Origin of the sequence: Bacillus sp. FSL K6-1218, assembly GCF_038006445.1 — a bacterium.
Classification (GTDB): domain Bacteria; phylum Bacillota; class Bacilli; order Bacillales; family Bacillaceae_G; genus Bacillus_A; species Bacillus_A thuringiensis_S.
In genome coordinates this window covers 730001-787457 of sequence record NZ_JBBOVE010000001.1, presented here as the reverse complement: position 1 = coordinate 787457, position 57457 = coordinate 730001, and the positions used below count along the sequence as shown (strand labels likewise).

The window sequence follows — 57457 nt, the reverse complement described above, 5'->3', positions numbered from 1 at the left end:
TTCAAGACACCTTCCTTGACTGTTGCATTGGCCAATACATATACTCGAAAGAAAAGAGATACAGTGAAACTTTAATCAGTGAGGGGGGTGTTCATCCCCCACTGATTATTAGTTGAACCAATCGGGCATTTACGGGCAGTTGATCTCCCACCTAACTTCTTTGCTCCAGTCCGATTTTGAGGTGGGAGTTTTACTGCCCGTTAATAGCGGGAAAATTTTATATAGGGGATGAATATATGGGAGAAGCAATACTCGTAAAACGAGAACCGTTATGGACAAAAGAGTTTGTTGCTTTAATTTTTGCAAACTTATGTATGTTTTTAGGGTTTCAAATGTTAATTCCAACCTTACCTGTTTATGTGAAAGAAATTGGTGGCACAAGTTCCAATATCGGATTTGTTGTCGGCATGTTTACCGTTGCGGCACTTTTTGTTAGACCGCTAACTGGGAACGCCTTGCAAAAATTTAATAAAAAAATCATCTTAATGATCGGTACTGCTATTTGTTTACTCGCTATGGGCAGTTACCTTTTCGCCTCAACAATCTTTCTCTTGCTTGCTGTTCGTATTTTACACGGAGCTGGTTTCGGTATTACAACGACTACATATGGAACTGTCGTTTCTGATTTAATTCCCTCAGCTCGCCGCGGAGAAGGCATGGGATATTTTGGTCTTTCTGGAACAATCGCAATGGCCCTCGGTCCACTTATCGGACTATGGCTTATGCAAACATATAACTTCACAATTCTTTTTTTATGTGCATTATCGTGCACAATTGTTTCATTAATATTAACGAAACTACTTCAAATCCAAAAAACGAAACAGCCTCCACAACAATCATCTAGTTCTTTTCTCGATGGATTTATTGAGCGTAAAGCTTTACTTCCTTCATTATTAATATTATGTATTACATTAATGTACGGAGGAATCGGAAGTTTTATAACACTATTTGCTACAGAAGTCGGCATAGCTGATATTAGTCTCTTCTTTTTATGTAACGCACTAGCAATCGCTGTAACTCGTCCATTCTCTGGAAAGCTATATGATGCGAAAGGCCATACATTCGTCATCATTCCGGGAGTTATTATAACGTTTACAGGCATTATTTTATTGTCGTATACGACGACAATTCCGAGCTTAATTATTGCTGCAGCATGTTACGGAAGTGGTTTTGGAGCGATCCAACCTGCACTACAAGCATGGATGATTGACCGCGTAGCACCGCATCGACGCGGCGTAGCAACAGCTACATTCTTCTCCGCATTTGACCTTGGAATCGGCGCTGGAGCGATTATATTTGGATTTATGGCTCATTTTACAAACTATGCAACTGTATATCGTTACTCCTCTCTATTACTTATTGCTTTTCTCTTCATTTACATTACAAGCATAAGAAAACAAAAGTATGGCGATAAAAACACGGAAAAAGCTGCTGGATAATTCAGTGGCTTTTTTATCGTGTAAAAAAAATTGTTTTCCTCGTTTTACCGTTATAAAACTACATGCATTTTCCTACATATTTTTTTAACTTTCATCAAAAAATATACGATGAACTCGCAGACACTTTCCTTGATATTCAACTGAACAATACTATTCTAAAAAGTATGATTTCTTTACAAAATTAAGTTTTATACAAGATGAAAACCAATAAAATACAGCTGTTTCTTTAAGGTATTGTAAACTTTTCTACCCTTTGTAAATTTAGTGTAAATTTTACTAGCAAACCGTTTACAGTGAATCAAGGTTCAGTTAATAATTACATCGTACATGAAATTTAAGGAGTGGAATGCGTGGAATATAATGTTCAAGATATGATCTTCCAGTTCATTGGTGGATTAGGTATTTTCTTATTCGGGATTAAATACATGGGCGATGGACTGCAACAAGCAGCTGGAGATCGTCTTCGCGATATTCTAGATCGTTTTACAACAAACCCACTCATGGGTGTACTAGCAGGTATGTTAGTTACGGTATTAATCCAATCAAGCTCAGGAACAACCGCTTTAACAGTCGGACTTGTAAGTGCAGGATTTATGACATTAAGACAAGCAATTGGTGTTATTATGGGTGCAAACATCGGTACGACAGTTACTGCATTTATTATCGGAATTAAAATCGGAGAATACGCTCTCCCAATTATGGCAGTTGGAGCTATCTTATTATTCTTCTTTAAAAATAAAAAAGTACATTCTTTAGGTCAAGTTATATTCGGCTTTGGTATGTTATTCTTCGGTTTGGAATTAATGAGCGCAGGTATGAAACCTCTTCGCTCCTTAGAATCATTCCAAGAATTAACGGTTAGTATGAGTGATAACCCAATTTTAGGAGTTGTTGTCGGTACAGTCTTCACTTTAATTGTACAAAGCTCAAGCGCAACAATCGGTATTTTGCAAGAATTATTCGGTCAAGGTGCAATTGATTTACAAGCTGCCCTTCCTGTATTATTCGGTGATAACATCGGTACAACAATTACAGCTGTATTAGCAGCAATCGGTACTTCTATTGCCGCAAGACGTGCAGCATTAGTTCACGTTATCTTTAATATCGTCGGTACAATTATATTTACGATTTTATTAGTACCATTTACAAGCTTAATTCAATATTTCCAAACATCATTAAACTTAAATCCAGAAATGACAATTGCATTTGCACACGGAACATTTAACGTAACAAATACTATCATTCAATTCCCGTTCATTGCAGTGTTAGCATGGATCGTAACAAAAATTATTCGTGGTGAAGATGCAGCGATTGACTTCAAACCACAACATTTAAATCCAATCTTTATTGAACAATCTCCAGCCATCGCTTTAACTGAAGCTCAAAAAGAGATTATCCGTATGGCTGAGTTCTCATTACATGGATTAAAAGAAGCAAATCAATTTTTAAATACACAAGACAAAAAACACGCAAACATGGCTACTCAATTAGAAGGAGCTATTAACAATTTAGATAAAAAAATTACCGAGTATTTAGTTCTACTATCTGAAAAGCCGCTTTCACCTACGGATTCTGAAAAACATTCCGTTTTAGCAGGTGTTGTTGGAGATATTGAACGTGTTGGTGATCATGTAGAAAATCTTGTAGAACTTGTAGATTTCCAAATTTCAAATCGTGTTTCACTATCAGACGAAGCATTAGGTGAATTAAACGAAATGCTGGAATTAACGATTTCAACACTGCAAGACTCAGTTGAAGCTTTAACAAACTTCGATACTGAACTGGCTCAAACTGTTATTGCAAAAGAACGCAAAATCGACCAAATGGAACGTGTTCTTCGTAAACGTCACGTATTACGTCTAAACGAGCGTAGCTGTTCAGGTGATGCAAGTATCATCTTCGTCGATATGGTAAGTAACTTAGAACGCATTGGCGATCACGCTGTAAATATTGCTGACGGTGTTTTAGGTGAACAAGGAAAAATCAATTTAAAACAATCATTATAATGAAGAAAAGAGACGCTACATTAAGCGTCTCTTTTTTCACTTTATTTTAACAACTGTTCTTCCTTTTAACTTTCCTTGCAATATAAGTACAAACTTCTCATCTAATTCTTCTAATGTACATTCTTCTGTATAAGACGCTAACTTTGAATTTTCCCACTCATCCGCTAACAATGTCCACACATCTCTTCTCACATCTACTGGACATTGCACTGAATCTACCCCTAAAAGGCTTATGCCTCGTAAAATAAACGGATATACCGTTGTTTGTAGTTCCTGGCCTGCCACATTACCGCATGTCGTTACACAACCACCATACTTTACTGTTTTTAAAGCTGTTTCTAACATACGTCCACCTACAGTATCGATAACTCCGGCGTATATCCCTTTTAACATCGGTCTTCCTGATTCATCATTCAATTCCGCGCGATGAATCACTTTTTTCGCTCCTAGACGTAGTAGCATATCTTCCTCTTCCATTTTTCCTGTCGCTCCTACTACGTTAAACCCTAACTTACTTAATATACTAACAGCTACACTGCCTACGCCGCCTGTAGCACCCGTTACTAAAACATCTCCCATACTAGGCTTGATTCCTACTCCAATAAGCTTATATACCGACAAAGCAGCAGTAAAACCTGCTGTCCCATACATCATACTTTCCTTTAATGACATTCCCTCTGGTAAAGGGACAATCCAAGATGCCGGCACGCGAATATATTCTCCGAAACCACCAGAAGTATTCATCCCTAAATCATATCCCGTTACAATGACTTGATCTCCTACCTTAATAGTAGCATCTTCACTACTCACAACTTCCCCTGCTGCATCAATTCCTGGCGTATGAGGATATGTTCTCGTAACACCTTTATTACCAGTAGCTGAAAGCGCATCTTTATAATTTAATGAAGAATAATGAACCTGTATTAATACGTCCCCCTCAGGCAAACTATTTACTTCTCTCTCGACAACGTTTCTTACAAACTGCTTATTTTCTGTTTCGTTCACAACGATTGCTCGGAATGATGTATGATTCATTATGTCCTCTCCTTTATCCGTCAAATTCTTCTTTATTATATAGAAGAAACAAGTAAACCTACTCATTTCTTCTTGGCTATATTTCAACAAATCTTACTTCCCTATCACTTTCTCATAATATATGTTTTCATTTCTACTAAAAGCCCTTATACTTATTCTACATCTAAAAAAGAATATATAGAAAATCTGACTTTTTATAAATAAATTGAATTTTTACGAAATGTAAATGATTTGTAATGTTTTTTTTCGCTAAATTTCATTATAATAAGTGGATATGAGTGTCGTATTTCAATCCAAATGAAGGAGTACAGGAAATGGAGCAAAACCCATCTTTGCAAGAAAATACACGCAGTAACCCGAAAAAAAACAAGAAAAAAATAAAAATTATTATAAGCGCTATACTATTCGTTCTATTAATAGGCGGCGGTTATACTTGGTTTTTAGTAAATAAAGCATCTTCTGCTGTTCGAAATGCCGCACACGATTTAGCACGCGGTGATAAATCAGATTTACGAGATAAAGCTGTAAAACCTATTACAAATAACGTCTCTGTTTTAATAATGGGTGTTGATGAAAGCGATGTCCGAGGAAAAGAATATGGGGAAGCTATAAGAACAGATGCGCTTTTACTTGCAACATTTAATAAAGATAGCAAAACTGTTAAACTATTAAGTATCCCACGTGACACATATACTTATATTCCAATAGAAAAGAAAAAAGATAAAATTACACACGCTCATGCATTCGGTTCTGCTAAAAACGGGAAAAATGGTGGACCACAAGCAAGCATTGATGCAGTTGAAAAATTAATGAATGTTCCTGTCGATTATTTTGTGAAATTTAACTTTAAATCATTTATAAAAATCGTCGATGACTTGGGCGGTGTTGAAGTTGATGTACCAGTTGAATTTACTGAGCAAGATAGCAATGATAATGCTGAGGCAATTCACCTAGAAAAAGGTGTTCAAAAGTTAAATGGCGAAGAAGCTCTTGCTCTTGCTAGAACAAGACACATCGATAGTGATGCAATGCGTGGACAACGTCAACAACTCGTTATCGAAGCTATTTTAAAGAAACTAACAAATGCTGGTTCTGTAACAAAAGTTGGCAACATCATTGATGATATTAACGGACAATTCGTTACAAACTTAACGTTTGATGATATGCTTTCATTCTATAAGTACGGATCGGATTCGGAAATTGAGAAATTACAAATCCAAGGTGATGATTGCTATATGGCAAAAGGTGACGATACTTGTAGCAAATCTGCTGGTGGTGGTCGAACTTACTACTACAATCCAGATAAAAAAGAATTAGCTAATGTTACAAATGAACTTCGTACTCATCTCGGGCTACCTGCATATACAAAGTCTGACTCAGACTCTGATTCGAAAAAGACAAAAGAATCTAAGTCTGAAAATTCAAGTGAACGCGGATCAAGTAACAATGAAGTGAAAAATAAGAACAAAAATAGCAGTGAAGATACAGAAACATCGTCTAACGACAATGAATAGTAAAGAAGCCGTACTCTATGGAGGTAGAGTACGGCTTCTTTTTATTTCTTCAGAATCAAAAATCAGAACTTTCTAACTATCTTTTTTAATATTTTTAAATTATAATAAATAGTAGCAATCTATTCCAATTATCAGGGGGCTCATACATATGAAAGCTGCAGTAAAACATAACATCTCAGATTTTAAAGACTACTTAAAATCCAACGATATATACATGGAAGAAAATATAGATGAAAATGATGGCTCTGTTCATTTTTCAGTAGGATTAGAGACAGAAGCTGGCGCAAAAATTCAACTTATCGCCGCTTTCCAAAACGAACATCCTACGGTGGATATATACTGCTTCAATGTTGCTCACGTGCCTGATGCAACATCAACAAATGATATTTTACATGTCATCAATGAATTAAACACATCTTATCGCTTTGCAAAATTCACATTAAACAAGCAAAACGCAATTGATATTTCAGCATCTCTTGCATTCTCAGAACCAAACTTTAATCCAGCACTTGTCTTTGAACATACGAGAATGCTATATAAATTAGCAAATGACGAATATAAAAACTTAATGAAAGTTATTTGGGCATAAAGTAAAACTATAATCCGTGAGGTTTACGGGCAATAAATAAAAGGATGGGCTGTAAGCAGCACCATCCTTTTATTTTGATATCATATCGATCCACATCTTAACAGCAGTGCCGACAATTAAAATCGATAACATATATTGTAGTACTTTTTGATTTATCCTCTTCCCAACTCGCACTCCAAGCGGCGCAGCAAAGATACTTGCAACCGCAATAATAAGGGCTGGAATTACAACTACTTGCCCAGTTATCACTTTTCCAGTCGTAATCCCTACTGAGGAAATAAACGTAATAGCAATAGAAGTTGCTATCGTCATGCGCAGTGGTAATTTTAAAATAACTAGCATAATAGGAACTAGAAGAAATGCACCGCCAGCCCCAATAATACCGGAAACACCTCCTACAATAAACGCTAACACACTTGCTAACCATTTATTATAATTAACTGCTCCGCTATTATTTTTCTTCGGTACAAACATCATCATAGCTGCAATGGTCGCTAATACTGTATAAACAACATTTACAGCATGTTCATTTAGTAGATTTGCACTAAAACTTCCTATAAAACTTCCTATTAATATACTAGCTCCCATATACACAACTAATGTTTTATCCATATCATTACTTTTCCGATAGACCCATGCCCCTGCAAAAGTTGCAAAGAATACTTGCACCGCTGTAATACCACTCACTTCGTGTGATGTATATCCCGCAAATCCTAGCAATGCCGGAATGTATAAGATCATCGGATAATTAATAATCGCACCGCCAATTCCAACCATTCCTGATATAAACGATCCTATAAACCCAATTATAAAAAGTAATACGACTAAACTCACCTTATATCCCCCGCCTTCTAAAAAGAAGGTGATTTAAATGAATAAGTTCACATTCCCGTCCGAAGCATCTGCTAAATAAGCTCCTACTCCTGCAAACTCTACCCCTTCCATAATCTCTTCCTCTTTTAACCCTAATAAATCTACTGTCATTTGACAAGCTACAAGTTTAATCCCCTGTTCTTTCGCCAAATCTATTAAATCTGGTAAAGGCATCGCATTATGTTTTTTCATAATACCTTTAATCATCTTTGGTCCCATACCTGCAAAATTCATTTTTGATAATCCCATCTTATCAGCACCGCGCGGCATCATTTTTCCAAATACTTTTTCTATAAAAGTTTTCTTTACCTTCACATGTTCATCTTTCCTTAGAGCATTTAATCCCCAAAAAGTATGAAAAATAGTCACCTCTTGATCATACGCCGCTGCACCATTTGCAATAATATAAGCAGCCATCGCTTTATCATAATCTCCGCTAAATAAAACGATTGTTGTTTTATTCCGTTGTTCCATGTTGTTCTCCCTCCAATTACCTATAGGGGTATTTATTTGTTTATAAAAAGCTGAAATCATTTACCCCATTCTTATACGACTTTACCTTCCCACGCTAACATACCACCTACCATATTGATTGCTTGAAAACCGTAGCTCTCTAAAAACTGAACTGCTCTTGCACTTCTTCCGCCAGAGCGACAAACGATAATATACTCTTTGTTTTTATCCAACTCATGCATTCGAAACTCTAGTAATCCTAACCTAATAGGAATCACTCCTGGCATTTTTCCTTCCGCCACTTCTTCTACTTCACGAACATCAATTACATGTAACTCTTCATTTCGTAACAATCTTTCCTCTACTTCTTTCGCTGTTATTTCTTTCATTTTTCTATTCCTTCCTTACAAAGCGTTCATACCACCTGAAACATTCATAACGTGCTGAAACCCTAATTTCTTTAATACCTTTGCTGCTTGCTTACTTCTCATCCCGCTCTGACAAATAACGATTACTTCCTTATTTTTATCTAATTGATTTGCTTTACTAGCTAACTCATTTAACGGGATATTCTGAAATCCTTTCATATGATTTCCTCTATATTCACCTACTGTACGAACATCGATAAGTTGTTTCTCCTTTTTTTCCACTATATTCTTTAATTCTTTTCCACTGATATTTTGCACACCTTTCACTGGTAAAAATCGTGAAATAACAAACCATGCAGCAAGTACAATGAAAAGCGTACTTACTATTGTGTTCATATAACCACCCTCTCTGCATTTATAACAATATTTTTTCCTACGCCTTCTTAATCCAAAACTTCAGCACATCAGCTTCTTCTACATGCTTTACGATGTCATGACCAATTTTATTTGCCCACGCTGGAATATCCTTAATTGACCCTTTATCCGTTACATGTATTTCTAACACTTCTCCAGTGTGTAAAGCATCCATTGCTCTCTTTGTTCTTACAATTGGCATTGGACATGCTAAACCCTTCGCATCTAATACTTGTTTTATATTCATCATCAATTCCTCCAATTTGTTATTTTTATAATGACTCATGCACTGCACAGCGATTTGGACCAATCTCCATTTCACGCTCTTCTTCCACACTCGGATGAATTTTCCCCATATTCGTTTGACGAATTTCTTCATATGCATTTGGTTGTGGCGGTAAGTTTTCTGTCACAGTTTTACGAAACTCTACTTCATCAGCAATATTTAACCCTACATTCTCTTTAAATAGATCTTGTAAGCTCGCACTCACAATGCCTCTTTCATCCATTTCACTTATTTTTGAATAATGAGCTGGTAAAACAATTAAATCTTGAGACAGTTCCTTATAAAATGTATATAACGTATTTCTTAAATCACTCACCCAATCTTCAGCCTTACCAGCAAGATCAGGACGCCCGATTGAATCTACAAATAAAATATCGCCTGATAATAAATAAGAATCATCTACAATGAATGACGTACTTCCAATCGTATGCCCTGGTGAGTATAACGCGTCAATTTCAATTTTTGTACCCCCCACCGTAATAACAGATCCTTCTACAAGCGGTTCATATGAGAAAGCGACTTCCTCGGCATCTTTTGGCGGTAACCAATACGTACCACCTACCTTTTCAGCTAACTTACGTCCACCAGAAATATGGTCTGCATGTAAATGTGTATCCATTACATTCGTAATCGTAACGCCATGCTCTTTCGCAAACTCCTCATATGCTTCAACCGTTCTTACTGCATCAATAACTGCTGCTTCACCGTTTGAAACGACCATATAAGATAAACAGCCTTTTCCTAGGCGGTTAAACTGATACATACTTCCGCCATTTTTTAAATCTCCAACTTTTATAGGCTTTACATATTCACTCCAAGCCTTCATACCACCAGCTAAATAATAAATATTTTCTAATCCCGCCTCTGTTAATTGCTCTGCCACAAATATAGAAGACCCTTCTTTTGCACATACTACTAAAACATCTTTATCTTTAGGTAATTCACTTACAATATGATCTACACCATCTAACAAGTCAAAATAAGGTTCATTAATAGAAGAAACTTGTTTCCCTTCAATTTTCCAATCTTCATAATCCGCCTCATTACGAACATCTAAAATGAATAACTCTCCGAATAAAACTTTCTCTGCCACATCTTTTGCTTGTAACGGTTTAACATTCACTTCATTACCCCCATAGGTATATTTTTATTCAAAAAAATTTACTTCTCTATATTCCCTTGCCACTCTACCATACCTGGAATGACATTTTTCACATTTAAATAACCTTTCTCATTCAACATTTGGCAAGCTACATCACTACGGTTACCAGTTCGACAAATAACATAAATTTGCTTCGTCTCATCTAACACTGCGCTGTCTAATTCACCTAATGGTACCGAAATGGCGGATGGAATATGGCCAAAAGCAAATTCCGCTGCTTCGCGAACATCTAATACAATGCTCTCTTCTCCATGAGACAATATAAACTGTAATTCTGCATTCGTAATTGTATGAGGATATTTCACAATTTCATTCACTTCATGCTCGTTTGCTCTCCTAACATAATGCACCAATACATCACCCTCGTGTTTCGTCCCGATATATTGATGTCCTACTTTACTCGTCCAACTTTTTATATCTACCGTAGATCCTTTATCTGTTGCCTTAACTTCAATCACCTGCCCTGGTGCTAATCCTTCTATCGCCTTCTTCGTTTTCACAATAGGCATCGGACAAGCCAAACCTTTACAATCTAAACTCATATCCACTTTTATACTCATAATCGATTCCTCCACAATTTATATACATATACCTGTAGGGGTATATTAAAATGTTTTTGAAAATCTGTCAACACTTACGTTTGACAGATTATCGGCTTTTTACAAGTAATTGAACAGCTTCTTTAATTAACTCTTCATTTGAACCATTGCCACTTTCAAACTGTTCACGTAAACAATGCTCTAAATTCGTTCCAACAACGAGTCCAATTGTACGATCAAGGGCAGAACGAGATGCCGTTAACTGTGTAATAACTTCTCGGCAATCTTTTCCTTCTTCCATCATACGAAGCACACCACGAACTTGACCTTCAATGCGTTTCAATCTATTTTTCATATCTTGATTATATTCCACTGTAGACCACCTCCGTATTTATAACTATATTATACATTACTTTGTAACTTTGTATAATATCATATACCCTAAAGGGTATGTCGTAAAGTTTTTAATTTTTAGCCTAAATTTTATACTTACTTCACACTTTTTCTAAATCATATAAAAATAGGCCGAATCAACCATATAATTGGTTTCGGCCTATTTTTATTAATTTACGTTAATCATTATTAATTCAACTACATTTCTATCATTAATCACAATCTCTTTTTTCTCATTATTCGGCAGTAAAATTATATACTTTCCTTTTCTAGGAGTCTTCCAAATCAATTTTCCTTCTTGATTAGTTCTCCCTATTGAAATCACGATTTCTTTACTAGGCTGAGGTGATTCATCTTTTATAAGCATAATTTCAAAGTCTTTTATCTGTTGTTTCTCTTTATTTTGAACACAGAAAGTTATAGGATTAACAACTTTACTAACATTCTCCTCGTTATTTGCTATATAACTAGACATCATGATTATGACCAATATGCAATACAAAATCCAAATAGAATTACTATATTTATTCAGACCATTTTTTAATATTATTAAACACATTGTCTGTTATCCGATTTCCAGAATTCTTATTTTTATTTCCTCTTGTATGAATAGCTATTATTTTGATACCTGTATCAAAATAATGGTATACAGGTGATCCACTTTGCCCCTCATAAGAATCAATCTTATATGTTAAAATTCTAGGGTTAACGCCTTCAATTGGACCATAGTCTCTCCACATTGTGTAACGTTCATTTCCTACCTTATCAGCTGGATATCCAGGAATCACCGCAAGTAAACCTTTTGGTGAATCTACATAGGTAGTTCTATATCCCAACCAACCTGTATAATCTCCAGGAGACCCATTTAATTTAATCGTTCCATAATCATAATTTGAATTTTCATTATCAGTCCATCCACTTACCGAGTAAAGTTTTGTTCCTTTATATGGTAAATACGGTACTTGTCCTCCATTACGTCCTGGAGTTACAATAACATTTGTCGCCCATCCACCAATTTCTTTATTGTAAATACAATGTCCAGCTGCCAGCACTGTATCTTTACTAATTAGTGCCCCTGTACATCCATAAATTTCTCCGCTATTATACTGAGTTGCTATATGGACTATGGCGCTATACGGATATGAAGTTGTATCATTAACCCGTATTCGATCATCTATTCCTATAACAGAATAGGTAAGAATGTTAGGTGAATAATTTAACTTTGTATTTTCTAAAAAGGCTCCCCAATCTTCCCTATTATGTTTACGCCCTTCAAATGAAGGTGAAACAAGATCTTCTCCCCTTCGATCATTACTATACAAAGATTGTTCTTGAAAAAGTACACGTTCTCCCTCATTTGAAACTGATGTCCACGGTACATCTTCTGCATACACCTTCTGATTCACAAAAAATACTATACAAAAAAAGATAAAAAGAACACCAAAACTATAAAGAGCCAACCTACATCTTATAGAAATAAAGCTATCCAACATAACTTACCTCCTATACAAATGATAGCGAACAATTGAAGATCCCTTTATAAATTCTAGTTTTTCTTTTTTTAGAAGTCAACGTAAATAACAATGATTATCATTATTATTTACGTTGACTTAACAAAATCAAACAATGAGTCATATTCTTTACTCTGCGTTCAAAAATCTGTCTCATTAAATCTTAATTTTATTACATAAACCCATAACCTTCTTCACAATTAGCTCCGCAGTATTTTCCTCCGGTGGCATCAATAAATTCGTAACAGGCCCATATACAACAGGGTTTAGCTCTACTTCGTATCCACCATATGTAAACTCTTCCCTTGTCGGTAAATAACCAATATATCCATTCGTATATCCACCAAGAAAAACTATTTCATTTTGAAGACTCTCTTTCATTTCTAACGCAGTCTCTGAAAAAGGTTCCATCGGTATACCAGAGAACATACCATCATTAACTTGAAACAGTTGAACTTCTAAATCAATACGTAACTGCCGAATACCTTGCTTATATTTCTCTAGAATGATAGTAAGCCATTCATCTGTATTCACACCCCACTGCCTCTTCGCCAATTGAGCCATGCTTCGTATCTCATTCATTTCAGGAATATCTTTCAACTTCATTTGTATCGTACTCGAAATTGTTCTTAAATTTACAATTGGGCTATATACAACTGTTGGCAACATCGTTAATACATGTCCACTAAGTGTATAAGCCATTTTCTTTAATGCTTCTCTTGAACCACGATACTTCGCATTTACATTACCAGCAGCTCCTTGCACAATAATAACAGGACAGTTTACAATCTTTTCAAGAATCTCTCTCGTCATTCCCGGATAATCCGCTGACAATACATCGCTATCACCTTTTAAAACATTCGGATGCGCCGTACAAAATACTACAATCCCAGATAGCCCCTTCGTTTCAGCATTTCTTATTGCTAGCATACCAATTCGTTTATCTACAACACCCTCTATATTTGTTCCCATCTTTGCTCTTCCATCAGATGTTCTCTCTCTTCGGTTGACCCCAATATCACCTGTCGTAACACCCCAGCCAACTTCACATAGCTTCAAGTTGTTATTCGCAGTAACCGCACCTTGCACTACATTATTTACTAAAATCGTTTTATACGACTTTACTAAAGGTTGCTCACCGACTGTTTCTGGACCAGAATGTGTATGTGTATAAACAACTGTTATTCGCTCAAATGGCACATGAAGCGTACTCGCTACTCGCTCACGAATAATATTCGTATCTTCTACTAACATCCCAATATTATCAATACTTATAAACACAGTTTTCATTTCATCTTTTTCAAATACAAAAACTGTCCCATAAATATGCTCTTCAATATTATTTATTCCTGTCTCTCTGTAATATCCGACAAAATCAATACCTACAGGAGGCGTAATATCCATCTTGCATACCCCTATTTTGCTCATTTGAATCGCTCCATTTCTCTATGTAACTCCCTTTTTTCAAGAATAGCATATTTAACCTTGTTCCAAATAAAAAGAACGGACATAGAATTCTACGTCCGTTCTTTTCATCACACATACTTCCGATGCACCATCTTCCCATCATAAGAGAACACAACGCCCTTACTCTCCACAATTGACTCCATATGCACCGTTCTTCCCCATAACTGATGAATGTATGGCAGTACTTTTTCTAAGTATTTTAAATCGAGCTCAATTCCTTCATAACTATGTTTAATGTACAACTCTCCGTTCTTTAAGTAGTCACCATCTTCTACTACTAAGTACGGGAAGCCACCATTTGTACGCATATTTACAAGCTGATCACGTACATGTTCCCACTCTTTATCTATTACTTTATATTCTTTTCCTTGGCGCTGGAATAAGTACATATCTTCTCTCATTACGAGATCTTTGTTTAAGTAGTTCCTTAAGAATGATACATCCCATTCGATCTCGCGTACTTCAAAGATTTTGTCACGGCCAGATCCTGGTTTTACACCGCGTCGTTTCATTTCTTCTGTCGGGTTATTGTAGCGCTCCTCTATATCTTCAAACATTTTAATACCGAGGTAGTATGGGTTAATACTTGTTTTAGATGGTTGAACTACACCTGCATTAAGCTTTGCGAATTCAATCGCTTCAGAAGATGTTAAGTCCATTTCACGGAGTATGCGTTGATGCCAGTATGATGCCCAGCCTTCATTCATAATTTTTGTTTCAAGCTGCGGCCAGAAATATAGCATTTCCTCGCGCATCATCGTTAATATGTCTCGCTGCCAATCTTCTAGCTCACGGCTATATTCTTCAATGAAGAGGAGTAAATCTTTCTCTGGTTGCGGCGGAATTTTCTTCTTTTTATGCATATTAGGTCGTTCTCTCTTTTTGTTTCGATCATCTAAATTCCATAAGTCATCGTACTGTGATATCTTTTTCTTTTCTACATCCTCTTCTAAATCTTCAATACTCCACGCAAGTTTTGGACGCATAATCGATGGGTCAATATGCTCTTGAATGGCAAGTACGGCATCTAAAAATGTTTCTACCTCTTCCTTTCCATACTTATGCTCATATGCTTTAACACGGTCCGCTGTTGCCGCCATACTTTCTACCATATCTCGCTTCGTATTTGAAAAACGAATATTATTTTTGAAAAAGTCACAGTGTGCTAAAACGTGCGCTACAATTAATTTGTTTTGAATTAAAGAGTTCGTATCTAATAAAAAGGCGTAACATGGATCAGAGTTAATAACGAGTTCGTATATTTTACTAAGACCTAAATCGTATTGTAATTTCATTCTGAAAAACTGTTTTCCAAAACTCCAATGTGAAAACCGCGTCGGCATCCCATATGCACCAAATGTATAAATAATTTCCGCTGGACATATTTCATAACGCATCGGATAAAAATCAAGCCCAAATCCAGTCGCAATTTCCGTAATTTCCGCAATCGCATATTGCAGTGCTTTATCGTCACTTGCTCTCATTATTTTCCCTCCTTACACTTTCCCTTAAGAAAGTGTATGATGGAGAACAAGCTTTCATGAGGATTGATTGCATAATAAAAAGACACCCCCGCAAAAACGAGAATGTCTTATCTATTAACCTTCAATAATCTCCATCTTCTCCGTAATCGGAGTACGAGCTTTTCCTTCTGGTGCTTTATCGAAATAGCCAAGGTGAAGAATTCCAACGATACGTTGACCTCTTGTTAAACCAAGTCCTTCTATAAATAATGGATTATAGTTTAATCCGCCTGATTTCCAAACACAACCTAATCCACGTTCCCAAGCAAGAAGCTGAAAGTTTTGCATAAATGCACATGTTGCAGCGTAATCTTCGTCACGTTGAATTTGACGTGGGTCTTCATTCATGTAAACAACGATTTGTGCAGGCGTGCTTAAGAAACGATCTGATAAAATTTTACCGCGTTTCGCTCTTTCTTCTTCTGTGAAAGAGTTTAATACTGCGTCTACTAATTTCTTGCGGCCGTCCCCAATGTATAATTTACAATTCCATGGCTCACGGTGTTTATGATTTGGTGCCCATGTTGCATCGTTTAATAGTTCAATTAATAAATCTTTTTCTACTGCTTTATCTGTAAATGTACGTACAGAACGCCTTTCTTTAATCACATTAGCGATGGAAGTATATGTAGTCATATTTATCTCTCCCTTATTTTATCTATATGTATAAGTTTATCGTTAGTATTGATATTGATTTTCAATTTCGATTATACCTTAGTTTTTTACTATTAATCAATGTTTTATGTTGGAAAACTTCTAAAAACGTCATTTCATGCTGTGAATAAAAAAACTTAACTTGTTCACAAGTATTTCACATTTTATGGAAATGATATGTGTACAGTTTTCCACATTATCCATCTAGGAGGAGTTTACATGTACAAAAAAATCGTAGTAAGTATGACTATGGCAGCATTATTATGCGGGATATCCACCTTCCCTACTTCCGCTGCCACGCCAAAAGAAGTAACAATGCATCACCATAAACCAATTTCAGAAGAAGAAATGCAATCGCTAGAAAAACTTGGCTACAACAAACATGAAATTTGGAGAGCTGCTCACATTGCAAGAATTAGTAAAAAAGAAATAAAAGATGTTTTATCTTACTATAAGCAAAATAAATCTTGGGAGAAAACAGCCGAGCATTTCGGTGTAGATCCAAGTAAGCTGAAAAAGCATCATATGAGTAAAGAAACAAAGCAAGCACTGCTACAACAGTTAGCAACTATGCAAAAATCCACACCGGAGCAGCTAAAACAAAAAATGAAAGAATATAACATCAAATTGCGTCATCTTACTGTGTTAACAATCATCTCTCAAAAGAGTAATACCCCTCTTGATGATGTATTAAAAATGAAAAAAGACGGAATGGACATGAAACAAATCGCCGAAAAATTAAATGTAAAAAGAGAAGATATAAGAGCGGAAATGATGAAATTAGTGAAGTCTATTAAAGAAACGAAAACAAATTAACACGCCACAAAGGAAGAGGTATTCACTACTCTTCCTTTTCTTTATAAACTTTCAACTTTGAAGTATAAATTCCCGTCTTTCCCAAAAACTAACACAAGTAAATGACGTATGTTAGGGGTGAGAAAATGTTCGGTTTATCATCTAAGAAATCAAAAAAGACTAATACAAAAACACTTTGTTCTATTCCAGAATTTATACAAACCATGAAAGAATCAAGCGATTTTGTCTCTTATAACATACTTAAAGATGAAACGTTGTGCCTGTTTTATTATAAATCTGTCGTGGAAGCACTTATTATTAAACAATTCATTTTAACTCCTATAAAAAAGGAATCGGAACAAATCCAAAACATCTCTGATTTATGTAATATCATCTCTATTGAAGACATTATTACCTCCCCTTCTATTGATAATATTCGTGAAAAATTATTAGGTGGATATATTTTAATACGCTTAAAAAACAATTCGAATCCTGATCAATATGCTTTAATTCGTGCCGAAAGTACTGTTTTAGGAAAACGATTATATAACGATACAGAAAATGAGTATAGCGTAATCGGGCCTAAAATCGGTTTCGTTGAAAACCTTGATACAAATATCCACTTATTACGCCGAAATATCGTAACGGAGCAACTCATTTTTAAAGAAGTTACCGTCGGATCTATATCAAAAACGAAAGTAGCAGTTGCTTATATAGAAGGAATTACAAATGAACAATTTGTCAACACCGCACTTCAACGGCTAGAAGACATTGACTTTGATGTCCCATTTGATTCAACTATGATTGAGCAATTTATTAGTGATAATAGCAATTCACCTTTTCCTGTTCTATTACCTACAGAACGATTAGATCGAGCTGTATTTGCATTAATTAACGGGGAAGTTTTAATCTTAACAGATGGCTCTCCATATGCTTTATCAGGACCAACAACGTTACTGGATTTTTTCATTTCACCAGAAGATTATTATTTACCGTGGATGATTGGATCGTTCTTTCGTATTATTCGTTTTTTCGGAGCTATATTTTCTCTTTTTTCCTCCGCTATTTATACAGCGGCTTTAACATATCATTATCAAATGATTCCTGCCGATTTACTAGGTCCTATTATTTTCTCGAGAGCTAACGTACCTTTCCCTCCTATTCTAGAAGCACTCTTTTTAGAAATTACAATTGAATTGCTTCGTGAAGCAGGAGCGCGTTTACCGACAAAAGTCGGACAAACGATTGGGATTGTTGGGGGGATTGTAATTGGCCAAGCATCTGTTGAAGCGGCTTTGACAAGTACAATTTTATTAATTGCAGTTGCTTTATCCGCTCTTGCATCATTCACAACACCAACCGTAAAGATGTCTTCTACTATTCGATTATTACGCTTTCCGCTTATTCTTTTAGCCGGTGCGTTCGGAGGATTAGGCCTTATTGTCGGATTTGTATTTATTTTAGCTCATTTAATTAAATTAAAATCACTTGGATCACCTTATTTATTACCTTTATATCCATTTCGTGGTTTAGGTACAGCAGAAGGTTTTCTTCGATTACCATTTAGTCAAACGGCACAAAGACCTTCTTTTCTTAGACCAAAATCAAAATGGCGCTATAATCCAAACAAATCGAAGCAAAAACGTGATGGTGAGAATGAATGAAAAAAGTTTTATTGCACCTTATCATTATCTTCTTCGTTTTACAAACTGGCTGTACACAAACGTATATAGTGGATGCACAGCGTATTATTCATATTGCTGGATTTGACATCACAAAAAACAAAAGATTCCAAGGAACTATTCTATTCCCAGAGTACACACATGGTGTAAAGTCTAAGCCAGAGACTCAAACAACATCTGCCCGTTCACTTGAAACAATTGCTTCACGATTGAATGCGAAATCTCCTCACAATGTTGTTGTAGGTCAAATGCGTGTTGTCCTATTTGGAAAGGCTCTAGGAGAACGCGGAATGGGAGAAATTATTACTAACTTACAACGTGACCCAAATATCGGGCGTGATGTACAACTAGCAATTGTAGATGGATCGGCTGAAGAGCTTTTAAATTACGGAAAAAAAAATGGGTCTTTATATATTGCTGATTTACTCGAGCAAAATATAAGAAATGAGAACATTCCACAAACTGAATTAAACATTTTTTTATATAATTATTACTCTTCTGTATGTGATGCCTATGTTCCTTATATTAAAATGGACGATAATCATTCTGTCGCTGTCAAAGGACTTGCCTTTTTAAAAGGCGATAAAGTCGTCATGTATACGGATAAAAGACATTCTGTTTTAGCAAAATTACTTATTAACCCTACGAAAAATGGACGTTACGAAGCAGCGATAACAAAGGATAAACATAAAGGTATGGTTGTTATACAAAACTTAGCTGGGGAAAATAAGTATGATATAGATCAAACTGGCGACATACCAAAAGTAAAAATCCATTTAAAATTAAATGGATTAATTAAAAACTCTCCTAATTGGATTGATCTAAGAAAAAAAACAAATATCAACTATATAAAAAAACAAATTGAACGAAATGTCGAAAAAGACTGTGAAGATTTAATAAAACAATTTCAAGAAAAGGAAATTGATCCTTTAGGAATACGAGATGAAATTAGAAGCCATACGAGAAAATGGAATATAAAACAAATTCGAAATATGTATAAAAATGTAGCGGTGGATATAAATTTAGATCTTAATATTGTACAATCTGGAATCGGAGAATAGTGAGGTGAAATAAGCAATGAATACAATGAATAAAACAAAGACAGTCTCTCCATATTTTGCATTTATTTTATTGCATTCTCTCCAGATTGGTATAGGAATTCTCGGATATCAACGTGTAATTTTAAAAAACGCTGGTTATGATGCCTGGATTTCTCTTATTATTGCGGGAATTACAACTCATATTGTGCTGTTTTGTATGTTAAAAATGCTTGAAAAAGACGGAGATTTAATTAGCATTCATACAACAACCTTTGGAAAGTGGTTTGGCTCTATATTTTCTGTAATTTTCACTCTTTATTGCTTATTATTTTGCCTTACTGTTCTTCGTACATATATGGAAGTGATACAAGTTTGGATTTTCCCTACCATTAAGTTATGGAAACTTACGCTTATGTTTTTATTAGTCACTTACTACATTATAAAAGGTGGCTTCCGTTCTGTGACAGGGATATGTTTTTGGGGTATTGTTCTTCCTATTTTCGTTGTATTCTTTTTAATCTATCCAATGAAATATGCTCATTTCCGTAATATTTTACCTATTTTTACACATTCACCTTTTGACATGCTTATATCTGCAAAACAATCCGCATTGGAATTTCTGGGGTTTGAAACAATTCTTATCTTTTATCCCTTTATTGAAAAAGGAAAATCTTTAAAGCGATGGGCCCATGCTGGAATTGCTTTTAGCACCTTAATTTATGTAGTTTTAGCTATCGTATCTTTTATGTATTACAGCGAGGGACAATTAAACCGTACTATTTGGCCTACTTTAACGATGTTAAAAATAATTAAAGTTCCTTTTATCCAGCGCTTTGAATATATTATTATTTTCGTTTGGTTTTTAATTATTTTACCAAACCTCTGCTTAACCATTTGGTCATCATGTCAAACGATGAAGCGTTCCTTTCATATTTCATTTAAATTTACATTACCGTTTTTTATTTTCATCATATTTTCAGCTTCTCTACTTTTCACAAACCGTGAAAGTATCAACACATTAAATACCGTACTATCTCAAGCGGGTTTATATATTGTATACGCTTATATCCCTATTTTATTTTTATTTCATTCACTACGATGGCACTTCAAAAATCGTTCAAAAAAAACTTCTCCCTAGGTGTCCCTTAGTCTGATACAATTTGATTAATACATTTGTAAAGGGGACAAGCGAATGAAAAAGTATGTATTTTCTTTACTTGCAGTACTAAGCTTAATTCTTGCTGGATGCGGAAGTACTGGTACAAATGACCAAAAATCTTCTGAATCAAAAAAAGAAGAACATGACCACGCATCGCACACTCAGCAAGCTGACATTCAAGAGAAAACAAAAGGAGTCGACACACTTCCGACCTTCCTAGATAAGCTTGATCCACAAATGAAAGATATCTACACCGTCGCTGGACAAAATGCAGAGCTATTAGATTGGATTCCATGCTATTGTGGTTGCGGTGAAAGTGTAGGACATAAAAATAATAAAAACTGCTTTATTCGTGAAATTAAAAAGAATGGTGAAGTTGTTTGGGACTCCCATGCAACGACTTGCGTCAATTGCCTAGAAATCGCAGTTGAATCTGCTTCCATGAAACAAAAAGGAAAATCAACGCTTGAAATTCGTAACTATATCGATAATAAATACAAAGAAGGCTATGGCAAACCAACACCTACGCCAATGCCAAAAGCTTAAAAAACGAGGAAACTCCTCGTTTTTTCTTTTCATTCACTTTTTTTCTTAACAAATTCTTTCAAGTGTATTTCTCCTTACTTATCACACACTATATATAACTCTCGGTAAGGAGGGTACACAGTGCAAACATATAACGACTATGATAAAGCTCTCTATTACACGTATTGCTGTAATTGGGATAAATTACTCGTTCTCATGGTTCAAACGAACGATCAATTATTTTCTAAGCGTATTGAGCATTTTTTACACGCTTATCAATACAGTAAAGAACTCCCAGAAGTTGATAAACAATTGCAGCTCCTATTTCAATATATTGACCACGCATCCCAAAAGTCGCATGTAGAAGAAGTAGAACAAATTCAAATGTAAACTATAGCGCTATTCTCTTCCGGAGAATGGCGCTTTTTTAAAATATTTATATCAATAAAAGTTTCTCCTTATAAAACTTTTATTGATAAACATATTTTTTCTTTCTTTTCCATACCACTTCATACTATAATTTAGTATGTAACTATTATAAGAGAGGTATAAAATATGGGACGAGAAAAAAAGCAAGAATATGCTTTACTTACCGCATGGGGAGCTTCTTTTATTGCTACACTAGGAAGTCTGTACTTTTCCGAAATCATGAAATTTGAGCCTTGTGTTCTTTGTTGGTATCAACGTATTTTTATGTATCCATTCGTTTTATGGCTCGGTATCGCTGTGGCAAAGAAAGACTATCGCATCGCAAATTATTCTTTACCAATCGCAACTATTGGTGCTTGTATTTCTTTATATCACTATGCAATTCAAAAAGTCGCAGCATTTTCAGCCGCTGGGGCAGCTTGTGGACGTGTACCATGTACGGGAGAATACATAAACTGGTTCGGCTTTGTGACAATCCCGTTTTTAGCACTTATCGGCTTTATTACAATCGCTGTTTGTAGCTTTATTGTCATCAAAAACAAATAAGGAGATGAAAGAATGAAAAAAATGCTTATATTTGGTGGTATTATTATCGCCTTGTTTGCGGCAATTTTCGCTGTAACACAAATGGAAGAAAAAAACGCTTCAACTAGCCAGAAAATTGATAATCCTGCTGAAAGTAAGACAAACGGTCCTGACTACTACACAAATAAAATTTCTCTTTCAGATCTTCAAAAGAACTTAAAAGAGAAAAAAGAAGAAACAGTATACTTTTATCAAACATCTTGCGTTCATTGCCAAAAATTATCTCCTGTCCTAGTGCCAATGGCTAAAGACTTAAACGTTGATATGAAAGTTATGGATATTGAAAAATTAGATGCTCCTTGGGATGAATATAAAATTCAAGGAACACCAACAATCATTCATTTTAAAGATGGCAAAGAAGTGAGCCGCATTAGCGGTGAACAGCCGAAAGATAAATTAAAAGAATGGCTTGAGCAAACGAAAAAGTAACGAGAAAAGGAAACTCCTTCTACACATGAAATGGGTGTAAAATCCCACACTAATGTATAAGGAGGGGGTTTTATGCCAGAAGTAAGATGTTCTGTTTCCAACTGTTCTTTTTGGGGACAAGGTAACTTTTGTCAAGCAAGTGCGATCGTCGTTCAGCCTGATGCAGATGAAACTGGTCAAACTGAAAATGATTCATATACAGCTGCTGTTTTAACAAACGAGACGCTAGAAAGTTCTGTAGCAACGAGTGTAGAGACTTGTTGTCATACATTTAAGCCTAAATATTAAACATAAAAAGCATACGATTCATCGTATGCTTTTTTACATCCCTCTCCAAAAATCATGCATAATAAAAAAATACAAAATAACGAGAACGGCCGTCCCGCATAGGGTAATGCGCCGATATATACTCTTCTCTCCTTCCCTCGCTTTCACAAACGCCCAAATAAATCCGAAGAATAATATTAAATCAACATATGGAACATAAAAAGAAAAGACGAGAAACGCATATAAATACACAATAAATAAACAGGTCGTTACTAAGAAAACTTTAAACGCAAATTCACTTTTCATAATATAACCGCCCCCTATCTGTACTGTATTATATTCAGCAAAATACAATAGTTGCAGTTAAACTCCAAGTATAAATAAGCTACCGTCTATAATACGGTAGCCATTACGGAACATTGTATTTCCGTTTATATATATTACTTAAAATCGAAGAAGGAATTTGCTCGTAACGAATTTTCTCTCCTGTTTCATCTATAATATACGAATTGTTTCCTATATAATATATTCCATCTTTTCGTTTTGAGTACACTGGATATCTTTCATTTGGCAATACCGTTTTCACTTTCGTTAACTGTCCATTTGGCTCTTGCCAATATATATCCGCGCGGTCTACTAACGTAAGTAGTCCAATTTGTTCTTCTTCTATTTTTCGACCATTCCAGCTCACAACGCGATAACCAAGCTTATTCGCTTCATATTCGGGGCTCGTATGAAAACGAGAAATGATTACTTTTGTTTGCAATTGGACTCGATCATATAACCATTGTATATCCCTGTCATGCATGCGAATACACCCATTTGATTCCCTACTTCCAATCGTCCATTCCCGATTTGTCCCATGAATCGCATATTCATTCTTATCCAGCCCAAGCCATCTCGTACCAAGAGGGTTATTTGGTGCACCCCCAGCTATTTTTTTTCGATGGTATTCTTTATTTTTATATTTAGTTATAATACAAAAATTACCTTCAGGCGTAGGCGTACGATCTCTTCCAGTTGTTACGGGGAATGTTTTTGTATAATTTCCATTTTCAAAAAAAGACAACTGGTTTGTCGTAAGATTCACTAATATTAAATGATCTGTATCAGCAAAAGCACTAACCGGTAGGATGAAAAATAATAGTATGACGAAACATAACTTTTTCATCTATATCCCCCCTAGCGCTCACTATAATAAGTGGAATTAACTTTACTTTGCTCTTATAAATGAAAACTATCCATTTACAATAACGCCCCCATTTACATGTATCATTTGCCCAGTAACATAGGATGAATCCTCAGACGCTAAGTATACGTATGCTGGCGCTAATTCATATGGTTGACCAGGTCTTTGCATCGGAACATTGCTCCCGAACTGAGAGACTTTCTTCTCATCAAAGCTCGATGGAATAAGCGGTGTCCAAATCGGCCCCGGCGCAACACCATTTACACGAATCCCTTTTTGCACTACCGATTGAGAAAGTGATCTTGTAAAAGCTACGATTGCTCCTTTCGTTGCGGAATAATCAATTAACGTTTCATTTCCTTCATATGCAACGATAGATGCCGTATTTATAATGACATCCCCTTTCTTCAAATGAGAAAGGGCTGCTTTCGTAACGTGAAAATAAGAAAAAATATTAATACGAAATGTTTTTTCTAGCTGTTCTGCTGTAATATACTCTAGCCCTTGCTGCGGATATTGCTGTGCAACGTTATTTACTAAAATATTTAAACTACCTAACTGCCGGGCGGTCTCTTCCACAATATCTTTACAATGCTGTTCATTACTCAAATCCCCCGGCAACAACACACACTTTACACCTTCTTTTTCAACACGTTGTTTCGTCTCATTTGCATCTTCTTCCTCATCTAAATAAGCAATCGCAATATTTGCTCCCTCTTTTGCAAAAGCGATGGAAACTGCTCGTCCAATTCCGCTATCTCCTCCCGTAATTAACACATTCTTTCCTTTTAATTTTTCACTTCCTTTATAATTTGGATCTTCAAACTGCGGAAGGGGGCTCATTAATGATTCAATACCAGGCTGCTTATTTTGATGTTGCGCAGGCATTGTTATAAAGTTTTTTTGCTGTGGCATAGCTACTTTCAACTCCTTTTTCTTAGCATGTGCACAATAAAAAGCTGAAATTCACACATTGGTTTACGATTAATATTCGAATTTAAGACACAAAATATGAATTGTTATAAACTTTTTATGCAAAGCTATTGCAAAATAGTTAAAAAACGAATATTATATATAACTGTTGTGAAAATTATTCGTAAACAGAAAGGATGTTTATATGTTTAACCTTTCAAAACATAAAACTTCTATTAAAACTGAAATTATGGCAGGTATTATTACCTTCTTAACAATGGCATATATCATTGTCGTAAACCCTGTTATCCTTGGAGATGCAGGTGTTCCATTTGAACAAGCATTTACAGCAACAATTATTGCTGCTGTTGTCGGAACATTATTTATGGCAATCTTTACAAACTTACCAATCGCAATCGCGCCAGGTATGGGATTAAATGCTTACTTCTCTTACTCTGTTGTAAAAGCGCATGAAGGCATGACTTTCGCAATTGCATTCTCTGCTGTATTCGTAGCAGGTATGATTTTAATTTTGCTATCATTTACATCTTTCCGTACAAAATTAATGGAAGCAATTCCTGAAAACTTAAAACATGCAATTACTGCTGGTATCGGGCTATTTATCGCCTTTATCGGCTTACGTTTAACAGGTATCGTTACAAAAAATGATGCAAACTTAGTTGGACTTGGTGATCTTCACTCTCCTCCAGTTCTACTAGCATTAGCTGGACTTGGAATTACTATTATCCTTATGTCTTTAAATGTAAATGGCGCACTATTTATCGGCATGCTATTAACTGGTATTATCGCTTTCTTCACAGGACAATTAACATTCTCAAACGGTGTTACATCAATGCCTGGATTACCAGAAGGAATTATCGTTTCAAATCCAATTACTGCTGTATCTGACGTAATTAACTACGGATTATACGGCGTTGTATTCTCATTCTTCCTTGTTACACTATTCGATACAACAGGTACATTACTTGGCGTTGCACAACAAGGTGGATTTATGAAAGACGGAAAGCTTCCAAAAGCAGGACGAGCTCTTCTATCTGACTCATTCTCAGCAACAATTGGTTCTATGTTCGGAACAACACCATCAACAGCTTACATTGAATCATCTGCTGGTGTTGCAGCTGGTGGTCGTACTGGTTTAACAACTGTTACAGTAGCTGTTCTATTCGCACTAGCAGCATTCTTCGGACCATTAGTAAGTGCTGTTTCTGGTGTATCAGCTATTACTGCACCATCATTAATTATCGTTGGTAGTCTTATGATGGGCTCTGTTCGCCACATCGATTGGGACGCATTTGATGAAGCATTCCCAGCATTCTTAGTAATCTTAAGCATGCCACTTACATCAAGTATCGCAACAGGTATCGCACTTGGATTTATTTCCTACCCACTTATGAAAGTGGCAAAAGGTAAATTCCGTTCTGTTCACCCACTTGTATATGTATTCGGAATCTTGTTCGCTTATCAATTGGTATTCTTACCACATTAAAATCCCTCATAAAGAGGGATTTTTTTATACATAAAAAAGTAGCGCATCGAAATTCGATGCGCTACTTTTCTTTTACAACAATTATTCAAACTATAAAGGCATCTCCAAAATATGAAGGTGCTTATAACCTTTTAATACTTCTCTTCTACCTGTAATTCTTTACTGCACTTTTGAATGAAAACCGATAAAATAACCATTACTATGCCCACACTAAAACCAATAAGTTGATCTAATAGCATTTCATCATGAATAAACCAGCGAAGTAAAAATACACCACCAAAAATAAGCAACATAGTAAATCCAGTATGTCTAAGCCCTTTATATACATTTTCCATATGTATCACCTCTCCACATACTTTTATCCATATTATACCACACACCCATCAAGCAAACGTATCGTCCTCTGGCAGTATGCAGCTACCTTTTGGTCATGTGTAACAACTAGCACCGTTTTCCCTTGTTTATTAATTTCTTTTAAAATGCTCATGATTTTTTCTCCGTTTTCTTGATCGAGAGCACCAGTCGGTTCATCCGCGAGTATAATTTTTGTGTCTTGTGCTAAAGCCCTTGCTATCGCCGTTCTTTGCTGCTCTCCTCCAGATAATTCGTGGGGATATTTGTTAATATGCCTCTCCAGCCCTACCATCTCAAGCATTTCTTTTGATATTTGTATACGTTTCTTATGAGCAATTTTTCTATATATAAGCGGGAGCATTACATTTTCAATAATTGTATAATCATCTAGTAGCGAAAAGTTCTGAAACACAAATCCAACTTCCTTATTTCTATACTTATGATAGTTTGACTTTAATGTACTCGTATCCATGCCATCTAAAAAATACTTTCCAGTAGAAGGGCTATCAATTAAGCCAATAATATTAAGTAAGGTTGATTTCCCTGAACCAGATGGTCCCATAATGGCTATCATTTCTCCTTTTTCTATTGTAAGATTAATATCTTTTAAAGCACTAAAATTACTCTTTCCGTATCCCTTAGCCACATTTGCGAGCTGAATCATCTATAACACCTCTTTCATATATGTATTTTTTATTTTTAGTACATTGAAATAAATGATTGCATATATAACGAGGATCATTACAAGTGATAAAGCAACTATAACAACCAATGATTCTATAGAGACTTTTAACGTTCCAAAGAAAGATAATATACTATTTTCTAGCCCTTTCTGAATTTCAATTACTCCGCTATTCTCCCATTGAAAATACATAATTCCTATACATATAGATAAAACGAATAACAACATATACTCAATAACAAACGGAAGACATAGTTGAAAAGTACTTGCTCCTAATGCTGATTTAATAGAAATATTTTTACGTTCCATATAAAGCGTGGCCATTGATGTTAATAAAATAGATATAAATGAAAAAGATAAGACTGTACCGCTTAATAATAAGGGATATGACATATTATCAATGCCTTGCTTTTCATTTTCTAATAATTTATCCGGATTTGTAACATAATACGAATACCCCTTACCTTCTGTTACCTTTAATACTTTCTTTTGAAATTCATTCATATTTATCTTCTCATTTGTTTCTATAATTAACCCATTGTATAAAAGGTCTACACTATAGAACTCTATTTCTTCTGTTCCAATTGGTAAAATCGCCATGTCATCTAATAATGTAATACGATTATCCGATATTTCACCGCTTCGAGGATATGTAAATGCTGAATTTTTTTCTAAAAAGCCAATTACTTTTAGTTTCATTTTTCCAGATGGTATGATATCACCAATAGATGCCTTTCCTTTATAATTAGCCCCTAATATAACAGGTCTACTATCAAATACTGATTTATGAAATTCCGATTCCTCAAAATATCTTCCTTGCGAAAGACGTATATGAAAATATTTATTAATATCTTTATCCACAAGCAAAGTTTTTATCGTTTTATTTTCTTTATTTAAGGTAAATGAATATGTAAGAAACAAATAATTTGTTATATTTGTAATCGGTATCGTATTAGATAATCCTCTCATGAAATGTTGATAGTCATCTTTTGCTTTTTCTTTGCTAAACAACGTTATATTTTGTGTTGCATACAGCTCGTAGAAATTTTTATTAGTCGATAAATTATTTGCTACCGTCATCATTTTTCGATATCCCGAAAGATTACTAACAAATTCTATTGCTGAAGAAAATGCAATAATTAAAGAAATTACTATAATCAAACTTGGTAACAACCGTTTTTTCACAGACCGTATAGAATCAAATATAAAAAACATGACGACCTCCTACGTTCTTAAATGTTTTCCGGGATATATATTTATAACGTGCTTGATTGGAATTACAGTAACAAAAAATGTAAGAAAAATTATAAAAACAACATTACATATCAATACATATAGTGTTAACGGTTTTACTAAGTATGTCTGAAAATACGTATGAATTGTTCCCGAAAATATTTCTAGCGTAATAAAAACTAAGAACATCGCTGCTAGAGAAATAAACAAAATTTGAATATATAGTTCGCAGTAAACAGATATATTAGAAGCACCTACTGCCTTTTTTAATGAAATCTCTCTTTCTTTTTTATAAATCCAAAATAAAACCGCAGAAATGCCAGAAACAATTGCAACAAGAATGAATTTATAATAATACTTATTTGCTGGATCTATATGTGTCACATGTAGTTCCTGAAGATCTCGTTCATTCAGTATTTGAACATCTCCCGAAAGCACTTCTTTACTCCTATCCATAAACTTTTTTATTTCGTTATGAATAGATGATGTAGGATTAACAACTGTTAATTGTAATTGTTTACTCGCGATAATACCTTTTTTAGATATAGTAGGTAAGTTTTGAAGTGGAACGTATATGCCTGCTACACCGACGTCACTGTCTTTTCTCGATATAGTTCCTATTTTTTTATATGTATCATCAAATTCATATAATTCCTCTACATTCGTTTGATCGCCAACAACCATATCGTTTACATTTTCACGATAAAAATATTGTCCCTCAGAAATATATGGCTTCCAATAATAATCATCTTTTAAGTTCACAGCTATGATCTTTGTTGCCCCTGAACTATTTAATGCTTTTAAATGCTCTACGTAAATATCACTTTTCACAAAAGTATCTTGTATGAAAGGAATTATTTCTTCCAATTCAGTTGCATTCGCTATCGGAACAGTTAAAACTTGATTCTTCTCTGGAAAACCGATTTGAAAAGCAGATATAAAGTTTCGTTTAGACTCTGTTAAAAGTGCGGCTATTGATATAGAAAGAAAAGAAATAAAAAATGACATAAGGAGAATTAAGAAAAACAGTTTATTGCTTTTTATATTTTTAAAAGCTAGGTACATGTCTGTGCTCCTTTTAAATAAGAAGGAGATAATGAACATCCCCTTCTCCTTATCCAAATATTTATAAAGACAACTGTTTAATGCTTTTTACCACTGTAATCGTAAGTTACCATTACTATCAAAAGTACCTTTGTGTGTATCTTCTTGATAGTCATTATCCTCATTCGCATAATGCTCCGAGTATACTCCTTTTGCACCAAAGCCGTTAAACGCATCGTTACTCACAGTAGCATTTAATGCCCTTCCCGATTCATAAGGTCCTAATTTATCCGAGGCACTTTCAATATATGTATAACTTCCATTTGAATTAATAAAAGAAATCGTTACAGAACAATGGGATGCATTTTGATTCGTAGTAGTTTGAGCTCTATAAGATAGCAGATTATCGTTTTTATGAACGCTTAACGTTGAGTAGAAGGCACTAGTTGAGATTGCTGTTGCTAATAACACGAATGTTGTTATTGTAAAAACTTTTCCCTTCATAACAATCACCTCTTAAATAAATAATTCAATAGTGCTACATCGTCATAGTATCTTTCAATCGCATGTTCCTCAATAAGAAAACTATATGTTTTACAAACTCTTAAAAAGCTTAAACATTTATACATTTTTTAAAAACAATATAAAAAGACTGCAGAGAACTCCATCTCCACAGCCTAATTATTATTTTTGCAAAAACGCCTGCAAATCTGCAAATTGTCTCTTTGCATCTTCATAGCCTTGCTCGTATAAATTTTGTAGTTTTGCTGTATCTTTTTCCATACGATCTACTTGAAGCGGCACTTCTGGGCGAATAACAAATAAATTACCAGCTTGCTCTTCTTTTTCAATATAGTGTAGTGTTTCATTATACACTTCATAACGATTGAGCATCGTGTTAACAAGATTCGGATATTTTTTATAAGCTTTTCCTGCAATCCATCCGAATTTTGATTTTTTCTTCGCGTAACCATGATTTCTCGTTAAAATAACGACTGATTTTTCAAATCCATCTTCCTGTGCTTTACGAACTGGAATTGGATCAGAAATCCCACCATCTAATAACTGCTTACCACGATAATTTACTACCGGTGCAATGAAAGGCAATGAACTAGACGCTTGTAATAAATTTAGCGCATCATCATTCGTTCCTTCTTTTTCAAAATAAACTGATTGTCCTGTTTCACAATCCGTCGTTCCTACAAGGAAACGCTCTGGGCTATTAAAGTATGTTTCAAAATCAAACGGTACATGCTTTTCTGGAATTTCATGAAAAATGAAATCCATATCAAATAGTTGACGTTTTCTCCATAAGTTTTTATACGATAAATATTTCGGATGTGATGCATAATCAATATTGACCGTTTTATTTCTATTTCTTTGTCTGGAAAGATACGACGCTGCATGACAAGCACCAGCTGATACACCAATTACATATGGAAAATATAAATCTTGTTCCATAAAGTATTCTAATATCCCGCCCGTATATACACCACGCATACCGCCGCCTTCTAATACTAACCCCGTACTTTCAAGCATGTTACTCTCTCCTCTATATATATTGACTCTTTAATTATTCACCATGTTAAGTATCTTTTTCTATTATATATGAGTTCTTTCAGAAATTATATTGAAAAGACTTGAGAAAAAGGAGTTTTTTCTTCCAATTATATTTCCAAATAATCGGAGACATCCTTTATAAACCTTTGAATAAAGTCTTGCTCTTCTTTCGTATATCCATCTAAAAGTAACAACCACTTTTCTTCAGCTTGCTTATGCAATTTTTCATGAGCTATATATATTTCATTTCCACTTTCCGTTAAGCGGAAGAAGATTTCTTTTTGATTATCTAACATTTGCATCTTCTCAACGAATTGCTTTTGAAACAACTTTGTACAAATTTTAGAGATTGCTCCCTTCGTCATGCCCATTTCTGTCGTAATTGCCGTTACATTCATCAAACCATTTTTTCCGATACATTCGATTACATGTAACTCAGATAATGACATGCCACTTACACCTGTCTCACGAAGAAATTTCTCGTTTTGTCGTTTTAAATGTTCTTCTTTTTTATGCAAAAGTGTACGAATGTCCGAAAGTATTTCCATTTGTTTCGTTGCATGATCCAATCCGTTCGCCCCCTAAGTTTCCAAAGAAACAATTTAACTATATATCATTTTAAAATTATTTTTTCATATTTACAAGTGAGAAAAACATGTTAAAATAAATTTAGTTTCCAAGGAAACTAAATTACAAGGAGGTTAACATGATGAAAAAATCTAAACTAAATTTCATTTTATATGTTATCTGTATTAGTGCCTTACTTGGTTCCTTCGCTCAAAATATTTATACACCTATCTTACCGATGATTCAAAATTCATTTCATACTTCTCTTTATCTTGTAAATGTAACAGTTTCACTTTTCACATTCGTTCTTGCGATTATGCAGCTCATATATGGACCTTTAATTGATACAAAAGGGAGAAAATCTGTCCTTATCCCTAGTTTAGTCATTAGTACAATTGGTTCAATCGGATGTGCTTTTTCGGCGAACATTTATTTATTTCTATTTTTTAGAGCTGTTCAAGCTATAGGAATAGCGGCTATACCTGTAGTTTCAGCAACGATTATCGGCGATTTATTTGAGGGAAAAGAACGAGGTAAAGCGATGAGCCTATACCAAATGTTACTTGCCCTCGCACCTGCAATGGCCCCTCTCATAGGTGGTTATCTCGGCAGTATAAATGGTCACTTATCTGTATTTCTCTTTTTATCTATACTTGGCATTATCTTATTAATTATAAACATTTCACTACTTCCAGAAACAAAGCCAAATGTAATTAAGCAGTCTAAAGCACGAAAGAATTACTCTCTTATCTTAAAAAATAAAACTGAATTTTCTATTACTCTTATTGGCTTCATTCAATTTTGTATTTACTTTTGCTTCCTCGTTTTTTTACCGAGCATTTTAACAAATTCATTTCACTTAACTGCAAGTGAAATTGGTCTTATGTTTGTACCAATGTCTCTTTCTATTATGCTAGGGAGTTATTGCTACAAGTTTTTGCAAAAACGCCTCACAACAAAGCAAGCTTTATTTATTACGAGTTTCTTCAATATTATATGTGTCGTTTTATTCTCTTTCACATATAGCATCAATATCCCATTCATCATTATCGCTACATCTTTGTACGGTTTTAGTATGGGACTTTCTATGCCAACTCACACTACTTTATTAACAGAAGAATTCGTACAAGAGCGCGCAACAGCTATCGGTATGTACAACTTCATCCGCTATATTGGTATGGGCACAGGGCCACTTATAGGTGGATTTCTTTTATTTAACCAAAATCACTTTTGGATTTTCTTCCTAGGCGCAATTATATTTTTACTTGTAATCTTATATGCAATGAAAATGCTACGCTTTCATGCTGTACAAAAAGTAAAATAGAGCCCCCAAAAAGGTCGGCTCTATTTTACCCTCTTTGATCCGCAACAATATGAATATCAATATACTTTGTTTGTCTCATAATTTCATTTACAATAGAGCCTTTTCGTATTTCTTCCCATCTTGTTCTTGCCGATTGTCCAAGTAAAATTTGCGTCACCTGTAATCTTTTTGCCACTTCAATAATAACATCTGCTGGCTTTCTTCCCTTTGCTTCTTCTAATATAAAACTTGCATCAAATTGATTCGTTAGCAACTTCCACTCTTCAATCGTCTGCTTTTTTCCAGCTGAAATAGAATCTATATTTTCCCTCTCAACGTTTAATACGTACAATTCAGCATTTAACCGATCAGCCATGCGCCATCCCCGTCGTATTAATTTCTCCGCTGTTGAACTGTATTGTACACAAACGAGAATTTTTTCTTTTACACCAATCGGTTCTATTACTGTTTGGCTAATTTTCTCGTCCATATCATCAGCAACTTCTCGAAGTGATAATTCCCTAAGTGCTCCTAAATTATTAAGTGTAAAGAAGTTTTGTAAACTTTGCTGAATTTTTTCTTCTTTATATATCTTTCCGTCTATTAGTCTCTTCCTTAATACCTCGGGCGTTGCATCAACAAGCTGAATTTCATTTGCCTTTTGTAAAATAAAATCTGGAATTCGTTCTCTTACTTTTACATTCGTAATTTGAGCTACAATATCATGAACACTTTCTAAATGTTGAATATTAAAAGCTGATAATACCGATATACCAGCCTCTAACAATTCCTGCACATCCATATAACGTTTTTTATGCTTAGAACCAGGAACATTACTATGTGCGAGTTCATCCACTACAACTACTTGCGGTGCGCGTTTTTTTATTCCTTCCACATCAAGCTCATAAAATACCTTTCCTTTATACTGTATTTCTTTCAAAGGAAATTTTTCTAAATCAGCAATTGCTTCTTCCGTCTCTTTTCTTCCGTGCGTTTCAATTAAACCAATTACAATATCAATTCCATCTTTTTTCATCTCTCTTGCATCAAAGAGCATTTTATAACTTTTTCCTACGCCTGGAGCTGCCCCTACATATAGCTTTAACTTCCCGCGGTTTTGCTGACGAATATATTCTAAATATTCCTCTGGCGTTCGCCTTTGAAACGTCGGTTTATAGTCATCTGCATACAAAACATTCACAACCTTTCTTTCGAAACAACGCTACCTCAATCCATTAGATTGAGGTAGCACTGTTACTATTTCAGTAGTTTCTGTAATTCTAAATTTAGCTTTAAAACGTTCACGCGATCTTCTCCTAATAAACCAAGTGCTGCACCTTCTGTTTGATCTTTAATCAACTGATCCAGCGTTTCTTTCGGGATTCTCGTTAATTTCGAGATGCGCTCTACCTGTACGGACGCCGCCTTCGGACTAATATCAGGATCTAGCCCTGAACCTGAATTCGTTACTAAATCGATCGGCACTTCTGGAACTGGAACAGTTGGATTTTGTTTCTTCCACTCTTCAATACTTTTCTCTACACGTTTTGCTAAATCTGGATTAGATGGTGCATAGTTATTTGAACCAGATGCTTCAGCCTTATATTCAATACTAGAAACACGCCCTTGAAAATAACTTGGATCCGTGAAGTTTTGCCCGATTAATTTAGAACCAATCACTTCATTTTTATCATTATATATTAGACTTCCATCCGCATTATCCTTCATCACTGCTTGTGCAATACCAGTAACAATAAGTGGGTATACAAGTCCACACAACACTAGAAATGTAAAAGTAATACGAATAATTGGTGATAGTATACTTTGTTTCTTCTCCATCTTTTTCCCCTCTTCCTTATATGAACAAGCCGACAATCATATCAATTACCTTAATTCCAATGAACGGAACGATAACTCCACCAAGCCCATAAATAAGTAAGTTTCGGCTAAGCAATGCATTAGAACTCATCGGTTTATATGCGATACCTTTCATCGCTAACGGAATGAGTAATGGAATAATAACAGCGTTAAATATTAATGCTGATAAAATCGCTGACAGTGGTGATGTTAACTTCATTATGTTCAATGCTTCCATTTGCGGAATTGCAAGTGTAAACATCGCTGGAATAATCGCAAAGTATTTCGCTATATCATTCGCAATACTAAATGTCGTTAACGCACCACGCGTCATTAACAATTGCTTACCAATTCCTACAACCTCAATAATTTTTGTCGGATTCGAGTCTAAATCAATCATGTTCGCCGCTTCTTTCGCTGCTGTCGTACCACTATTCATCGCTAATCCAACGTCAGCCTGTGCTAATGCTGGAGCATCATTTGTACCATCACCTGTCATCGCTACAAGTTTCCCTTTATCTTGCTCTGCTTTAATAACAGCAATTTTATCTTCTGGTTTACACTCGGCAACGAATTCATCTACCCCTGCTTCTTTTGCAATCGTTGCTGCTGTTAACGGATTATCACCTGTACACATAACCGTTTTAATCCCCATTTGGCGTAACTGTTCAAAACGCTCACGCATACCCGGTTTTACTGTATCTTTTAAATAAATTAAACCGTAAATACGATTATCTACTGCAACTACAAGTGGTGTTCCACCCTCTTTTGAAATTAAGTCTGCTTTTTGATTTACATCTTTCGGAATTGTTCCGCCTTGTGACCCAACCCATTCAATAACGGCACCTACAGCACCTTTTCTCACTTTCGTTCCGTCTTGTAAATCAACACCACTCATTCTCGTTTCTGCTTTAAACGGAACAAACTCACCTTGTTCTGCAAGTTCTCTATTATATGATATAGATTTTCCCTGCACATACTCGATAACAGATCGACCTTCTGGTGTTTCATCTAAAACAGAACTAATAGCAGCCCACTTTCCAACTTGCTCAATCGTTTCATTTCCTACAGGCAATAATGTATGAGCCATCCGGTTCCCAAAAGTAATTGTACCTGTTTTATCTAAAATAATTGTATTAATATCGCCCGCAGCTTCTACTGCTTTCCCTGACATCGCTAACACGTTAAATTTTGTCACCCGGTCCATCCCAGCAATACCAATCGCTGATAGCAAACCACCAATTGTCGTTGGAATTAAACATACTAACAATGCTACGAGTACAGCTGTATCAATTTGAAAACCTAAATAATTTGTAAAAATCGGCAACGTCACAACGACAATCAAGAAAATAAGAGTTAAGCTCGTTAATACTGTATTTAAAGCAATCTCATTCGGCGTTTTTTGACGAGCAGCTCCTTCTACTAAAGAAATCATTTTGTCGATAAATGATTCACCAGGATTACTCGTAATGACAATTGTAATTTCATCACTTACCACCATCGTTCCACCTGTTACGGAACAAAAATCACCGCCTGCTTCTTTTATAACAGGAGCTGATTCCCCTGTAATTGCAGATTCATCTACAGACGCTAATCCTTTAATAACTTCACCATCATTCGGAATCATTTCTCCTTGTTTTACGATAACAACGTCACCTTTTCTAAGATCAGTTGCTGAAACTTGGACAATGTCTCCATTTTCTTTTACAACATTTGCAAACACATCTTTCTTCGACTGCTTTAAAGAATCGGCTTGCGCCTTACCACGACCTTCTGCTAATGCTTCTGCAAAATTTGCAAATAAAACTGTAAATAATAGAATAAGAGAAACTGTTATATTAAACCATCCTGGTATACTACTAGAACTGCTTGGAATAAAAGATAAAATGAACGTAATGATAAACCCAATTTCCACAACGAACATAATCGGATTCTTTATCATGACTTTCGGATTCAATTTCGCAACGGATTGTTTCATCGCATGTGTTACGATATCACGATCCATCGTTTTTGCTTGTCTAACTTCATCTTCTACAGCATGTATTTGTGACTTATTTAATTGTTTTTCTTTTACTACTACCGGTCTCATCATTTACCCTCCATTACTTCAATGTAAGAAATTCTGCAATTGGTCCAAGTACTAACATCGGGAAGAATGTTAATGCACCGACAATTACAATTGTTCCGATGAAGATGCCACCAAATAAACTATTATCTGTACGGAACGTTCCGACTGTTTCTGGCACTACCGCTTTTTCTTTCAGCGAAGCTGCCACAGCCAACATCGTAATTAAACTGAAGTAGCGTCCTAAAAACATAACTAAACCAGTCGTAATATTCCAAAACGGTGTATTATCTCCTAATCCTTCAAATCCAGATCCGTTATTCGCAGCTGACGATGTATATTCATATACAACTTGCGTTAAACCGTGGAAACCGGAATGAGAAATAGCATCCGTCCCTAAATTTGTTGAAAGAGCTAATGCCGAAAATCCTAAAATGAGCAATGGATGAAATAAAATCGTGACCGCAATTAATTTCATTTCCTTACCTTCAATCTTTTTACCTAAAAACTCTGGTGTCCGTCCAACCATTAACCCAGATATAAACACTGCAATAATTGCATACATAATAATGTTTACAAAACCTGCTCCAACGCCGCCATACACTGTATTTAACATCATATTTACAAGTGGAACTAGACCGCCAATTGGTGTTAATGTATCATGCATCGTATTAACAGCGCCTGTTTCAGCAGCTGTCGTTACCGTTGCGTATAGTGAAGAAAATACTGTTCCAAATCGTACTTCCTTCCCTTCTGTACTCCCTTGTACATGTTCGATACCCATTCCATTTAATGCCGGATTCCCGTTTAGTTCAGATGTCGTAATTGTTATAAACCCTAGTAAAAATACCATAAATAGTGACACGAAAAGGATGCGACCTTGTTTTTTATTTCCTACCATTCGTCCGTACGTAAATGGAAGTGCTGTTGGTAATAACATCATAAGCATCATTTGCAAAATATTACTCATTTGTCCTGGATTTTCGAAAGGATGCGTAGAGTTTGCTCCGAAAAATCCACCGCCGTTATTTCCAAGTTCCTTAATGGAAACGAATGATGCAACAGGTCCACGTAAAATACTTTGCTTTGCACCTTCAATCGTTTGTGCTGTAACCGCCCCATCTAACGTTTGTGGTACGCCAAGTGCGACAAAAACTAGTGCTGCAATAAATGCGATAGGAAGAAACACTCTCGTTAACGCTCTCGTAAAATCAACGAAAAAGTTACCAAGTTCTTTTCCAGCAAGTCCTCTTATAAAAGCCATAACGAGCGCTAATGTCGTTGCTGGTGCCGCAAACATTAAAAATGTAATCCCGATCAATTGTGATAAATAGGATAAACCATTTTCACCGCTATAATGCTGTAAGTTTGTATCAGCCATAAAACTAATCGCTGTATTAAAAGCGAGCGTAGGCTCCATCCCTTCAATATGCGCTGGATTTAGCGGCAACACACCTTGTAATCTGAAAATGAAATATACAACAACAATCATAAATCCGTTGAGTAAAACTAATGATAATGCGTACTGTTTGCACGTTTGATTGTATTCTTTTACACCCGTAATTTTAAAAATAAGTTTTTCAAAAGGCCCGAATACTTTATCTAGCGTTTTGCTACCTTGAAAAGCTTTTTCTAAATAAATCCCCGTTGGCTTTGCTACTAAAATAAACAAGAGCATTGTAATAATGACTGCAACCCAAATCATAATGAATGATTCCCCCTAATTAAAACTTCTCTGGATTTAATAATGCATACACTAAATACACTGTAATTGCTGCGACAATAACCGATAAGACAATCATCATGATTGTTTTCCTTCTTTCACAACTTTATCTGACCAACTTGCAAGACTTGCCATCGATGCAACTAATAAAATAAAAATCCCGACCATTACAACATCTAACATAGCTATCCCTCACTTCTTTTGTTAAAATTTACCATTTAAATATTAAAAAAGAACACTGAGCTCTACTCAGTGTTCAAAAATGAACAACAAAAAGTAAACCTCCTCTCTAAACGCTTACGAGGTTAGCTGTCGGATTCGGGCCTAAAGAGTAGCCCTACTTTCAAAACTGAAAGATTCACCCCAAGTGACGATGCACAAAATTGGTTCCCCCGCTCCATTTCTGGAACTCAGCGATTTTAGGTTTTTTTGGAAATTTTATGAATGATTTATGAGAGTAAATATACTCCTCTACATTTCACTTGTAAAGGGGTAAATTACTGAAAATAATAATATTTACATTAATTTAAACGCTTACATTGAAGATTATTACTATTATTTCATCTATTTTCTTTATTTCTCTTCTTTTTTCTTAAAAATGACCTTTTAAATATGAAATAAAAAGAGCGAATGACATGAAGTGCATAGCTTGTCGCACTCAGCATTCGCTCTTTTTTATTCAACCTTTATTCTCCTCGTAAAAATGCACGTAAATTTCTCCCGCGAATATAAACTTGTGTCAATTCTGCATGTAGCTGCTCATACTCGGTAATATCCATCTCTAAATACAAAGCATCTTTTGATGGTAATATAATATATGGCCCTGGAAAAAGGGGATCGATCTGAACCAATTCTTGAACTCGCTCTACCGATACTGCCCAACGATTTGCTATATCTCCAAGTAATAATACCTTCATCATTTCTTCCCCCGCCCTATTCAAAAAATAAAAAAGAAATATTATCACAATTTGTAAACACGACAAACTTAGCTCCAATTGTTTCATAGAGCCTCGCTGGATATCGTTTATTCCTTGTAACAACAGTAATAGGTGCTTGAAAAGAAAAGCGAATGTGTTCTGTGAAAAAACTAACGATTGGAAGCTCATCCCCTAGTAAAATCACCTTCTTAATACACTCACAAATACTAGTAAAGTCCTGCTCCTTACTGCAGCTATAAGTCCAATCAAACCCACAATTCCTAACTTCAGCCGCTATCTCTTCATTTGCTGTACAAATAATTAACTCATGTTGAAATGATACTAGCTCTCTTAAACTCTTTATCTTGTTCTCTTCTCCAACACAAATAAGTGTTAGTTCCATGTACCTCATCCTCCTTAGTATAAAAGAAATCAAGCATAGATTGATATTCCCCTATACTAATCAGATCCATGAAGTGATGTATCCATCATGGCACCGTCCTCTCTCAAGACGCTTACGAAGTTAGCTGTCGGATTCGGACTTTGAGAGTAGCCCTACTTTCAAAATTGAAAGATTCACCCCTAGTGCCGACGCACAAATTGGTTCCCCCGCTCCATATAATTGGACTCAGCGTTTACAAAAAATATATTCTGGCTGATATATTACTCCTGTATTTTGAAAAAGTAAACAGAAAAAAAGCCAGTTATCAAACTGACTTTTTACTCACCTATGCGCGCGTTTTATTCAACTTATATGCAAAATGATTCGTCGGCCCATGGCCACTACCAATATTCAATGGCTCTTCAATTGCTATACTAATAAATCGTTTTGCTTCTTGAACAGCATCTTCAATTGAGTATCCTTTCGCAAGTCCTGCTGTAACCGCTGAAGCAAATGTACACCCACTTCCGTGCGTTTGCTTTGAAGGAATTCGCTCGCTTCTAAACTCAATAAATTTTTCTCCATCAAAGAGGAAATCAATTACTTCATTACCTTGATATTCTGCATGTCCGCCCTTCATAAGCACATATTTAGCACCTAATTCGTGCAATACTTTTGCAGCTTCCTTACTATCTTCAACGTTATGAATCTCCATCCCAGTTAACACTTCTGCTTCTGGGACATTCGGTGTTATAACAGTTGCTACTGGTAATAAATATTCTTTTAATGCTTGAACTGCTTCTTGCTGTAATAATGATGCACCGCCTTTTGCAATCATAACGGGATCTAGCACAATATTATTCCAGCCAAACTTTTTAATTTGTTCTGCAACAATTTGAATTATTTCACTACTAAATAACATTCCTAGTTTCACTGCATCTGGTGTTAAATCCGTACCAATTGAATTCAGCTGTTCTGTAACACCTTCTAACGGAACAGGATATACCCCTTGAACGCCAAGCGTGTTTTGAGCAGTAATTGCCGTAATAGCCGTCATTCCGTATACACCAAGCTCTTGGAATGTTTTTAAATCTGCCTGAATTCCAGCACCGCCGCCGCTATCAGACCCTGCAATTGTTAAAGCTTTATTCACTTTCATCCCACTCATCCTTTTCTATCCAAAATAGCGATGATAAATCGTTTTTGCTTCGCTTATATCTTTCGTTCCATGTACAAGCACACGGCCATCTTTAAAGGCGACTAACCTCTTGTCTTCAACAGAAAATGATAGTAAATATGGATTTACATTTAAATCATTCACACGACCTTCCAGCAACTCTTTATATTGTTCAAAATTCATTTCCTCTTTATGAGGTGGTCTAATTTGAACTGTATTTCGCCCGCATAAAACTGCTGTTTTTGATGTGTTCTCTTTATTTAAATACGGATATAATGCATTCTCTCCGCATGAAGGACAATTATGCTGGCGAAGCTTTTGCACATTCATACATGAATACTCATTCTTCCACATATCAAACGATACAAGCCCATCTCGAAGTGATTCGTAATCTTCTACTAACAGTTTAAGAGCTTCTGTTACTTGATGAGAAACGACAAGAGATACAGCAGGTGATATAATACCGGCTGTATCACATGTTGCCCCGCCAAGCGGAATCGACTGTAATAAACATGATAAACATGGTGTTTTACTAGGAAGGATTGTGTAAGAAAGACCGTAACTACCTACACATGCACCGTAAATCCATGGAATAGAATATTTTTGTGCTATATCATTCACAATAAAGCGTGTTTCAAAATTATCAGTCGCATCAATAATTACATCAACATTTGTAACAAGTTCTTCTAACTCTTCAGCTGTTACATCTTGAACGAGAGCTTCTATTGTTACATCGCTATTAATCTCTTCTAAACGTTTTTTAGCCGCTATAGCTTTTGGAAGATTATTCTTTACGTCGCTCTCTGCATACAATTGTTGTCTTTGTAAATTACTCCAATCGACATAATCACGGTCAACAATTGTTATCTTGCCAACACCTGCTCTTACAAACATCTCTGCATTTGCACTACCTAGTGCGCCCGCGCCGATAATAAGCACATGCTTTTCTCTTATCTTTTGCTGGCCTTCTTCCCCAATCGGAGAAAATAATTCTTGGCGAGAATATCGATTATTCAACTACGCTCATTCCTTCTAAAGGACTACTTGCCGTTGCACAACGTTTACGTGCAATACGACCTGCTTCAAAGCCTAAACGTCCTGCCTCAATACTTAATTTCATTGCTTGTGCCATCTTAATAGGATCTTTTGCTCCTGACACAGCCGTATTTAATAACACACCATCCGCTCCTAATTCCATTGCAAATGCCGCATCAGCTGGGCTACCAATACCGGCATCAACGATAACTGGTACTGTCGCTTGTTCAATAATGAAGCTCAAATTTAATGGATTTACAATACCAAGTCCTGATCCGATTGGAGATGCTCCTGGCATAATCGCATGCACGCCAAGCTCTTGTAATTTACGTGCTAATACAACATCATCAGATGTATACGGAAGTACGATAAATCCTTCTTCCAGTAACATTTCAGATGCCTTTAACGTTTCTACCGGATCCGGTAATAACGTTCTATCATCACCAATAACTTCTACCTTTATCATGTCACAAAGCCCAGAAGCTTTTGCTAATTTTGCAATACGAACAGCCTCTTCAGCGTTTTTTGCCCCTGCTGTATTTGGTAATAACGTATATTTTTTCACATCAAGTTTCTCTAATAAATTAGGTTGCTTTGCATCAAAGATATCCATACGACGTACTGCAAACGTTAAAATTTCAGCTTCAGAAACGTCAATTGCTTTTTGTTGTACGTCAAAATCAGGGAATTTACCTGTTCCTAATAAAAGTCTAGAATGAAATGAAAATGGCCCAATGTTTAACATAATCAACCGCCTCCTACGAAAGTTACAATCTCAATTTGGTCTCCATCAAAAACAGATGTATCTGTATGATCATCTTTTTGTAAAATATCTTTATTACGCTCTACTACAACAATTCTGTTATCTAGCTCTAAATGTGTAAGTAGCTCAGCTACTGTTTTTACACTCGCTGGCACTTCAATTTGGTTACCATTAATTTTTAAATTCAAACTTCCATCCCCTTTCTAAACTCTTCTAGAAAGCAATGAATCTAGCAAATGATTCTCTTGCTTTCCTTCTATTAAATCAGCCATATATTGGCCTGACATAGGACTTAATAAAATACCGTTTCGATAATGGCCCGTGCAAGCATATAAACCTTTTATTTCTTCATGCTCTCCCATATAAGGAGCTTCATGATTCGATTGTGGCCTTAATCCTGCCCACGTGCTTTCCCATTCTGCTCCTTTTAAAGCTGGCAATATTGTATAAGCCCGCTCTAATATAGAAGTAATACTTTCTGGCTGTACAGTTTTATTGAACGTATGAGGCTTCATTGTTGCCCCAATTACGTAACGTCCACCGCGCTTTGGAGCAATATAAAATCTTTCTTGAAAAATAGGTGCTTTTAAAAGTTGTTTTCTACTTCTTACTGCAACCACTTCTCCTTTAACTGGATATGTACCCCAATCGCGGTGAAAATAACTTAGTAACTTCGTGCTCCATGAACCACCAGCAATAACAACTTTCTCGCATGCAATCATACCTTCACTTGTAACAATTCCGGTCACTTTATTATTTTCAATACGAATATCAAACACTTCTGTCTGTTCATATATATCCGCACCGGAAGTTGCCGCAGAATGTGCGAATGCTTTCGTAAGCTCTGGTGCAATAACGTGACCATCTTTCGGATAATATACTGCTCCTATAATGGATTCAGATAGGTACGGCTCTTTTTCCCGCAAATGGTTCCCCGTTAGAAAATAGGAATCTTCACCTGTTTTTTGCTGCCAATCCATAATGTGAAGAATTCTTTTCTTCTCATCTTCATTTTGAGCAATACGATAAATTCCTTTTTCTTCATATCCAATATCAATACCCGTCTTTTCACGTAAAACTGTTGCAAGTTGTGGAAATATAGCTCGGCTTTCTCTAGCAAGTTCAAATAGCGGATCATACGCATCCCATTCTGCTTGAACACCAAGTAAACCAGCAGCTGCTTTCGAAGCTTCCGATGCAATTCTTTGCTTCTCGACAATCGCTACTTTATGTCCTCTTTCTGCTAGAAAATGTGCAACTGAACTACCAATTACACCACCACCAATAATCGCTACATCATACTTCTCACACATGTTTTTCCGCCCACTTTCTTATTGATTCCTTATAAGATTTCGCTTTGCTATATGGGTTACTACTACTTATAATTCCGGACATAACTGCTATACCGCTTACACCGTTAGTAAGAACATCCATTGTGTTTTCTGGAGTAATTCCTCCAATTGCTGTAATCGGTATAGATAAACACCTTGAAATGTCTGCGATTTCTTCAAGCCCTCTCGCTGGCACACCTTTTTTACATTCTGTCGGAAATACATGGCCATAAACGAGTGAATCCGCTCCATTTTTAAATGCTACAATCGCTTCATCTAGCGAATGCACAGAATAACCGACATGCAAATACGAAAACTTTTCTTTCACTGACTTTACATCTGTGCTTCGATATCCTAGTTGAACACGAGGAATATTTAATAAAATGGCGATATCAATTCGATCGTTTATAACAATTTTAGAAGCTGGAAATCCCTCCATTAAAAGACCTTCCACCCCTTCATATAATTCCTTCGTACTCTTCTCACGCTCACGAATATGCAAATAATCAATCTCACTCTCAATCTGCATCGCTACATTCACTAACTCTTCGAATGACATATGGCCATTTGAGATTACGTGGAGCTCATTTTTCATATTCATTCGCCTACTTTAAAATATTTTCGAATAGCTCATCGGCCGGAACGATTTCTTTCGTCATTCCTTTGTCCTTCAGCCATTTATTTTGTTTCTCCCAAGACTCTTTTGAATCTGATAAGAATGGCTCATCTTTCGTTTCCATCTTCTCTAATAAAATTTTCATACTTTCCTTTTCAACTTCCGGCACAAGTGGGAAGTTTTCTTTTTCTTGATGATTTAATAAAATATTCAATGCTTCATCTGGGTTTTTCTTCATGAAATCATAGCCTTTTTTCGTACCACGTAAGAAAGCTTGCAACGCTTCTTTATCTTTTTTCAACGTTTTATCACCCGTTACAAACACAAGCTCATGATAATTTGGTACTCCGTAATCAGCTGGATTAAAGTACGCTGGTTCATGGCCTTCATGACGCATAACAGGTACTTCATGGTTAATGTACGCCCCTGTTACAGCATCTACTTTCTTCGTAATTAATGCTGGTACTAAATCAAATCCAACATCAACTACTTTCACTGTATCAGGATTACCACCAGCTTCTTTTACCATCGTTTTTAAATACATCTCACTTAAAGGTGTTCCAGAGTATCCTACTGTTTTTCCTTCTAAATCTTTCGGTGATTGAATGCCTGCTGATTTCAGTGATACAACATGATTTAATGGTGAACGTACGACAGCCCCAATTGATTTCACTGGAATTTGCTCATTCGCTCTCGCCATAACAACATCTGGCTGATAGTACAAGCCAACTGTCACCTTCCCTGCTGCTGCCAGTGTTAATGGATCAGTCGGATTAGAAGGGAATTTAATATTTACCTTTACACCTTCTTCTTTAAAGTATCCTTTTTCAATTGCTGCATAGATAAAGCTATGTACCGCATTTGGATACCAATCTAACATGACTGTTATTTCTTTCTCTTTTTTACTTTTGTCTGATGCTGAATTACTCGAACATCCTGCAATCATTGCAATTAATAATGTAAACACAAAGATGCGCTTTAAAAATTTCATGAATGCTTCCTCCAACTAATGAATTTCTTTTCTAATATGGAAATAAGTACGACGAAGAAAATAGCTAATAATGATAACAATACAATGGGTGCAAATACGCCAGCTCCATCTAACTGCGTCATCATTCTCTTACTGAAATACCCAAGCCCAGCTTGTGCACCGAGCCATTCTCCAATTGCTGCTCCGATAACACTAAGCGGAACTGCAATTTTTAAAGCTGAGAAAAAATAAGGAAGAGCAGACGGCAACTTTAATTTAAGAAAAATATCTCTTTTTGTTGCTCCATATGTAACTAAGAGCTCCTCCCATTCTTTTTTTGTACTACGCAGTCCATCATACGTATTGACCGCAATTGGGAAAAACGTAATTAAAACTGTGACAACAACCTTACTCCAAATTGTGTATCCAAACCATAAAACAAATAGCGGAGCAAGCGCAGTAATCGGAATCGTTTGTGAAGCAACTAATAATGGATAAAATGCTCTCTCCATCCATGTACTCGCATTCATTAACATCGCTAGCACTACACCTAATACGATAGAGATAACAACACCTATTAAAACGACGTATAGCGTTGCAGGTAAATGAACTGTAAATAATATGTCTTTTAGTTTCCATATCTTCATTACAATCGCAGACGGTGACGGTAAAATGTACATCTCATCTACAATTCTTGCTCCTATTTCCCACACAGCAAGTAAAATACTAGAAAGTGTAATAGCAGGAACTAATTCTTTCAATTGGTTCATCACACAAGTACCTGCCTTTGTAACATACTAAGAAGCTCATCTTTCAGCGCTAATACTTCCGGTTTATATAAATCTTTTCGTGTTCTGTTATGATCAAGCGGTACAATCCGCTCAGTCAAAGTCGTTATCGGCTGCTGTTCCACTACTAAAACTCGGTTCGAAAGAAATAACGCTTCTTCAACATCATGAGTAATGAATAAAATTGTTTTTTCCCACTCTTGCCATTGTTCAAACAACCATTCTTGCAAAGAGGCCTTCGTTAAAGCATCTAACGCGCTAAACGGTTCATCTAATAACAATATCTCCCCGCCCGTTAATAAAGTTCGGATAAAAGATACGCGTTGCCTCATACCACCAGATAAATCTTTCGGATGTTTTGTCTCATATCCTTGTAAACCAAATTTATGTAACAGTTCCTTTGCCTTTACTTGTGCTTCGTTCTTCTGTACACCTTGGCACTCTAGCGGCAACGCGGCATTCTCAATAATTGTTCTCCACGGCAAAAGCATATCTTTTTGCGGCATATACCCTACAGGATGGTGCTTCGTTTCTGTCAGTTCTATCTGTCCAGTACTTACCTTCTCTAGACCTGTAATAAGGCGAAATAAAGTACTTTTCCCACATCCACTCGGTCCGATAATACTTACAAACTCTTTCTCGTGTATAGAAGCATTTAATTCATGGATGATTGGCTTCTCATCATAATGAAAAGAAACATTATGAAACTGTAGTATGTTCTTGCTCCTCAAATCCCCACATCTCCTTACGATAGGACATATCCCAGAATAAATATTCAAATCGACTGGAATATAGGAAAATCTCCTCTAATCGGTCTAGTTCCTTCTCAGACTTTCCAACTGCCATTTCATTTAATAAATCTATTAACCAAATACAAAGGTTACCATATTCTTCAGAACTATATCCTTGAATCCACTCACCAAAGAACTCATGATCTCTTGCCCCAGGAATATCATTTAAACGCTTTCCAATTTCCCAGTAACTCCACATACATGGAAGAAGCGCTGCTATTAATTCCGCAAGTGTGCCATTTTGAGATACAGACATCATGTAATTTGTATAAGCTAAATTTTTAGCAGATGGTTTCGCAGACTCTATCTCCTCTATAGAAATTCCAAGCCTTTTTGCATATTGTTTATGAATTGTCATTTCGCCATTTAATATTCCATCAATTTGTTCAGCAAACTTTCCCATTACTTGTGGATTCGTTGCTTTTACAACACCAATCGCATATAACTTTGCATAATCTAGCAGATATAAATAATCTTGAATAATATAATACTGGAATTTATCTTTTTCTAACGTGCCATCTCCCATACCCACTACAAACAGATGATTATGACTCATCTCCCAAACCGGTTGCACAGTTTCTAATAATCTATCGCAAAATTTCATTTCTCTATCCCCTTTCAATATATGTATCTAAATAAAAAACCACTTCTATATATAAGAAGTGGTTACAGCAAATAAAATTATACATTTATTCGATGTTCCACTTCCCTTCGCTAGTATTACCTAGATCAGGTGTTGTAAGGGTTAAGGATTATTCCTCTCTCAGCAAATCAAGCACCCCTAGTGGTTTCAATATGAAATTTTCAAATAAAAAAGCCCCGTTTCTATACGCAAAGAAACGGGGACTCATTGTTAGTGTCCGAATTGCTTCCCTACGCTAGCATAATCTAGATCAGGTAATAAAAAGGATCAAAGGCTTACGGCCTACTCTCAGCTGGCAACACCAGCTCTCCTAGCAAACTATAAAATTATCACTGTCAGTATAACACCCTAATAAGACATCATCAACTGTTTTAATTTTCTTAATTATCAACAAAATATCTAAATTATACAATGCATTCATTCTATTTTAGAATATAAAACCCTAATTAATCGTATAAAAAGGAATCATTATCCTCAAAAAATTTATTTTTATATTGATTTCATATTACATTTATGTGAATACACCCACTATATTATATCTTTATACTATAATAAAATTACAACTATACAACTAGAGGAGGTCTCTATTCCATGAATATGAAAGCTACTGCTTTAACAGCAACTACTGTAGCGATTGCTTCTTTACTTCCTTCTATGGGTGAAATAAATGTACAAAAAGCAAACGCTGAACAATTATCTAATATTAAAACTGGGTATGTCAAAGTTGACCAAGTAGCATTGCATACAGAAGATAATGTAAAAAGCACATCAATTGATACAATTCGCTTTAATACAAAAGTGAACATCCTTGAAACAACTAATGTTTGGTATAAAGTATCTGTTCACAATAAAGTAGGTTATGTACAAAAAGATGCTATTTTACTAAAAAACAAACTTCAATCTAATGATCAATACATCGTTAATGCTAATGCATTAAACGTTCGCTCTGAACCTAATTTAGAATCTTCTATTTTAGATGTATTACCAAATGGCAAGTTTATTACCGTTCAAGAAGATCAAGGCGAATGGTATAAAATATCACATAATGGCCAAACAGGTTACGTACAAAAAACATTCATCTCTAATGGTTCACAACCCTTAGTAAAAGGAATCACCGTTCAAAATAATACAAAATATACTGTTGCAACATCTAATCTAAATGTACGTAGCAACGCTAGTACAAGTAGCGCTCTACTCGGTTCATTACAAAACGGTACACAAGTACAAGTAGTAGAAACTGTAGGAACTTGGTATAAAATTCGTTTTGGCACAGGATACGGATATGTAGCAAAACACTATGTAGTACAAAATCAACCACAAGCTAAAACAGATCAGCCTTCATCAATTCCAGCTGCTTTCAAATTCCCCGCTCAAGGAAGAATTAGCTCAACCTTTGATATACGCTGGGAACAAATGCATTATGGTATAGATATTGCCGCTCCAGGAAACGTCTCTATCCAAGCTGCTGCTGCAGGTAAAGTTGTGAAATCTTATTATTCAGCTAGCTATGGCAATGTTGTTTTCATTGCGCATCAAATCAATGGGAAATTATATACAACTGTTTATGCTCATATGAAGGATCGCACTGTACAAGCTGGTGATCAAGTACAAACTGGACAATTAATAGGTCATATGGGAAACACAGGTCATTCATACGGGCAACATCTTCATTTTGAATTACATAATGGAGAATGGAATTTTGAAAAAACAAATGCAGTAAATCCACTGCCATATTTAGTTAGGTAAATTGTATGCCACGCAATATACCTCTTATAATTGAATACGTAGCCTTTTTAGGTTTAATCTGTTGTTTAATCATTTACAATACAAACATTGTATTTTTATCTATTATTATTGCTTTTGTTGCATTAGAAATTATGATGGAATCATTTCAAGTGCAACTAAAACAAAAAATTGCCCATATTTATAATGCTATTTTTCTTTTGAGTGCTCTCATAACAAATATAATTAGTAATGGCTTTTATTTATCTACTGTATTTCCAGTATTCTTTATGGCTGTTTTATTATTTGTAGCTAGATATATTAATGTCCCTTATAAACAAAAACAAGAACAAGAAGCTTAGAAAGAGGAGACACTGTGTACCAATCTTTCAAAGATACTCCAATAAAATACATATTGAATTTGTATAAGAAAGCCAATACTTTTTTTGGTATACAAGGAAGTTATACTGCACAACTTCTCCTATATGGAATGTTATTTCTTGTCTTAATCACTTTCTCCTTGTTTTACTAACAAAAAAGGATCTCACATAAACTGGAGATCCTTTTTAATTTATATTAATTTTTCATATCGAAAATATTGTTTATCCACAAGCATATTTTTCATAAATAAAGCTCAGATTATATTTTTTCTCTAAGCTCATTCGTTGTTCGTCATCGCACCAATAGAAAAGAATATCATGAATCGTTGCGTAACGCTTATTTTTAAGAAATAGCCTAAAGAATGATGGTAAACAATCATGTAATTGTATAAATATATAATTGCGTAGTGTTTCTTCTTTATATTCAATGCCCTTACAAATATACAGTAATTCTTCACAATAATATGCATGTTGTGGAACTTGTATCATTTCGAAAAATGGTACATAAGATAGTAGCTTGCCAATAAAATGACCGTATCGATCCATTACTCCTAGCGTCATATGCTCCATCATTTCTTTCATCACATATAAATAATCATCTACATGAGTTGTCTTTAACGGGTCTAAGCGATCGGAAATTTGAGATAATACAGCTCTTTGACATGCTAAAACTGCCTGACTAGGTCCATAATATGATAGGAAATCTGTACACTTACGATATTTACGTAATAAATCATGTGTATATAAATCATATACGAAAGTATTACAATACATTGCTAAACTCATCATATCACTATTTAATTGCTCTTTTGATAATGATTTTGCTCTCTTGCACATATAAAAGAATGTAAATTCCAATACTTCTTTATGAGATAATAAATGTTTACACTCTGTTATACATTTCTCATTAAATTTAACTCTATCCCAAATTTCAATATCCCTATCTATCAACTCACCGATACGATATTTAATAATTAAATAGTTTAAAGCAACTGATTGCGTCAAAAGATCCCATGTTTCATATTCCAATGAAGTATGAACAAACTCAGCTAATCCTTGCGCTATCATAAAAGTATTTGCCTCTTCATACCAACCAATCTCTTGGCATAAGCGAAGAATACGCACTAAAGTTGGAATTTCATCTTTATGAAACTGCGGTAAATTCTTTACTTTATTCATGCCATATACGATAAATGCCGCTAAATTTTCTTCTTTATAAAATTCTTTCTCTTTCCATACTAATATAGTTCGTTCTTTCCCCTCACCTTTTGGGTGGCAAGGTACAAGCAAAGAAAATAATTCAGCGAAATTATTTGGTTCTATATATGTATCTGTAACCAAATTCCAATTTGGATCGCCCTGTACAGCCTTCATATAATTCCCCTTCCCTTTTCATCTATGTAGGAAATATTAATTTATTATCGTACTATTAAAAATTAATATTGTTATATTCGAAATCTATCATAATACTTATATCTATCAGTATATCATCTTTTCTCTTATTAAAAATTAAGAATAACAAATTTTAAAAAACTGTCGAAAGTATTCACCATATACTTATTATATAATGCCTCAGATACATCACGCTAACATATTAGTTTAATCCATATATACTAGAATAATGCATCTGAACTTTATATATAATTTAGCTCTTTATGAGTGATCATTAAAATCTTGGTTAATTAAATTTTCGATTTATTCCGTATGCTCTGAGATTTCGCTCAAGGCAAATCCAGCTTGATCATCTGCCGATTCCCTTATAGCTAAATCTCCTAGTGCTAACATGCCAATAAGCTGACCACTATCAACTACTGGTAACCGTCTAATTTGATACTGTGCCATTAGCTCTGTAGCTTTTTCAATAGAATCATTTGGAGAAACTGAGATAATATTTGTTGTCATTACATTTGTAATTTTATTAGATCCAGGATGTTTTTCAGCAATCCCTCGAACAACTAAATCTCGATCAGTAACAAGCCCAACAACTTGCTCATTTTCAACAACAGGAATTAATCCAACCGATTCTTCCTTCATTTTTACAGCTGCCTCATATACATTGTCTAGCGGTGTACAATGTACAATACGGGTACTCATTAAGTCTCTAACTCGTGTCATTATTTATTTCCTCCTTTTTATACATACCATAGCTTTTCCAAAATTCCTTTATTTATTTCTGGAAAGTAACATTATAAAAAGGATCAACAAAATAAAAAAGAGCCAGCATAATGCTGACTCTTTTTTGTATGACCCGTACGGGATTCGAACCCGTGTTACCGCCGTGAAAGGGCGGTGTCTTAACCACTTGACCAACGGGCCATGGCTCCGCAGGTAGGACTCGAACCTACGACCGATCGGTTAACAGCCGATAGCTCTACCACTGAGCTACTGCGGAATAATATATGGTGGGCCTAAATGGACTCGAACCATCGACCTCACGCTTATCAGGCGTGCGCTCTAACCAGCTGAGCTATAGGCCCATATACTTTACAGGGGCAGTAGGAATCGAACCCACACTGGAGGTTTTGGAGACCTCAGTTCTACCTTTAAACTATGCCCCTAAATGATGCCGGCTAGAGGACTTGAACCCCCAACCTACTGATTACAAGTCAGTTGCTCTACCAATTGAGCTAAGCCGGCATAAAAAAAATGGTGGCTCGGGACGGAATCGAACCGCCGACACGAGGATTTTCAGTCCTCTGCTCTACCGACTGAGCTACCGAGCCAACATAAATGGCGGTCCCGACCGGGGTCGAACCGGCGATCTCCTGCGTGACAGGCAGGCATGTTAACCACTACACCACGGGACCATTTGGTTGCGGGGACAGGATTTGAACCTGCGACCTTCGGGTTATGAGCCCGACGAGCTACCGTACTGCTCCACCCCGCGACAATATTAAATTAAAAAATGGAGGAGGTAGAGGGATTCGAACCCCCGCGCGACTCTCGCCGCCTGTCGGTTTTCAAGACCGATCCCTTCAGCCGAACTTGGGTATACCTCCATGAAGGAAAAAATAAATATATTATTTTTATATGTCTAAACCATTTAAAAAGAAAATGGAGGAGGTAGAGGGATTCGAACCCCCGCGCGATTCTCACCGCCTGTCGGTTTTCAAGACCGATCCCTTCAGCCGAACTTGGGTATACCTCCGAGACATATATTAAATAAAGTGGAGCCTAGCGGGATCGAACCGCTGACCTCCTGCGTGCAAGGCAGGCGCTCTCCCAGCTGAGCTAAGGCCCCATGTTTTTTGGAATATCGGGAAGACAGGATTTGAACCTGCGACCCCCTGGTCCCAAACCAGGTGCTCTACCAAGCTGAGCCACTTCCCGTTAATAAAAGCGCGCCCGAGAGGAGTCGAACCCCTAACCTCTTGATCCGTAGTCAAACGCTCTATCCAATTGAGCTACGGGCGCATATGGTGCCGAGGGCGGGGGTCGAACCCGCACGGTGGTCACCCACCGCAGGATTTTAAGTCCTGTGCGTCTGCCTGTTCCGCCACCCCGGCATGTCATATTGAAAATTGGAGCGGAAGACGGGATTCGAACCCGCGACCCCAACCTTGGCAAGGTTGTATTCTACCACTGAACTACTTCCGCAAGACATGTATGAGTTATTTTATTAAAAGTGCGGGTGAAGGGAGTCGAACCCCCACGCCAAAGGCGCTAGATCCTAAGTCTAGTGCGTCTGCCAATTCCGCCACACCCGCATATTTCATTGAAAATGGTGAGCCATGAAGGATTCGAACCTTCGACCCTCTGATTAAAAGTCAGATGCTCTACCAACTGAGCTAATGGCTCTTAATGGCTGGGCTAGCTGGATTCGAACCAGCGCATGACGGAGTCAAAGTCCGTTGCCTTACCGCTTGGCTATAGCCCAATAATTAAGAATGGTGGAGGGGGGCAGATTCGAACTGCCGAACCCGAAGGAGCGGATTTACAGTCCGCCGCGTTTAGCCACTTCGCTACCCCTCCGACATATATGGTGGAGGATGACGGGATCGAACCGCCGACCCCCTGCTTGTAAGGCAGGTGCTCTCCCAGCTGAGCTAATCCTCCATTTTGCCTGGCAACGTCCTACTCTCACAGGGACAAGGTCCCAACTACCATCGGCGCTAGAGAGCTTAACTTCCGTGTTCGGTATGGGAACGGGTGTGACCTCTCTGCCATCATTACCAGACTGTATTCATTTAAGACAAGAATTATTGTAACTCATTTAACTTTTAAAGTCAACAAGTTTTTTATATTCTTTCAAAACTAGATAACATTGCTTCATATTATATGGTTAAGTCCTCGATCTATTAGTATTCGTCAGCTCCACATGTCACCATGCTTCCACCTCGAACCTATCAACCTGATCATCTTTCAGGGATCTTACTAGCTTACGCTATGGGAAATCTCATCTTGAGGGGGGCTTCATGCTTAGATGCTTTCAGCACTTATCCCTTCCGCACATAGCTACCCAGCTATGCCCTTGGCAGAACAACTGGTACACCAGCGGTGCGTCCATCCCGGTCCTCTCGTACTAAGGACAGCTCCTCTCAAATTTCCTACGCCCACGACGGATAGGGACCGAACTGTCTCACGACGTTCTGAACCCAGCTCGCGTACCGCTTTAATGGGCGAACAGCCCAACCCTTGGGACCGACTACAGCCCCAGGATGCGATGAGCCGACATCGAGGTGCCAAACCTCCCCGTCGATGTGGACTCTTGGGGGAGATAAGCCTGTTATCCCCGGGGTAGCTTTTATCCGTTGAGCGATGGCCCTTCCATGCGGAACCACCGGATCACTAAGCCCGACTTTCGTCCCTGCTCGACTTGTAGGTCTCGCAGTCAAGCTCCCTTATGCCTTTGCACTCTACGAATGATTTCCAACCATTCTGAGGGAACCTTTGGGCGCCTCCGTTACACTTTAGGAGGCGACCGCCCCAGTCAAACTGCCCACCTGACACTGTCTCCCGGGTCGATAAGACCCGTAGGTTAGAATTTCAATACAGTCAGGGCGGTATCCCACCAGCGCCTCCACCGAAGCTAGCGCTCCGGTTTCAATGGCTCCCGCCTATCCTGTACAAACTGTACCAAAATTCAATATCAGGCTACAGTAAAGCTCCACGGGGTCTTTCCGTCCTGTCGCGGGTAACCTGCATCTTCACAGGTACTATAATTTCACCGAGTCTCTGGTTGAGACAGTGCCCAAATCGTTACACCTTTCGTGCGGGTCGGAACTTACCCGACAAGGAATTTCGCTACCTTAGGACCGTTATAGTTACGGCCGCCGTTTACTGGGGCTTCAGTTCAGAGCTTCGCTTACGCTAACCCCTCTCCTTAACCTTCCAGCACCGGGCAGGTGTCACCCCCTATACTTCGCCTTACGGCTTCGCAGAGAGCTGTGTTTTTGCTAAACAGTCGCTTGGGCCTATTCACTGCGGCTTTCCGTTAAGAAAGCACCCCTTCTCCCGAAGTTACGGGGTCATTTTGCCGAGTTCCTTAACCAGAGTTCTCTCGCACACCTTAGGATTCTCTCCTCGCCTACCTGTGTCGGTTTGCGGTACAGGCACCTTTTATCTCGCTAGAAGCTTTTCTTGGCAGCGGGGAATCAAAGACTTCGCTCCATAAGGAGCTTCCCCATCACAGCTCAGCCTTTACGATAAGCGGATTTGCCTACTTATCAGCCTAACTGCTTGGACGTGCACAACCAATCGCACGCTTCTTCTATCCTTCTGCGTCCCTCCATTGCTCAAACGATAAAGAGGTGGTACAGGAATATCAACCTGTTGTCCATCGCCTACGCCTGTCGGCCTCGGCTTAGGTCCTGACTAACCCTGAGCGGACGAGCCTTCCTCAGGAAACCTTAGGCATTCGGTGGACGGGATTCTCACCCGTCTTTCGCTACTCATACCGGCATTCTCACTTCTAAGCGCTCCACCAGTCCTTCCGGTCTGACTTCACTGCACTTAGAACGCTCCCCTACCACTGATACCATTGGTATCAATTCGCAGCTTCGGTGGTGTATTTAGCCCCGGTACATTTTCGGCGCAGAGTCACTCGACTAGTGAGCTATTACGCACTCTTTAAATGGTGGCTGCTTCTAAGCCAACATCCTAGTTGTCTAAGCAACTCCACATCCTTTTCCACTTAATACACACTTTGGGACCTTAGCTGGCGATCTGGGCTGTTTCCCTCTTGACTACGGATCTTATCACTCGCAGTCTGACTCCTAAGGATAAGTCATTGGCATTCGGAGTTTGACTGAATTCGGTAATCCGATGAGGACCCCTAGTTCAATCAGTGCTCTACCTCCAAGACTCTTACACTTAAGGCTAGCCCTAAAGCTATTTCGGGGAGAACCAGCTATCTCCAGGTTCGATTGGAATTTCTCCGCTACCCACACCTCATCCCCGCACTTTTCAACGTGCGTGGGTTCGGGCCTCCATTCAGTGTTACCTGAACTTCACCCTGGACATGGGTAGATCACCTGGTTTCGGGTCTACGACCACGTACTAAACGCCCTATTCAGACTCGCTTTCGCTGCGGCTCCGCCTCTTCAGCTTAACCTTGCACGGGATCGTAACTCGCCGGTTCATTCTACAAAAGGCACGCCATCACCCATTAACGGGCTCTGACTATTTGTAGGCACACGGTTTCAGGATCTCTTTCACTCCCCTTCCGGGGTGCTTTTCACCTTTCCCTCACGGTACTGGTTCACTATCGATCACTAGGGAGTATTTAGCCTTGGGAGATGGTCCTCCCAGATTCCGACGGAATTTCACGTGTTCCGCCGTACTCAGGATACATTCAAGAGAGAACGAAG

61 protein-coding genes, 20 tRNA genes, 2 rRNA genes and 4 riboswitches (1 of these 87 only partly in view) are annotated in these 57457 nt (G+C 36.6%); of the genes, 17 read left to right on the top strand and 66 right to left on the bottom strand.

Annotation, left to right across the window (positions count from 1 at the left end; translation table 11 throughout):
- Positions 1-236: 236 nt before the first annotated feature.
- Both MHI26_RS04070 and MHI26_RS04065 read left to right on the top strand, forming a co-directional pair.
- Positions 237-1439 (top strand): MFS transporter, encoded by a 1203-nt coding sequence (locus MHI26_RS04070; protein WP_061667639.1) that lies wholly within the window; start codon positions 237-239, stop codon positions 1437-1439.
- 350 nt (positions 1440-1789) lie between these two features.
- Positions 1790-3445, top strand: a complete 1656-nt coding sequence (locus MHI26_RS04065) for a Na/Pi cotransporter family protein (RefSeq protein WP_061667640.1) — start codon at positions 1790-1792, stop codon at positions 3443-3445.
- Positions 3446-3481: 36 nt separating this feature from the next.
- On the opposite strand, the gene MHI26_RS04060 is transcribed toward MHI26_RS04065, so the two are convergent.
- Positions 3482-4567 carry a YhdH/YhfP family quinone oxidoreductase gene (locus tag MHI26_RS04060; protein WP_141526866.1) on the bottom strand — a complete coding sequence of 362 codons (1086 nt, stop codon included), beginning with the start codon at positions 4565-4567 and terminating at the stop codon, positions 3482-3484.
- Positions 4568-4794: 227 nt separating this feature from the next.
- Here MHI26_RS04060 and MHI26_RS04055 point away from each other — a divergent pair, with 227 nt between their 5' ends.
- Together MHI26_RS04055 and MHI26_RS04050 are read left to right on the top strand one after the other, a co-directional pair.
- On the top strand, positions 4795-5994 hold the full coding sequence (locus tag MHI26_RS04055; protein WP_000437429.1) for an LCP family protein: 1200 nt from the start codon (positions 4795-4797) through the stop codon (positions 5992-5994).
- A gap of 148 nt (positions 5995-6142) precedes the next feature.
- The gene (locus tag MHI26_RS04050; protein WP_000642361.1) at positions 6143-6583 is read left to right on the top strand and encodes a hypothetical protein; all 441 of its coding nucleotides are present in this window, start codon (positions 6143-6145) and stop codon (positions 6581-6583) included.
- A gap of 69 nt (positions 6584-6652) precedes the next feature.
- Here MHI26_RS04050 and MHI26_RS04045 read toward each other — a convergent pair whose 3' ends face one another.
- The 13 genes from MHI26_RS04045 to MHI26_RS03985 form a co-directional block, all read right to left on the bottom strand.
- On the bottom strand, positions 6653-7417 hold the full coding sequence (locus MHI26_RS04045) for a sulfite exporter TauE/SafE family protein (protein WP_061667642.1): 765 nt from the start codon (positions 7415-7417) through the stop codon (positions 6653-6655).
- Positions 7418-7450: 33 nt separating this feature from the next.
- Entirely contained in the window at positions 7451-7930 is a 480-nt protein-coding gene (locus MHI26_RS04040; RefSeq protein ID WP_061667643.1) for a DsrE/DsrF/DrsH-like family protein, read from the bottom strand.
- Between the two features lie 71 nt (positions 7931-8001).
- Positions 8002-8298, bottom strand: a complete 297-nt coding sequence (locus MHI26_RS04035; RefSeq protein ID WP_000659148.1) for a rhodanese-like domain-containing protein — start codon at positions 8296-8298, stop codon at positions 8002-8004.
- 15 nt (positions 8299-8313) lie between these two features.
- On the bottom strand, positions 8314-8673 hold the full coding sequence (locus MHI26_RS04030) for a rhodanese-like domain-containing protein (protein WP_001092537.1): 360 nt from the start codon (positions 8671-8673) through the stop codon (positions 8314-8316).
- Positions 8674-8710: 37 nt separating this feature from the next.
- The gene (locus MHI26_RS04025) at positions 8711-8941 is read right to left on the bottom strand and encodes a sulfurtransferase TusA family protein (RefSeq protein ID WP_003306356.1); all 231 of its coding nucleotides are present in this window, start codon (positions 8939-8941) and stop codon (positions 8711-8713) included.
- Between the two features lie 22 nt (positions 8942-8963).
- Positions 8964-10100 carry an MBL fold metallo-hydrolase gene (locus tag MHI26_RS04020; protein ID WP_061667644.1) on the bottom strand — a complete coding sequence of 379 codons (1137 nt, stop codon included), beginning with the start codon at positions 10098-10100 and terminating at the stop codon, positions 8964-8966.
- A 38-nt stretch (positions 10101-10138) separates the two neighbouring features.
- Positions 10139-10699 (bottom strand): sulfurtransferase TusA family protein, encoded by a 561-nt coding sequence (locus MHI26_RS04015; RefSeq protein WP_061667645.1) that lies wholly within the window; start codon positions 10697-10699, stop codon positions 10139-10141.
- An 88-nt stretch (positions 10700-10787) separates the two neighbouring features.
- The gene (locus tag MHI26_RS04010; protein ID WP_000456202.1) at positions 10788-11051 is read right to left on the bottom strand and encodes a metal-sensitive transcriptional regulator; all 264 of its coding nucleotides are present in this window, start codon (positions 11049-11051) and stop codon (positions 10788-10790) included.
- Positions 11052-11240: 189 nt separating this feature from the next.
- Positions 11241-11630 carry a DUF2606 family protein gene (locus MHI26_RS04005; RefSeq protein ID WP_061667646.1) on the bottom strand — a complete coding sequence of 130 codons (390 nt, stop codon included), beginning with the start codon at positions 11628-11630 and terminating at the stop codon, positions 11241-11243.
- Positions 11596-12564: a trypsin-like serine peptidase gene (locus MHI26_RS04000; protein ID WP_061667647.1), complete on the bottom strand. Its 969-nt coding sequence runs from the start codon at positions 12562-12564 to the stop codon at positions 11596-11598. The genes MHI26_RS04005 and MHI26_RS04000 overlap by 35 nt, the downstream gene beginning before the upstream one ends.
- Positions 12565-12738: 174 nt before the next feature.
- Positions 12739-14010, bottom strand: a complete 1272-nt coding sequence (locus tag MHI26_RS03995; RefSeq protein WP_042972344.1) for a neutral/alkaline non-lysosomal ceramidase N-terminal domain-containing protein — start codon at positions 14008-14010, stop codon at positions 12739-12741.
- A gap of 107 nt (positions 14011-14117) precedes the next feature.
- A complete protein-coding gene (gene spoVR, locus MHI26_RS03990) occupies positions 14118-15533 on the bottom strand; it encodes a stage V sporulation protein SpoVR (protein ID WP_061667648.1) in 1416 nt (471 codons plus the stop codon).
- A 114-nt stretch (positions 15534-15647) separates the two neighbouring features.
- A complete protein-coding gene (locus MHI26_RS03985) occupies positions 15648-16208 on the bottom strand; it encodes a nitroreductase family protein (RefSeq protein WP_061667649.1) in 561 nt (186 codons plus the stop codon).
- A 237-nt stretch (positions 16209-16445) separates the two neighbouring features.
- Between MHI26_RS03985 and MHI26_RS03980 the strand changes: the two genes are divergently transcribed.
- The 9 genes from MHI26_RS03980 to MHI26_RS03940 all read left to right on the top strand — a co-directional run bounded on the left by MHI26_RS03980 (position 16446) and on the right by MHI26_RS03940 (position 23158).
- On the top strand, positions 16446-17042 hold the full coding sequence (locus MHI26_RS03980) for a hypothetical protein (RefSeq protein ID WP_000277040.1): 597 nt from the start codon (positions 16446-16448) through the stop codon (positions 17040-17042).
- A gap of 125 nt (positions 17043-17167) precedes the next feature.
- A complete protein-coding gene (locus MHI26_RS03975; protein WP_061667650.1) occupies positions 17168-18685 on the top strand; it encodes a spore germination protein in 1518 nt (505 codons plus the stop codon).
- The gene (locus MHI26_RS03970; RefSeq protein ID WP_000756804.1) at positions 18682-19764 is read left to right on the top strand and encodes a Ger(x)C family spore germination protein; all 1083 of its coding nucleotides are present in this window, start codon (positions 18682-18684) and stop codon (positions 19762-19764) included. The genes MHI26_RS03975 and MHI26_RS03970 overlap by 4 nt, the downstream gene beginning before the upstream one ends.
- Before the next feature lie 16 nt (positions 19765-19780).
- Complete coding sequence (locus MHI26_RS03965) at positions 19781-20881, top strand: GerAB/ArcD/ProY family transporter (protein WP_061667651.1); 1101 nt, start codon at positions 19781-19783, stop codon at positions 20879-20881.
- 54 nt (positions 20882-20935) lie between these two features.
- Entirely contained in the window at positions 20936-21448 is a 513-nt protein-coding gene (locus MHI26_RS03960) for a PCYCGC domain-containing protein (protein WP_000761026.1), read from the top strand.
- A gap of 120 nt (positions 21449-21568) precedes the next feature.
- The gene (locus MHI26_RS03955; RefSeq protein ID WP_001195459.1) at positions 21569-21817 is read left to right on the top strand and encodes a YhdB family protein; all 249 of its coding nucleotides are present in this window, start codon (positions 21569-21571) and stop codon (positions 21815-21817) included.
- Positions 21818-21982: 165 nt separating this feature from the next.
- Positions 21983-22402, top strand: coding sequence for a disulfide formation protein C (locus MHI26_RS03950; protein ID WP_000532261.1), 420 nt, complete (start codon positions 21983-21985; stop codon positions 22400-22402).
- A 12-nt stretch (positions 22403-22414) separates the two neighbouring features.
- On the top strand, positions 22415-22870 hold the full coding sequence (locus MHI26_RS03945; RefSeq protein ID WP_061667652.1) for a thioredoxin family protein: 456 nt from the start codon (positions 22415-22417) through the stop codon (positions 22868-22870).
- A gap of 72 nt (positions 22871-22942) precedes the next feature.
- Positions 22943-23158, top strand: a complete 216-nt coding sequence (locus tag MHI26_RS03940) for a DUF1540 domain-containing protein (protein WP_001115488.1) — start codon at positions 22943-22945, stop codon at positions 23156-23158.
- Positions 23159-23191: 33 nt separating this feature from the next.
- On the opposite strand, the gene MHI26_RS03935 is transcribed toward MHI26_RS03940, so the two are convergent.
- The 3 genes from MHI26_RS03935 to MHI26_RS03925 all read right to left on the bottom strand — a co-directional run bounded on the left by MHI26_RS03935 (position 23192) and on the right by MHI26_RS03925 (position 25241).
- The gene (locus MHI26_RS03935; protein WP_000834195.1) at positions 23192-23443 is read right to left on the bottom strand and encodes a hypothetical protein; all 252 of its coding nucleotides are present in this window, start codon (positions 23441-23443) and stop codon (positions 23192-23194) included.
- Between the two features lie 103 nt (positions 23444-23546).
- On the bottom strand, positions 23547-24308 hold the full coding sequence (locus tag MHI26_RS03930; RefSeq protein WP_061667653.1) for a L,D-transpeptidase: 762 nt from the start codon (positions 24306-24308) through the stop codon (positions 23547-23549).
- Between the two features lie 66 nt (positions 24309-24374).
- The gene (locus tag MHI26_RS03925) at positions 24375-25241 is read right to left on the bottom strand and encodes an SDR family oxidoreductase (protein WP_001136263.1); all 867 of its coding nucleotides are present in this window, start codon (positions 25239-25241) and stop codon (positions 24375-24377) included.
- A 202-nt stretch (positions 25242-25443) separates the two neighbouring features.
- Between MHI26_RS03925 and MHI26_RS03920 the strand changes: the two genes are divergently transcribed.
- Positions 25444-26745, top strand: coding sequence for an NCS2 family permease (locus MHI26_RS03920; RefSeq protein ID WP_061667654.1), 1302 nt, complete (start codon positions 25444-25446; stop codon positions 26743-26745).
- A gap of 131 nt (positions 26746-26876) precedes the next feature.
- Here MHI26_RS03920 and MHI26_RS03915 read toward each other — a convergent pair whose 3' ends face one another.
- From MHI26_RS03915 to MHI26_RS03885, 7 genes are all read right to left on the bottom strand, one after another.
- Entirely contained in the window at positions 26877-27080 is a 204-nt protein-coding gene (locus MHI26_RS03915; protein ID WP_000432820.1) for a hypothetical protein, read from the bottom strand.
- A gap of 32 nt (positions 27081-27112) precedes the next feature.
- Positions 27113-27763, bottom strand: coding sequence for an ABC transporter ATP-binding protein (locus MHI26_RS03910; RefSeq protein WP_000615292.1), 651 nt, complete (start codon positions 27761-27763; stop codon positions 27113-27115).
- Positions 27764-28996 (bottom strand): ABC transporter permease, encoded by a 1233-nt coding sequence (locus tag MHI26_RS03905; protein ID WP_000465080.1) that lies wholly within the window; start codon positions 28994-28996, stop codon positions 27764-27766.
- A 9-nt stretch (positions 28997-29005) separates the two neighbouring features.
- On the bottom strand, positions 29006-30079 hold the full coding sequence (locus MHI26_RS03900) for an ABC transporter permease (protein ID WP_061667655.1): 1074 nt from the start codon (positions 30077-30079) through the stop codon (positions 29006-29008).
- 87 nt (positions 30080-30166) lie between these two features.
- Entirely contained in the window at positions 30167-30562 is a 396-nt protein-coding gene (locus MHI26_RS03895; protein WP_000676994.1) for a hypothetical protein, read from the bottom strand.
- Positions 30563-30742: 180 nt separating this feature from the next.
- Positions 30743-31597, bottom strand: coding sequence for a patatin-like phospholipase family protein (locus MHI26_RS03890; protein ID WP_061667656.1), 855 nt, complete (start codon positions 31595-31597; stop codon positions 30743-30745).
- Positions 31598-31725: 128 nt separating this feature from the next.
- Positions 31726-32187, bottom strand: a complete 462-nt coding sequence (locus tag MHI26_RS03885; RefSeq protein ID WP_061667657.1) for a MarR family transcriptional regulator — start codon at positions 32185-32187, stop codon at positions 31726-31728.
- A gap of 140 nt (positions 32188-32327) precedes the next feature.
- Here MHI26_RS03885 and MHI26_RS03880 point away from each other — a divergent pair, with 140 nt between their 5' ends.
- The gene (locus tag MHI26_RS03880) at positions 32328-33509 is read left to right on the top strand and encodes an MFS transporter (RefSeq protein ID WP_061667658.1); all 1182 of its coding nucleotides are present in this window, start codon (positions 32328-32330) and stop codon (positions 33507-33509) included.
- Between the two features lie 25 nt (positions 33510-33534).
- On the opposite strand, the gene kdpDN is transcribed toward MHI26_RS03880, so the two are convergent.
- The 18 genes from kdpDN to tenA form a co-directional block, all read right to left on the bottom strand.
- Positions 33535-34689 carry a KdpD-like non-kinase potassium sensor gene (kdpDN, locus tag MHI26_RS03875; RefSeq protein WP_003306340.1) on the bottom strand — a complete coding sequence of 385 codons (1155 nt, stop codon included), beginning with the start codon at positions 34687-34689 and terminating at the stop codon, positions 33535-33537.
- A 56-nt stretch (positions 34690-34745) separates the two neighbouring features.
- On the bottom strand, positions 34746-35327 hold the full coding sequence (gene kdpC / locus MHI26_RS03870) for a K(+)-transporting ATPase subunit C (RefSeq protein WP_061667659.1): 582 nt from the start codon (positions 35325-35327) through the stop codon (positions 34746-34748).
- Between the two features lie 16 nt (positions 35328-35343).
- The gene (kdpB, locus tag MHI26_RS03865; protein ID WP_001248005.1) at positions 35344-37434 is read right to left on the bottom strand and encodes a potassium-transporting ATPase subunit KdpB; all 2091 of its coding nucleotides are present in this window, start codon (positions 37432-37434) and stop codon (positions 35344-35346) included.
- A 13-nt stretch (positions 37435-37447) separates the two neighbouring features.
- Entirely contained in the window at positions 37448-39115 is a 1668-nt protein-coding gene (kdpA, locus tag MHI26_RS03860; protein ID WP_061667660.1) for a potassium-transporting ATPase subunit KdpA, read from the bottom strand.
- Between the two features lie 19 nt (positions 39116-39134).
- Positions 39135-39212, bottom strand: coding sequence for a K(+)-transporting ATPase subunit F (gene kdpF / locus MHI26_RS03855; RefSeq protein WP_223153441.1), 78 nt, complete (start codon positions 39210-39212; stop codon positions 39135-39137).
- The gene (locus tag MHI26_RS03850; RefSeq protein ID WP_000887894.1) at positions 39212-39316 is read right to left on the bottom strand and encodes a SipW-dependent-type signal peptide-containing protein; all 105 of its coding nucleotides are present in this window, start codon (positions 39314-39316) and stop codon (positions 39212-39214) included. The genes kdpF and MHI26_RS03850 overlap by 1 nt, the downstream gene beginning before the upstream one ends.
- A gap of 97 nt (positions 39317-39413) precedes the next feature.
- Positions 39414-39559, bottom strand: a riboswitch (cyclic di-AMP (ydaO/yuaA leader).
- Between the two features lie 260 nt (positions 39560-39819).
- A complete protein-coding gene (locus MHI26_RS03845) occupies positions 39820-40053 on the bottom strand; it encodes a hypothetical protein (RefSeq protein WP_002025339.1) in 234 nt (77 codons plus the stop codon).
- 13 nt (positions 40054-40066) lie between these two features.
- A complete protein-coding gene (locus tag MHI26_RS03840) occupies positions 40067-40453 on the bottom strand; it encodes a hypothetical protein (protein WP_000424064.1) in 387 nt (128 codons plus the stop codon).
- A 93-nt stretch (positions 40454-40546) separates the two neighbouring features.
- Positions 40547-40694, bottom strand: a riboswitch (cyclic di-AMP (ydaO/yuaA leader).
- An 84-nt stretch (positions 40695-40778) separates the two neighbouring features.
- Complete coding sequence (gene thiD, locus MHI26_RS03835; protein ID WP_000867391.1) at positions 40779-41591, bottom strand: bifunctional hydroxymethylpyrimidine kinase/phosphomethylpyrimidine kinase; 813 nt, start codon at positions 41589-41591, stop codon at positions 40779-40781.
- A 15-nt stretch (positions 41592-41606) separates the two neighbouring features.
- Positions 41607-42626, bottom strand: coding sequence for a thiazole biosynthesis adenylyltransferase ThiF (gene thiF / locus MHI26_RS03830; protein WP_061667661.1), 1020 nt, complete (start codon positions 42624-42626; stop codon positions 41607-41609).
- The gene (gene thiG / locus MHI26_RS03825) at positions 42619-43389 is read right to left on the bottom strand and encodes a thiazole synthase (RefSeq protein ID WP_000931981.1); all 771 of its coding nucleotides are present in this window, start codon (positions 43387-43389) and stop codon (positions 42619-42621) included. The genes thiF and thiG overlap by 8 nt, the downstream gene beginning before the upstream one ends.
- A 2-nt stretch (positions 43390-43391) precedes the next feature.
- Entirely contained in the window at positions 43392-43595 is a 204-nt protein-coding gene (thiS, locus tag MHI26_RS03820; protein ID WP_001049502.1) for a sulfur carrier protein ThiS, read from the bottom strand.
- 15 nt (positions 43596-43610) lie between these two features.
- Positions 43611-44720, bottom strand: coding sequence for a glycine oxidase ThiO (thiO, locus tag MHI26_RS03815; protein ID WP_061667662.1), 1110 nt, complete (start codon positions 44718-44720; stop codon positions 43611-43613).
- The gene (tenI, locus tag MHI26_RS03810) at positions 44713-45333 is read right to left on the bottom strand and encodes a thiazole tautomerase TenI (protein ID WP_000787177.1); all 621 of its coding nucleotides are present in this window, start codon (positions 45331-45333) and stop codon (positions 44713-44715) included. Before tenI ends, thiO begins: the two co-directional genes overlap by 8 nt.
- Positions 45334-45343: 10 nt before the next feature.
- Complete coding sequence (locus MHI26_RS03805; RefSeq protein ID WP_061667663.1) at positions 45344-46345, bottom strand: ABC transporter substrate-binding protein; 1002 nt, start codon at positions 46343-46345, stop codon at positions 45344-45346.
- Complete coding sequence (locus MHI26_RS03800) at positions 46342-47094, bottom strand: ABC transporter permease (protein ID WP_061667664.1); 753 nt, start codon at positions 47092-47094, stop codon at positions 46342-46344. Before MHI26_RS03800 ends, MHI26_RS03805 begins: the two co-directional genes overlap by 4 nt.
- Positions 47094-47843, bottom strand: a complete 750-nt coding sequence (locus tag MHI26_RS03795) for an ABC transporter ATP-binding protein (protein ID WP_001256794.1) — start codon at positions 47841-47843, stop codon at positions 47094-47096. The genes MHI26_RS03800 and MHI26_RS03795 overlap by 1 nt, the downstream gene beginning before the upstream one ends.
- The gene (tenA, locus tag MHI26_RS03790) at positions 47812-48507 is read right to left on the bottom strand and encodes a thiaminase II (RefSeq protein ID WP_000666815.1); all 696 of its coding nucleotides are present in this window, start codon (positions 48505-48507) and stop codon (positions 47812-47814) included. Before tenA ends, MHI26_RS03795 begins: the two co-directional genes overlap by 32 nt.
- 85 nt (positions 48508-48592) lie before the next feature.
- Positions 48593-48696: riboswitch (TPP riboswitch) on the bottom strand.
- Between the two features lie 60 nt (positions 48697-48756).
- A riboswitch (TPP riboswitch) is annotated at positions 48757-48868 on the bottom strand.
- A gap of 269 nt (positions 48869-49137) precedes the next feature.
- Between tenA and MHI26_RS03785 the strand changes: the two genes are divergently transcribed.
- Positions 49138-50292 carry an SH3 domain-containing protein gene (locus tag MHI26_RS03785; RefSeq protein WP_061667665.1) on the top strand — a complete coding sequence of 385 codons (1155 nt, stop codon included), beginning with the start codon at positions 49138-49140 and terminating at the stop codon, positions 50290-50292.
- A gap of 5 nt (positions 50293-50297) precedes the next feature.
- Positions 50298-50630 carry a hypothetical protein gene (locus MHI26_RS03780; RefSeq protein WP_001137821.1) on the top strand — a complete coding sequence of 111 codons (333 nt, stop codon included), beginning with the start codon at positions 50298-50300 and terminating at the stop codon, positions 50628-50630.
- Between the two features lie 240 nt (positions 50631-50870).
- On the opposite strand, the gene MHI26_RS03775 is transcribed toward MHI26_RS03780, so the two are convergent.
- The 24 genes from MHI26_RS03775 to MHI26_RS03660 form a co-directional block, all read right to left on the bottom strand.
- Positions 50871-52022 (bottom strand): DUF3965 domain-containing protein, encoded by a 1152-nt coding sequence (locus MHI26_RS03775; RefSeq protein WP_000648917.1) that lies wholly within the window; start codon positions 52020-52022, stop codon positions 50871-50873.
- A 321-nt stretch (positions 52023-52343) separates the two neighbouring features.
- Complete coding sequence (locus MHI26_RS03770; protein ID WP_000199019.1) at positions 52344-52763, bottom strand: CBS domain-containing protein; 420 nt, start codon at positions 52761-52763, stop codon at positions 52344-52346.
- A 129-nt stretch (positions 52764-52892) separates the two neighbouring features.
- A tRNA-Glu gene (locus MHI26_RS03765) sits at positions 52893-52964 on the bottom strand.
- Position 52965: 1 nt separating this feature from the next.
- A tRNA-Asn gene (locus tag MHI26_RS03760) sits at positions 52966-53040 on the bottom strand.
- A gap of 8 nt (positions 53041-53048) precedes the next feature.
- Positions 53049-53125, bottom strand: a tRNA-Ile gene (locus tag MHI26_RS03755).
- 10 nt (positions 53126-53135) lie between these two features.
- A tRNA-Trp gene (locus tag MHI26_RS03750) sits at positions 53136-53206 on the bottom strand.
- 6 nt (positions 53207-53212) lie between these two features.
- Positions 53213-53285 (bottom strand) — tRNA-Thr (locus MHI26_RS03745).
- Positions 53286-53295: 10 nt separating this feature from the next.
- A tRNA-Phe gene (locus MHI26_RS03740) sits at positions 53296-53371 on the bottom strand.
- 8 nt (positions 53372-53379) lie between these two features.
- A tRNA-Asp gene (locus tag MHI26_RS03735) sits at positions 53380-53455 on the bottom strand.
- 3 nt (positions 53456-53458) lie between these two features.
- A tRNA-Met gene (locus MHI26_RS03730) sits at positions 53459-53535 on the bottom strand.
- A gap of 19 nt (positions 53536-53554) precedes the next feature.
- A tRNA-Ser gene (locus MHI26_RS03725) sits at positions 53555-53647 on the bottom strand.
- 56 nt (positions 53648-53703) lie between these two features.
- Positions 53704-53796: transfer RNA gene (locus MHI26_RS03720), tRNA-Ser, on the bottom strand.
- A 20-nt stretch (positions 53797-53816) separates the two neighbouring features.
- Positions 53817-53889 (bottom strand) — tRNA-Ala (locus MHI26_RS03715).
- 15 nt (positions 53890-53904) lie between these two features.
- Positions 53905-53978, bottom strand: a tRNA-Pro gene (locus MHI26_RS03710).
- Positions 53979-53988: 10 nt separating this feature from the next.
- Positions 53989-54062, bottom strand: a tRNA-Arg gene (locus MHI26_RS03705).
- Positions 54063-54065: 3 nt separating this feature from the next.
- A tRNA-Leu gene (locus tag MHI26_RS03700) sits at positions 54066-54154 on the bottom strand.
- Between the two features lie 16 nt (positions 54155-54170).
- A tRNA-Gly gene (locus MHI26_RS03695) sits at positions 54171-54245 on the bottom strand.
- Positions 54246-54274: 29 nt separating this feature from the next.
- Positions 54275-54355, bottom strand: a tRNA-Leu gene (locus MHI26_RS03690).
- 15 nt (positions 54356-54370) lie between these two features.
- A tRNA-Lys gene (locus tag MHI26_RS03685) sits at positions 54371-54446 on the bottom strand.
- 4 nt (positions 54447-54450) lie between these two features.
- A tRNA-Gln gene (locus MHI26_RS03680) sits at positions 54451-54525 on the bottom strand.
- Positions 54526-54536: 11 nt separating this feature from the next.
- Positions 54537-54620: transfer RNA gene (locus MHI26_RS03675), tRNA-Tyr, on the bottom strand.
- An 8-nt stretch (positions 54621-54628) separates the two neighbouring features.
- A tRNA-Val gene (locus MHI26_RS03670) sits at positions 54629-54704 on the bottom strand.
- Between the two features lie 5 nt (positions 54705-54709).
- A 5S ribosomal RNA gene (rrf, locus tag MHI26_RS03665) occupies positions 54710-54825 on the bottom strand.
- A gap of 101 nt (positions 54826-54926) precedes the next feature.
- Positions 54927-57457 (bottom strand): 23S ribosomal RNA (locus tag MHI26_RS03660); it runs 391 nt beyond the window's last position.

Coding starts and splice junctions, on each gene's coding strand:
- MHI26_RS03985 (WP_061667649.1), bottom strand. CDS start 16,208: ATGACTACATATACTTCCATCGCTAATGTGATTAAAGAAAGGCGTTCT.
- MHI26_RS04040 (WP_061667643.1), bottom strand. CDS start 7,930: ATGGAACAACGGAATAAAACAACAATCGTTTTATTTAGCGGAGATTAT.
- MHI26_RS03840 (WP_000424064.1), bottom strand. CDS start 40,453: ATGGAACTAACACTTATTTGTGTTGGAGAAGAGAACAAGATAAAGAGT.
- MHI26_RS04025 (WP_003306356.1), bottom strand. CDS start 8,941: ATGATGAATATAAAACAAGTATTAGATGCGAAGGGTTTAGCATGTCCA.
- MHI26_RS03925 (WP_001136263.1), bottom strand. CDS start 25,241: ATGCCACAGCAAAAAAACTTTATAACAATGCCTGCGCAACATCAAAAT.
- MHI26_RS03890 (WP_061667656.1), bottom strand. CDS start 31,597: ATGCTTGAAAGTACGGGGTTAGTATTAGAAGGCGGCGGTATGCGTGGT.
- spoVR (WP_061667648.1), bottom strand. CDS start 15,533: ATGAGAGCAAGTGACGATAAAGCACTGCAATATGCGATTGCGGAAATT.
- MHI26_RS03980 (WP_000277040.1), top strand. CDS start 16,446: ATGTACAAAAAAATCGTAGTAAGTATGACTATGGCAGCATTATTATGC.
- thiD (WP_000867391.1), bottom strand. CDS start 41,591: ATGAAAGTGAATAAAGCTTTAACAATTGCAGGGTCTGATAGCGGCGGC.
- MHI26_RS03780 (WP_001137821.1), top strand. CDS start 50,298: ATGCCACGCAATATACCTCTTATAATTGAATACGTAGCCTTTTTAGGT.
- MHI26_RS03845 (WP_002025339.1), bottom strand. CDS start 40,053: ATGATGAAGGTATTATTACTTGGAGATATAGCAAATCGTTGGGCAGTA.
- MHI26_RS04055 (WP_000437429.1), top strand. CDS start 4,795: ATGGAGCAAAACCCATCTTTGCAAGAAAATACACGCAGTAACCCGAAA.
- MHI26_RS04015 (WP_061667645.1), bottom strand. CDS start 10,699: ATGAGTATAAAAGTGGATATGAGTTTAGATTGTAAAGGTTTGGCTTGT.
- thiG (WP_000931981.1), bottom strand. CDS start 43,389: ATGTTAAACATTGGGCCATTTTCATTTCATTCTAGACTTTTATTAGGA.
- MHI26_RS03770 (WP_000199019.1), bottom strand. CDS start 52,763: ATGACACGAGTTAGAGACTTAATGAGTACCCGTATTGTACATTGTACA.
- MHI26_RS03950 (WP_000532261.1), top strand. CDS start 21,983: ATGGGACGAGAAAAAAAGCAAGAATATGCTTTACTTACCGCATGGGGA.
- MHI26_RS03880 (WP_061667658.1), top strand. CDS start 32,328: ATGAAAAAATCTAAACTAAATTTCATTTTATATGTTATCTGTATTAGT.
- MHI26_RS04030 (WP_001092537.1), bottom strand. CDS start 8,673: ATGAACACAATAGTAAGTACGCTTTTCATTGTACTTGCTGCATGGTTT.
- MHI26_RS03805 (WP_061667663.1), bottom strand. CDS start 46,345: ATGAAATTTTTAAAGCGCATCTTTGTGTTTACATTATTAATTGCAATG.
- tenA (WP_000666815.1), bottom strand. CDS start 48,507: ATGAAATTTTGCGATAGATTATTAGAAACTGTGCAACCGGTTTGGGAG.
- MHI26_RS03900 (WP_061667655.1), bottom strand. CDS start 30,079: ATGTACCTAGCTTTTAAAAATATAAAAAGCAATAAACTGTTTTTCTTA.
- kdpB (WP_001248005.1), bottom strand. CDS start 37,434: ATGAGACCGGTAGTAGTAAAAGAAAAACAATTAAATAAGTCACAAATA.
- MHI26_RS04000 (WP_061667647.1), bottom strand. CDS start 12,564: ATGTTGGATAGCTTTATTTCTATAAGATGTAGGTTGGCTCTTTATAGT.
- MHI26_RS03930 (WP_061667653.1), bottom strand. CDS start 24,308: ATGAAAAAGTTATGTTTCGTCATACTATTATTTTTCATCCTACCGGTT.
- kdpA (WP_061667660.1), bottom strand. CDS start 39,115: ATGATTTGGGTTGCAGTCATTATTACAATGCTCTTGTTTATTTTAGTA.
- MHI26_RS04050 (WP_000642361.1), top strand. CDS start 6,143: ATGAAAGCTGCAGTAAAACATAACATCTCAGATTTTAAAGACTACTTA.
- MHI26_RS04070 (WP_061667639.1), top strand. CDS start 237: ATGGGAGAAGCAATACTCGTAAAACGAGAACCGTTATGGACAAAAGAG.
- MHI26_RS03800 (WP_061667664.1), bottom strand. CDS start 47,094: ATGAACCAATTGAAAGAATTAGTTCCTGCTATTACACTTTCTAGTATT.
- MHI26_RS03920 (WP_061667654.1), top strand. CDS start 25,444: ATGTTTAACCTTTCAAAACATAAAACTTCTATTAAAACTGAAATTATG.
- thiO (WP_061667662.1), bottom strand. CDS start 44,720: ATGTGTGAGAAGTATGATGTAGCGATTATTGGTGGTGGTGTAATTGGT.
- kdpC (WP_061667659.1), bottom strand. CDS start 35,327: ATGGAGAAGAAACAAAGTATACTATCACCAATTATTCGTATTACTTTT.
- tenI (WP_000787177.1), bottom strand. CDS start 45,333: ATGAAAAATGAGCTCCACGTAATCTCAAATGGCCATATGTCATTCGAA.
- MHI26_RS03960 (WP_000761026.1), top strand. CDS start 20,936: ATGAAAAAGTATGTATTTTCTTTACTTGCAGTACTAAGCTTAATTCTT.
- MHI26_RS03940 (WP_001115488.1), top strand. CDS start 22,943: ATGCCAGAAGTAAGATGTTCTGTTTCCAACTGTTCTTTTTGGGGACAA.
- MHI26_RS03970 (WP_000756804.1), top strand. CDS start 18,682: ATGAAAAAAGTTTTATTGCACCTTATCATTATCTTCTTCGTTTTACAA.
- MHI26_RS03785 (WP_061667665.1), top strand. CDS start 49,138: ATGAATATGAAAGCTACTGCTTTAACAGCAACTACTGTAGCGATTGCT.
- MHI26_RS03905 (WP_000465080.1), bottom strand. CDS start 28,996: ATGTTTTTTATATTTGATTCTATACGGTCTGTGAAAAAACGGTTGTTA.
- MHI26_RS03775 (WP_000648917.1), bottom strand. CDS start 52,022: ATGAAGGCTGTACAGGGCGATCCAAATTGGAATTTGGTTACAGATACA.
- MHI26_RS03915 (WP_000432820.1), bottom strand. CDS start 27,080: ATGGAAAATGTATATAAAGGGCTTAGACATACTGGATTTACTATGTTG.
- MHI26_RS03935 (WP_000834195.1), bottom strand. CDS start 23,443: ATGAAAAGTGAATTTGCGTTTAAAGTTTTCTTAGTAACGACCTGTTTA.
- MHI26_RS04035 (WP_000659148.1), bottom strand. CDS start 8,298: ATGAAAGAAATAACAGCGAAAGAAGTAGAGGAAAGATTGTTACGAAAT.
- MHI26_RS03850 (WP_000887894.1), bottom strand. CDS start 39,316: ATGTTAGATGTTGTAATGGTCGGGATTTTTATTTTATTAGTTGCATCG.
- MHI26_RS03945 (WP_061667652.1), top strand. CDS start 22,415: ATGAAAAAAATGCTTATATTTGGTGGTATTATTATCGCCTTGTTTGCG.
- kdpF (WP_223153441.1), bottom strand. CDS start 39,212: ATGATTGTCTTATCGGTTATTGTCGCAGCAATTACAGTGTATTTAGTG.
- MHI26_RS03975 (WP_061667650.1), top strand. CDS start 17,168: ATGTTCGGTTTATCATCTAAGAAATCAAAAAAGACTAATACAAAAACA.
- MHI26_RS03910 (WP_000615292.1), bottom strand. CDS start 27,763: ATGATTCAGCTCGCAAATGTGGCTAAGGGATACGGAAAGAGTAATTTT.
- MHI26_RS04005 (WP_061667646.1), bottom strand. CDS start 11,630: ATGTGTTTAATAATATTAAAAAATGGTCTGAATAAATATAGTAATTCT.
- MHI26_RS03995 (WP_042972344.1), bottom strand. CDS start 14,010: ATGAGCAAAATAGGGGTATGCAAGATGGATATTACGCCTCCTGTAGGT.
- MHI26_RS03895 (WP_000676994.1), bottom strand. CDS start 30,562: ATGAAGGGAAAAGTTTTTACAATAACAACATTCGTGTTATTAGCAACA.
- MHI26_RS03965 (WP_061667651.1), top strand. CDS start 19,781: ATGAATACAATGAATAAAACAAAGACAGTCTCTCCATATTTTGCATTT.